The following is a 56814-nucleotide window of genomic DNA, read 5'->3' on the forward strand; positions in this document are numbered from 1 at the left end:
CCGTTACACCGCGCTGATCGCCAAGCTGGGTCTGCGCAAGTAATTGCAATCGCATGCGAAAACGCCTGGGTTAGTCCGCTAGCTCAGGCGTTTTTTACTTCGGAGTCGCAAAACAGAGCGAAGCTGTGTCATTCCAATGAAGTTGCCGCCATGGGTTGGTGTGCAGGTTCCCTGGAATGGCATCGTGTTCTGAATTGCTCTCCAAGCCAATCTGGTAGCGCGCTACCAGCTATTAAAACAGGAGCTGAACATGAGCATTTTCAACAAAGTCACCAAGACCTTCCAATGGGGTGACAAGACCGTCATCATGGAAACGGGTGAGATCGCCCGCCAAGCGTCCGGCGCTGTGCTGGTGAACATTGATGACACCGTGGTGCTGGCCACCGTGGTGGCATCCAAGGGTGCCAAGCCAGGACAGGACTTCTTCCCCCTGACGGTGGACTACATCGAGAAGACCTACGCTGCAGGCAAGATCCCCGGCAGCTTCTTCAAGCGCGAAGCCAAGCCCAGTGAGCACGAAACCCTGACCAGCCGTCTGATCGACCGCCCGATCCGCCCGCTGTTCCCCGAAGGTTTCTTCAACGAAGTGCATGTGGTCATCCACACGGTGTCGCTGAACCCCGAAGTGGACGCTGACATCGCAGCCCTGATCGCTACCAGTGCAGCCCTGGCCATCTCCGGCATCCCGTTCAACGGCCCCATCGGCGCCGCACGCGTGGGCTACATCAACGGCGAATACGTGCTCAACCCTGGTCAGACTGCGCGCAAGAACTCGCAGATGGATCTGGTGGTGGCGGGTACCGAGGCCGCCGTGCTGATGGTGGAGTCTGAAGCCCAGCAGTTGTCCGAAGAAATCATGCTCGGCGCCGTGGTGTTTGGCCACGAGCAAGGCAATGTGGCCATCAACGCCATCCACGAACTGGTGCGCGATGCTGGCAAGCCCGTATGGCAGTGGGAAGCCCCTGCCAAGGACGAAACACTGATCGCCAAGGTGGTGGCCCTGGCCGACGACAAGCTGCGCGCTGCCTACCAGATCCGCAACAAGCAAGCCCGCACGCAGGCTTGCCGCGAAGCTTATGCGGCCGTGATGGCAGCCTTGAAGGCTGAGGGTGTCGAGTTTGACGCTGTCAAGGTTGAAGGCATGCTGTTCGATATCGAAGCCGGCATCGTTCGCAGCCAGATCCTGGCTGGTGAGCCCCGCATTGATGGCCGCGACACGCGCACCGTGCGCCCTATCGAAATCCGTGGCAGCGTACTGCCTCGCGCCCATGGCTCGTCGCTCTTCACGCGTGGCGAAACCCAGGCGCTGGTGGTGACCACGCTGGGCACCGAGCGCGACGCTCAGCGCATTGATGCGCTGGCTGGCGAGTATGAAGACCGCTTCATGATGCACTACAACATGCCTCCCTTCGCCACCGGTGAAGTGGGTCGCATGGGTTCGACCAAGCGCCGCGAAATCGGCCATGGTCGTCTGGCCAAGCGCGCTCTGATTGCCGTGTTACCGACGAAGGAAGAATTCCCCTACACCATGCGCGTGGTGTCCGAAATCACCGAATCCAACGGCTCGTCGTCGATGGCATCGGTCTGCGGTGGCTGCCTGTCGCTGATGGACGCGGGCGTTCCGATGAAGGCGCATGTGGCGGGTATCGCCATGGGCCTGATCAAGGATGCCAACCGTTTTGCCGTGTTGACCGACATTCTGGGTGATGAAGATCATCTGGGTGACATGGACTTCAAGGTGGCGGGCACCACGGCCGGTATTACCGCGCTGCAGATGGACATCAAGATCCAGGGCATCACCAAGGAAATCATGCAGGTCGCCCTGGCCCAGGCCAAGGAAGCGCGCATGCACATCCTGGGCAAGATGCAAGAGGCCATGGGTGAAGCCAAGACCGAGGTGTCGAACTTTGCGCCCAAGCTTTACACGATGAAGATCAACCCCGAGAAGATCCGTGACGTGATCGGCAAGGGCGGCGCGGTGATCCGTGCGCTGACCGAAGAAACCGGCTGCCAGATCAACATCGAGGAAGACGGCACCATCACCATCGCCGCCACTGACGCAGCCAAGGCCGACGAGGCCAAGAAGCGCATCGAGCAGATCACGGCCGAAGTTGAAATTGGCAAGATCTACGAAGGCCCTGTGACCAAGATCCTGGACTTCGGCGCACTGATCAATCTGCTGCCCGGCAAGGATGGTCTGCTGCACATCAGCCAGATTGCCCACGAGCGCGTTGAGCGCGTGGGTGACTACCTGACCGAAGGCCAGATCGTGAAGGTCAAGGTCATGGAAACCGACGAGAAGGGCCGCGTCAAGCTGTCGATGAAGGTGCTGGCCGATCGTCCTGCCGGCGGCAGCGACCGTCCTGCTCCAGCAGAGCGCGGCGACCGCGAACCACGCCGCGACCACGGTCGTGACGGGGGGCGTCAGCCAGCGGATCAGCAGCAACAGCAACAGTCCTTGCCTTCGGACAGCGGTTCAGGGCAGATCGTCGGCTGATCGGATTTTTGCTATTGATTTTGTAGCTGCTTGCGCTTTTAAATAAAGCGCTGGTAGCCAAAATCACTCAAAAATTAACCGTCCCATGAATCGCAATATGCGTGCTGTCGAGATCACTTCCTTTGGCGGGCCCGAGGTCTTGCGCCTGGGTGAACGCCCCGTGCCGCAGCCGGGTGTCGGTGAGCTGCTGATCCGTGTCGCTGCCAGCGGTATCAATCGCCCCGATGTGCTTCAGCGGATGGGGCACTATGCCCCTCCGTCCGGCACGTCTGACCTGCCGGGGCTGGAAGTCGCGGGAGTGGTGGAGTCGGGGGATGCTGCAGCCATGGCCGACGCGGGTATCCGGGTGGGTGACCGCGTCTGTGCGCTGGTGGCGGGTGGTGGTTATGCCCAATGGTGCGTGGCGCCTGTGGTGCAGTGCCTGCCGGTGCCTGATGGCTTTAGCGATGTCGAGGCTGCATCACTGCCCGAGACGTTCTTCACCGTGTGGAGCAATGTGTTCGACCGGGGGCATCTGCAGGCGGGTGAAAGCCTGCTGGTGCAAGGCGGTACCAGTGGTATTGGTGTGACGGCTGTTCAATTGGCGCGGGCCTTTGGGGCAACGGTCATTGCAACTGCAGGTAGCGACGAAAAGTGTGCGGCATGCCTGCAGCTGGGGGCCCACGAGGCCATCAACTACAAGACGCAGGATTTTGTGGCAGAAGCCAATCGCATTACGCAGGGCAAAGGCGTGGATGTGGTGCTGGACATGGTGGCAGGTGACTACGTGGCGCGCGAGGTGCAGTGCCTGGCTGAGGACGGCCGCATTGTCATCATTGCGGTGCAGGGTGGCATCAAGAGCGACTTCAATGCGGGTTTGGTGCTGCGCCGCCGGCTGACCATTACTGGCTCCACCTTGCGTCCGCGTTCTGTGGCATTCAAGGGGGCGATTGCGCGTGCATTGCGCGAGCATGTGTGGCCTCTGCTGGTGGCGGGGCGTGTGCGGCCCGTCATTCACAGCACATTTGCGGCGACAGAGGCTGCTAAGGCCCACGCGCTGATGGAGTCAAATCAGCACATTGGCAAGATTGTTTTGACGTGGTAATCATGAAAAACAAGAGAAAACTCATCGCAGGCAACTGGAAGATGAACGGCAGTCTGGCTGCCAACGATGCTTTGCTGAAAGGCATCTTGGCGGGGCTGGCTGACGCGGTTTGTGACGTGGCCGTTGCGGTGCCGGCGCCCTATCTGGCGCAGGTGCAGGCTGCTGCGTTGGGGTCTTTGGTGGCGGTGGCTGCCCAGGATGTATCGCAGCACGAAGCAGGTGCCTACACCGGAGAGGTGTCGGCCGCCATGTTGAAAGACTTTGGTGTGCGGTACGCGCTCGTGGGGCATTCAGAGCGCCGCCAATACCATGGTGAAACCGACGTGGTGGTCGCCGAGAAAGCGCAGCGCGCACTGGCGGCAGGTATCACGCCTATCGTCTGCGTGGGCGAGACTCTTCAGGAGCGCGAAGCTGGGCAGACCGAGGTTGTGGTCAAGCGTCAATTGGCGGCTGTGATCCACCTCAATGGTCACTGCATCAGCGAAGTGGTGGTGGCTTACGAACCGGTCTGGGCCATTGGCACGGGCCGCACGGCGTCGCCTGAGCAGGCGCAGGCAGTGCATGCAGTGCTGCGGGCACAGCTGTCTGCGGCCAGCGAGCATGCGGATCGAATCCGCCTGCTGTACGGCGGCAGCATGAATGCGGCCAATGCCGCCCAGTTGCTGTCCCAGCCGGATATCGATGGCGGCCTTGTTGGCGGTGCCTCGCTGAAAGCGCCCGATTTCCTTCAAATCATTGCGGCCGCCCGGTGAGGCTGCCCTTCAAACTATTCAATCAGGAGTGAACAGAGAATGAACGTGATCGTGAATGTGGTGTTGGCTGTGCAGATGCTGACGGCCTTGGGGATGATTGGCCTGATCCTGATCCAGCATGGCAAGGGTGCCGATATGGGCGCAGCGTTTGGCAGTGGCAGTTCCGGAAGCCTGTTTGGTGCCAGCGGTAGCGCCAACTTCTTGTCGCGCACTACGGCGGTGCTGGCTGCGGTGTTTTTTGTGGCAACGCTGGCACTGGCCTATTTCGGCAATGCGCGTCCTGCCAGTTCGGGTAGCGTGCTGGAAAATCCCGCTGCTGCAGTGCCTGCAGGTGCGCCTTCCTTGTCGGCTTCGGATGCTGCTGTGGCTCCTGCCGTGCCCGCCTCGGGTGCAGCGCAGATCCCCACCAAATAATCTGCACTAAATTGGGCTCCGTAAGCCGAAGCAGGGTTTTTCCGGAGTAGAATTCTGGATTGTCTGGAAAGCCAAAACCGCAAGGTTCCTCATGCCATCCAGATGCAAAAATCAGCCGTCGTGGTGAAATTGGTAGACACGCTATCTTGAGGGGGTAGTGGCGAAAGCTGTGCGAGTTCGAGTCTCGCCGACGGCACCAAAACAAAGGCCTGCCTGCATGACCCGGCTCGGGTCCTGACGGGCAAGGCCACAGCGGTGAGCACATCCTCAAGATGAACCTCGATCAGTACCTCCCCGTCCTTTTGTTCATCTTGGTCGGCATCGCCGTAGGCGTTGTCCCCCTTGTACTCGGCTACATACTGGGCCCCAACCGCCCGGATGCCGCGAAGAACTCTCCCTACGAATGTGGCTTTGAAGCCTTCGAGGATGCGCGCATGAAGTTTGATGTGCGCTACTACCTTGTGGCCATTCTCTTCATTCTGTTCGATCTCGAAATTGCATTCCTCTTCCCGTGGGCGGTGACGCTGCATGAGGTGGGGATCGCTGGTTTCGTGGCGGTCGTTATTTTCCTGGCCATTCTGGTTGTGGGTTTTGCCTACGAGTGGAAAAAGGGTGCCCTGGATTGGGAATGAGCGAGCCTCAACAAGGATGATGCAATGATTGAAGGCGTGATGAAGGAAGGCTTCATCACCACGAGTTACGACTCGGTGGTGAATTGGGCCAAGACCGGCTCTCTGTGGCCGATGACATTTGGCTTGGCTTGCTGTGCCGTCGAAATGATGCATGCTGCGGCGGCGCGTTACGACATTGGTCGTTTTGGGGCGGAAGTGTTCCGCGCGAGCCCGCGCCAGTCTGACCTCATGATTGTGGCCGGCACGCTGTGCAACAAGATGGCGCCTGCGTTGCGCAAGGTGTACGACCAGATGTCCGAGCCGCGTTGGGTGTTGTCGATGGGCTCGTGTGCCAACGGCGGCGGTTACTACCACTACAGCTACTCCGTGGTGCGTGGTTGCGATCGCATTGTTCCGGTGGATGTCTACGTGCCAGGTTGCCCGCCCACGGCGGAGGCGTTGATCTACGGGATCATCCAGCTGCAGCAGAAGATTCGCCGTACCAACACCATTGCTCGTGTCTGAAGGGTTGATGATGACCGCTGTTGCCATTCGGCCTGAAAAACTCAAAGACAATATTGCCGCCGCCCTGGGGGCGATGGTGCGTCAGATCACGGTGGCGTTGGATGAGGTCACCTTGGTCGTTGATGCGGCTGATTACCTCGAATCCATGCGCGTGTTGCGTGACACTGAAAGTTGCCGCTTTGAGCAACTGATCGATTTGTGTGGCGTGGACTATTCGGCATATGCCGATGCCGTGCGTGAAGGCCCCCGCTATTGCGTGGTCTCGCACCTGTTGTCCGTCAGTCTGAATCAGCGTGTGCGGGTCAAGGTGTTCTGCGCCGATGATGATTTTCCGGTGGTGGCCTCGGTCTCCGACCTGTGGAACTCCGCCAACTGGTACGAGCGCGAAGCGTTTGATCTGTTCGGCATTGTGTTCGACGGCCACAACGACCTGCGCCGTATCCTGACCGACTACGGCTTCATTGGCCATCCCTTCCGCAAAGACTTTCCGCTGTCTGGTCATGTTGAGATGCGCTACGACGCAGAGCTGCGCCGGGTGGTTTATGAACCCGTGTCGATCGAGCCGCGGGAGATCACGCCGCGCATCATCCGCGAAGACAAGTACGGAGGCCTGCACTAAGGCGCCCGCGCCCCATGTGAACCACCATGGCTGAAATCAAGAACTATTCCCTGAACTTTGGTCCGCAGCATCCGGCGGCGCACGGTGTGCTGCGCTTGGTGCTGGAGCTCGATGGCGAAGTCGTACAGCGCGCCGACCCGCACATCGGCCTCCTGCACCGTGCCACCGAAAAGCTGGCCGAACACAAGACCTACATCCAGTCGCTGCCCTACATGGACCGATTGGACTACGTTTCGATGATGTGCAATGAGCACGCCTACTGCCTGGCCATCGAAAAGCTGCTGGGCCTGGAAGTGCCCCTGCGTGCGCAGTACATCCGCGTGATGTTTTCGGAAATCACGCGCCTGCTGAACCACCTGATGTGGCTGGGTTCGCATGGCAACGACTGCGGCAGCTCCACCATCCTGATCTATACCTTCCGCGAGCGCGAAGACCTGTTCGACATGTACGAAGCCGTCTCTGGCGCGCGTATGCATGCAGCGTATTTCCGTCCAGGCGGTGTGTACCGTGACCTGCCGGACTCCATGCCGCAATACAAGGTCAGCAAGATCAAGAACGCCAAGGCCCTGGAGGCCATGAACCAGAACCGCCAAGGTTCTTTGCTTGATTTCATCGACGACTTCACCAAGCGCTTCCCCGGTTGCGTAGATGAGTACGAGACCCTGCTGACCGACAACCGTATCTGGAAGCAGCGCACCGTGGGTATTGGTGTGGTGCCGCCAGAGCGTGCGCTGAACCTGGGCATGACCGGTCCCATGATCCGTGGCTCCGGTATTGCCTGGGACCTGCGCAAGACCCAGCCGTACGATGTTTACGACCGTGTGGACTTCGATGTGCCCGTGGGCAAGACAGGTGACTGCTACGACCGCTATCTGGTGCGCGTGCAGGAAATGCGCGAATCCAATCGCATCATCAAGCAGTGTGTGGATTGGCTCAAAGCCAATCCGGGTCCTGTCATTACTGACAATCACAAGGTGGCTGCGCCCGCTCGTGAATCCATGAAGTCCAACATGGAGGAGTTGATCCACCACTTTAAGCTTTTCACTGAAGGGTTTCACGTGCCCGAGGGTGAGGCTTATGCTGCGGTGGAGCATCCCAAGGGCGAGTTTGGCATCTACCTGGTGAGCGACGGCGCCAACAAACCGTACCGCCTCAAGATCCGTGCGCCTGGTTTCGCGCACTTGGCCACGCTGGACGAAATGGCTCGCGGCCACATGATTGCGGACGCCGTGGCCATCATTGGCACCATGGATATCGTGTTCGGAGAGATTGACCGATGATTACCGAATCGACCCGCGCGCGTTTTGCGCGTGAAGTGGCCAAGTACCCCGCCGAGCAGAAGCAGTCTGCAGTGATGGCCTGCCTGTCTATCGTGCAACAGGAGCAGGGGTTTGTCAGTGCTGAAAGTGAAGCGGTGATTGCCGAGTATCTGGGCATGGCCCAGATCGCCGTGCATGAAGTCACGACCTTCTACAACATGTACAACCAGCAGCCGGTGGGCAAGTACAAGCTCAACGTGTGCACCAACTTGCCTTGTCAGCTGCGCGACGGACAGAAGGCGCTGCACCACCTTGAAAAGAAGCTTGGTGTGACCATGGGCGAGACCACGGCCGATGGCCTGTTCACCCTGCAGCAGTGTGAGTGCCTGGGCGCCTGCGCCGATGCGCCCGTGATGCTGGTCAACGACCGCACGATGTGCAGCTTCATGGACAACGACAAGCTCGACCAGTTGGTCGACGGCCTGCGTGCGGCGGAGGGACAAGCATGACCACCGCTGCACAGATCCTCTCGCAGTTCCAGGCCACGGGCGTCCAGACCTGCTTCCACGACCGCCACATCAACCCGCAGATCTACGCGGGCCTGGATGGTGCGAACTGGAACATCAAGGACTACGAAGCGCGCGGCGGCTATGCTGCGCTGCGCAAGATCCTGGGCACCGATGGCGGTGAACCGCTCACGCAGGACCAGGTCATCGCCACTGTCAAGGAATCCGGCCTGCGCGGCCGTGGCGGTGCGGGTTTCCCCACCGGCCTCAAGTGGAGCTTCATGCCCCGCTCGTTCCCAGGCCAGAAGTACCTCGTGTGCAACTCCGATGAAGGCGAGCCTGGCACGTGCAAGGATCGCGACATTCTTCAGTTCAACCCACACATCGTTATCGAAGGCATGATCATCGCGGCCTACGCGATGGGCATCTCTGTGGGCTACAACTACATCCACGGTGAAATCTTCCAGACCTACGACCGCTTTGAAGAAGCGTTGGAAGAAGCGCGCGCAGCCGGTTACCTGGGTGACAAGATCCTTGGCAGCAACTTCAGCTTCCAGCTGCATGCGGCGCATGGCTTCGGTGCCTATATCTGTGGCGAAGAAACTGCGCTGCTCGAATCGCTCGAAGGCAAGAAGGGCCAGCCGCGCTTCAAGCCGCCGTTCCCTGCCAGCTTCGGTCTGTACGGCAAGCCCACCACCATCAACAACACGGAGACCTTCGCGGCCGTGCCGTGGATCATCCGCAATGGCGGCCAAGCCTACTTGGAGTGTGGCAAGCCCAACAACGGTGGCACCAAGATCTTCTCGGTTTCGGGCGATGTGGAAAAGCCCGGCAACTACGAAGTGCCCATGGGCACGCCTTTTGCCAAGTTGCTCGAACTGGCCGGTGGCGTGCGCAAGGGGCGCCAGCTCAAGGCAGTGATTCCCGGTGGGTCCTCGTCCCCGGTGCTGCCTGCCTCCATCATCATGGAATGCACGATGGATTACGACTCCATTGCAAAGGCTGGCTCCATGCTGGGTTCGGGCGCTGTGATCGTGATGGACGATTCCCGCAGCATGGTCGAGAGTCTGCTGCGCCTGTCGTACTTCTATTCCCACGAATCCTGTGGCCAGTGCACGCCATGCCGTGAAGGCACGGGCTGGATGTGGCGCGTGATCGACCGTATTCAGCACGGTCAGGGGCGCGAAGGCGATCTGGACCTGCTCAATTCTGTGGCAGACAACATCCAGGGGCGCACGATCTGTGCGCTGGGCGATGCCGCTGCCATGCCTGTGCGCGCCATGATCAAACATTTCCGTCCCGAGTTTGAGGCACTGATCCGGAACAAGGCCCCGCAGGCCGCGACCTCCGTCTGATCGCGAGAAAACATATGGTTGAAATTGAACTGGACGGTCAGAAAGTGGAAGTCGCCGAAGGCTGCATGGTGATGCATGCGGCCGAGAAGGCGGGCACCTACATTCCGCATTTCTGCTACCACAAGAAGCTTTCGATCGCCGCCAACTGCCGTATGTGCCTGGTGGATGTGGAAAAGGCTCCCAAGCCCATGCCAGCGTGCGCTACGCCGGTGACGCAGGGCATGATCGTGCGCACCAAGAGCGACAAGGCTATCAAAGCCCAGCAGTCGGTCATGGAGTTCCTGCTGATCAACCACCCGCTGGATTGCCCCATCTGCGACCAGGGCGGTGAATGCCAGTTGCAGGACCTGGCCGTGGGCTACGGCGGCTCTTCTTCTCGCTACGAAGAAGAAAAGCGCGTGGTACCTGTCAAGGATGTTGGCCCGTTGATTTCCATGCAGGAAATGAGCCGTTGCATCCACTGCACCCGTTGCGTGCGCTTTGGCCAGGAAGTGGCTGGCGTGATGGAGCTGGGCATGATCCATCGCGGCGAGCACTCGGAGATCACAACGGTCACCGGTGATACGGTGGACTCCGAGCTGTCGGGCAACATGATCGACATCTGCCCCGTCGGTGCGCTCACGAGCAAGCCTTTCCGATACAGCGCCCGTACTTGGGAGTTGTCGCGCCGCCGTTCGGTGAGCCCCCACGATTCGACCGGTTCCAACCTGATTGTTCAGGTCAAGAACCACAAGGTCATGCGCGTGGTGCCGTTCGAGAATGAGGCTGTCAACGAATGCTGGATTGCCGACCGTGACCGTTTCTCGTACGAATCGCTCAACAGCGACGAACGCCTGACCCAGCCGATGCTCAAGCAGGGCGGGGTGTGGAGGCAGGTCGATTGGCAGACCGCACTGGAATACGTCGCCAACGGTTTGAAGAACATCAAGAATGACCACGGCGCCAACAGCATTGGCGCTCTGGTCAGTCCGCACAGCACGGTCGAAGAGTTGTACTTGGCTTCTGCATTGGTGCGTGGCCTGGGCAGTGACAACATTGACTACCGCCTGCGCAATGCTGAATTTGCAGCGCCCGAAGGTATCCGCTGGCTTGGCACGTCCATTGCCTCGTTGTCCACGTTGCAGAGTGTGCTTGTGGTGGGCTCCAACCTGCGCAAGGACCATCCGTTGTTCGCCCAGCGCATTCGCCAGGCAGCACGCCACGGCTGTCAGGTCAGTGTGGTCGATTCGGCCCTGGCTGACTGGGCAATGCCGGTGAAACACTCCCTGCTGCAGCCTGCTGCCCAATGGGTGGCGGCGCTTGGCGGCATCGCTGCTGCGGTGGCGCAGGAAAAGGGTGCTTCTGCGCCTGCGGGGGCAGGTGCCGTGACCGAGGGTGCCTTGGCGATCGCCCGTACCCTGCTGGGTGGCGAACGCAAGGCGCTGCTGTTGGGCAACGCAGCTGCGCACCATGCACAGGCTACGCAATTGCTGGCGCTGGCCAACTGGATTGGTGAGAACACGGGGGCATCCGTCGGCTACCTGACGGAAGCCGCCAATACGGTGGGTGCTCAGTTCGTGGGGGCTCATCCTGTCAATGGTGGCTTGAATGCGGGCCAGATGCTTTCCGGTGGTCTGAAGGCAGCCTTGTTGCTCAATACTGAGCCGGTGTACGACTCCGCTGCGGGCGCCAGCGCTGCTGCCACGCTGTCTGGTGCAGACATGGTGATCACGTTGAGCCCCTTCAAGGCCAACATGGAGTTCAGTGACGTTTTGTTGCCAATTGCCCCGTTCACCGAAACGTCTGGCAGCTTCGTCAATGCGGAAGGCCGTCTGCAGAGCTTCCACGCCGTGGTGCGCCCTCTGGGTGACGCCCGTCCTGCATGGAAGGTTCTGCGCGTTCTGGCCAATCTGCTGGGTGTGCCGGGCTTCGACTTTGAAACCTCGCAGGACGTGCTGGCCCGTGCCACGAATGCCCCAGCGGGCACGGTCACGCAATTGGCGGCTGCTCAGATGTCGAACGCTGTGAGGACGGTGCCAGTCGCTGCGACAGCCGCAGCAGGTGAACCCGTGGTCGCATCCATCTATCAACTGGACGGCCTGGTGCGCCGTTCCACGTCGCTGCAGCTCACTGCCGACGCGCGCATGGCACGTGAAGGAGTGGCCGCATGATCGACGCGATCTACAACGCGGGCCTGAACCTGCTTTCTTTTGGGTGGTGGACTGGCATCGTCTGGCCGGTGCTCTGGATCCTGATCAAGATCGTTTGTATCCTGGCGCCTTTGATGGGTGCGGTGGCCTACCTCACGCTGTGGGAGCGTAAGCTCCTGGGCTTCATGCAGGTGCGCCATGGACCCAACCGCGTGGGTCCCATGGGGTTGCTGCAGCCTATCGCTGACGCGCTGAAGCTGTTGACCAAGGAAATCATCCAGCCCACGGCGGCCAGCAAGGGCTTGTTTGTCCTGGGACCTGTCATGGCCATCATGCCGGCACTGGCTGCCTGGGTGGCTATTCCCTTTGGCCCCGATGTGGCCTTGGCCAATGTGAATGCAGGTCTGCTGCTGGTCATGGCCATCACCTCGATCGAGGTCTATGGTGTGATCATCGCTGGCTGGGCCTCGAACTCCAAGTATGCTTTTCTCGGTGCGCTGCGTGCTTCCGCACAGATGGTGAGCTACGAAATTGCCATGGGCTTCTGCTTCCTGGTCGTGATCATGGTCTCCGGTAGCATGAACCTGACCGAAATCGTGATGGGGCAGGGGCGTGGCATGGCTGCGGATAAGGGCCTGACCTTCCTGTCCTGGAACTGGCTCCCGCTGCTGCCCATTTTTCTGGTCTACCTGATCTCTGGGGTTGCTGAAACGAACCGCCACCCGTTTGACGTGGTGGAAGGCGAGGCGGAAATCGTGGCCGGCCACATGGTGGAGTATTCCGGCATGGGCTTTGCGATCTTCTTCCTGGCTGAGTACGCCAGCATGTGGCTCGTTTCCATCCTGGCTGCACTGATGTTCCTTGGCGGCTGGCTGCCCCCCATCGACAGTGCGTTGTTCAACTGGATTCCCGGCTGGATCTGGCTGGGTATCAAGACCTTCCTTGTGGTGTCCATGTTCATCTGGATCCGGGCGACCTTCCCCCGTTTCCGTTATGACCAGATCATGCGTCTGGGCTGGAAGATCTTTATTCCAGTCACGCTGGTGTATTTGTTGTTTGTCGGCGGGTGGTTGCTCTCGCCTTGGAATATCTGGAAATAAGCGGGGACACAAATGACTGCTGTTGCTGCTGCTGCACCTTTTTCGTTCAAGGATTTCTTCAAGAGCTTCATGCTCGTGGAGTTGCTCAAGGGCATGGCCCTCACGGGCCGCTATGCCTTTCGCCGCAAGGTGACTGTGCAGTTCCCGGAAGAGAAAACGCCTCTTTCACCCCGTTTTCGCGGTCTGCATGCGCTGCGCCGCTATGACAACGGGGAAGAGCGTTGTATCGCCTGCAAGTTGTGCGAGGCCGTTTGCCCCGCCATGGCGATCACGATTGAGTCGGACGTCCGTGCCGATGGCTCCCGCCGCACCACTCGCTATGACATCGATCTGACCAAGTGCATCTTCTGCGGTTTCTGCGAAGAAAGCTGCCCGGTGGATTCCATCGTGGAGACGCACATCTTTGAATACCACGGCGAAAAGCGTGGCGATCTGTATTTCACGAAGGACATGCTCCTGGCCGTGGGCGACCGGTACGAAGGCGAAATTGCGGCAGCCAAGGCTGCGGACGCCAAGTACCGCTGAGCGGTGCAGGCTTCAGCCTCTTTGCCAGACTTTCTATAAAGACCCGATTCATGGACGCCAAGACTGGTTTCTTCTACCTCTTCTCGGTTGTGCTGCTGTTTGCCGCCTTCCGGGTGATCACTGCGCGCAATCCTGTGCATGCCGTGCTCTATCTCATCCTCGCGTTTTCGCAGGCGGCGGCGGTGTGGTTGTTGCTCAAAGCCGAATTCCTCGCCATTGCCTTGGTGCTCGTGTACCTGGGCGCGGTGATGGTGCTGTTCCTGTTCGTCGTGATGATGCTTGATATTCACATCGACACGGTGCGCAAAGGCTTCTGGAAGCACTTTCCCCTAGCCGCCACGGTAGGCGCTTTGATTGCGCTGGAAATGGCCGCTGTGCTGATGGGCGGGTTTCGTGGCATGGACGAGCCCAAGGCCGTCGCCACCATGGTGGATGCTGCGGGGCAGGTGGTCCCGTATTCGAACACCAAGGCGTTGGGCAAGCTGCTTTACACCGAATACCTTTATCCCGTTGAAATCGCAGCTGTGATTCTGCTTGTGGCCATGATTGCCGCCATTGCGCTCACCCTGCGCCAGCGCAAGGACAGCAAGGCCATCAATCCTTCGGTGCAGATCCGCGTCCGTGCTGCGGACCGCCTGGAAGTGGTGAAGGTCGCAGCGACCCAGAAGCCGGTGGACGAGGCACAGGCAGAGCCGGCCGTCGAGGAGAAAAAAGCATGACGCTGACATTGGGACACTTTCTCTCGCTGGGTGCGATGTTGTTCGCGCTCGCGGTGATCGGGATTTTCCTGAACCGCAAGAACCTGATCGTGCTGCTGATGGCCATCGAATTGATGCTGCTGGCGGTGAACATGAACTTCGTGGCTTTCTCCCACTACCTGGGCGACATGCACGGCCAGGTGTTTGTGTTCTTCATCCTGACCGTGGCGGCAGCCGAATCGGCCATCGGCCTGGCCATCCTGGTGCTGCTGTTCCGCAACAAGTCCAGCATCAACGCGGAAGACCTCAACACCCTCAAGGGTTGATGGGCTACCCGTATTCCCAAGGTTCTCAAGAATGAGTCAAACCCTCTCTGCTTCAACGCTCCTGGCCGTGCCACTGGCTCCGCTGGCGGGTGCTTTGCTGGCCGGCATCTTTGGTACGACCTTTGGTGGTAACTGGATAGGCCGACGCCTGAGCCATACCCTGACGATCCTGGGCGTGCTCGTGGCGTTCGTGTTGTCTGCGATGACGCTCAAGAGCGTTGCGATCGATGGCGCGCGTTTTAACGAGACGCTGTACACCTGGATGGTTGTTGGTGGTCTGAAGATGGAAGTGGGCTTCCTGGTGGACAGCCTCACCGCCATGATGATGGTCGTGGTGACCTTTGTGTCGCTGATGGTGCACATCTACACCATTGGCTACATGGAAGAGGACGACGGCTATAACCGTTTCTTCGCCTACATCTCGTTGTTCACGTTCTCCATGCTGATGCTGGTGATGAGCAACAACCTGCTGCAGCTGTTCTTCGGTTGGGAAGCCGTGGGCTTGGTGTCTTACCTGCTGATCGGCTTCTGGTTCAACAAGCCTTCGGCGATCTTTGCCAACATGAAGGCCTTTCTGGTCAACCGGGTGGGCGACTTCGGTTTCATCCTGGGCATTGGCTTGATCGCAGCTTACGCTGGCACGTTGAACTACGGCGAAGTGTTCGCGAAGACGGGTGAACTGGGTGGTCTGCCATTCCCCGGCACCGACTGGATGCTGATCACCGTGATCTGCATCTGCCTGTTCATTGGCGCGATGGGCAAGTCGGCCCAGTTCCCGCTGCACGTGTGGTTGCCCGACTCGATGGAAGGTCCAACCCCTATCTCGGCGCTGATCCATGCGGCAACCATGGTGACCGCGGGCATTTTCATGGTGGCGCGCATGTCGCCCCTGTTTGAACTGTCTGATACGGCCCTGAATTTCATCCTCGTGATTGGTGCCATCACGGCGTTGTTCATGGGATTCCTGGGCATCATCCAGAACGACATCAAGCGCGTGGTGGCTTATTCCACGCTGTCGCAGCTGGGTTATATGACCGTAGCGCTGGGCGCATCGGCTTACTCGGTGGCCGTGTTCCACCTGATGACCCACGCGTTCTTCAAGGCGCTGCTGTTCCTCGGGGCCGGCTCGGTCATCATGGGCATGCACCACAACCAGGATATCCGCTGGATGGGCGGCGTGCGCAAGTACATGCCCATCACCTGGATCACCTCACTGCTGGGTTCGCTGGCGTTGATCGGTACACCGCTGTTCTCGGGCTTCTACTCCAAGGACAGCATCATTGAGGCCGTGCACTTCAGCCAACTGCCCGCAGCCGGTTTTGCGCACTTTGCCGTGCTCGCTGGTGTGTTCATCACGGCGTTCTATTCGTTCCGCATGTATTTCCTAGTCTTCCATGGCAAGGAGCGCTACGACCAGAACCCGGATGGGCACCATGACGACCACCATGGTCATGATGATCACCACGGGCACGATGCCAAGCCACACGAATCCCCCTGGGTGGTGACGGTGCCGCTGGTGCTGCTGGCCATTCCTTCGGTGGTGGTGGGCTTCATGTTCATCCAGCCCATGCTGTTTGGTGACTTCTTCAAGGACGTGATCTTTGTCGATGCGGCCAAGCACCCGGCCATGGCGAAGCTGGCAGAAATCTTCCACGGTCCGGTGGGGATGGCACTGCATGGTCTGCAGACAGCTCCTTTCTGGCTTGCTTTGGCGGGGGTAGCTGCTTCGTACTACATGTACATGGTCAATCCTGCGCTGCCTGCGGGTATCAAGGCACGTGTCCAGCCGCTCTACACCTTGCTGGAGAACAAGTATTACCTCGATTGGATCAACGAGAACATCCTCGCCCGTGGTGCTCGTGCGCTGGGTGTCGGGCTGTGGAAGGTAGGCGATCAGGCCATCATCGACGGCGCTCTCGTGAACGGTTCTTGGAAGTTGGTGCGTGGAGTTTCCGGCATCGTGCGCTGGATGCAGTCGGGCTTTATCTTCCACTACGCGCTGGTGATGATCCTGGGTGTCTTCGCGCTGATGACCTGGTTTGTCTGGGGCGATGCTCTGTTGCAGCTCATCAAATAAGGAAAACAACAAATGGGTCTGTTGAGTCTTGCAATCTGGGCACCGATTGCCTTCGGTGTACTGCTGCTGGCCATTGGGCGGGATGAGCATGCCCGCGCGGTGCGGTGGCTGGCGCTTGTGGGGGCCGTGGTTGGCTTCCTGGTGACGTTACCCCTGTACGATGGGTTCCAGCTGGGCACGGCGGCGATGCAGTTTGTCGAGAAGGCAGCCTGGATCGAACGCTTCAACATCCACTATCACCTGGGTGTGGATGGCATCTCGTTCTGGTTCGTGCCGCTGACGGCATTCATCACGGTCATCGTCGTGGTGGCTTCCTGGGAGTCCATCACCGAGCGCGTCAACCAGTACATGGGGGCTTTCCTGATCCTGTCGGGCCTCATGATTGGCGTATTCACGGCGTTGGACGGCATGCTGTTCTACGTGTTCTTCGAAGCCACGCTGATTCCGATGTACCTGATCATCGGTATCTGGGGTGGCCCCAACAAGATCTACGCGGCGTTCAAGTTCTTCCTGTATACACTGCTCGGTTCGCTGCTGATGCTGATCGCGCTGATCTTCCTGTACAACCAGTCGGGCGGCAGCTTCGACATTGCCACGTGGCACCAGTTGCCGCTGAGCCGTACGGCGCAGACGCTGCTGTTCTTTGCCTTCTTTGCGGCGTTTGCCGTGAAGGTGCCGATGTGGCCGGTTCACACCTGGCTGCCCGACGTGCACGTGGAGGCGCCCACCGGAGGCTCTGCCGTGCTGGCCGCCATCATGCTGAAGCTGGGCGCATACGGCTTCCTGCGTTTCTCCATGCCCATCGCCCCCGATGCCTCGCGCGAGTGGGCTTGGCTGATGATTGCCCTGTCGCTGATTGCCGTGATCTATGTGGGTCTGGTGGCCATGGTCCAGAAGGACATGAAGAAACTGGTGGCGTATTCGTCTGTGGCGCACATGGGCTTTGTGACGCTGGGCTTCTTTATCTTCAACGATCTGGGCGTGTCTGGCGGTCTGGTGCAGATGATTGCCCACGGCTTTGTCTCGGGCGCGATGTTCCTGTCCATTGGCGTGCTGTATGACCGCGTGCATTCGCGTGAAATCGCCGCTTACGGCGGTGTGGTCAACACCATGCCCAACTTCACGGCCTTTGCGCTGCTGTTTGCGATGGCCAACTGCGGCCTTCCAGGCACTGCCGGCTTTGTGGGCGAGTGGATGGTGATCCTTGGCGCTGTCAAGGCCAACTTCTGGATCGGTCTGGCCGCCGCCACTGCGCTGATCTTTGGTGCCGCCTACACGCTGTGGATGTTCAAGCGCGTATACCTGGGGCCAGTGGGCAATGACAACGTCAAGGGCCTGACCGACATCGACAGCCGCGAATTCCTGGTGCTTGCCTTGCTAGGCATTGCCGTACTGGCCATGGGCCTGTATCCCCGTCCGTTCACGGACGTGATGGACACCTCGGTGGCGGAACTGCTCAAGCATGTTGCGCTGTCCAAGCTGAACTAAGAGATTCAAGAAGATGATTGACAACATCAGCTGGCTCGCGATTTACCCCGAAATCGTGCTGTTGACCATGGCCTGCGTGATCGCGCTGGTCGACCTGGGCGTGCACAGCGCCCGCCGCACCGCCACCTACGTGCTCACCCTGCTCACGCTCGCCGTGGTGGCTGGATTGCAGGCCATGTACGCCAGCAGCGGCAACACCTTCTATGGGTTTGGCAACATGGTGGTGAGCGATGCCATGGGCAACTGGCTCAAGTGCTTCGCCACGGTGGCCATGATGATCACGCTGGTCTATGCCCGACCCTACGCGGCAGATCGCGGCATGATGCGTGGCGGCGAGATGTTCACCTTGTCGATGTTTGCGCTGCTGGGCATGTTCATCATGATCTCGGGCAACAACTTCCTCGTGATCTACCTGGGCCTGGAGCTGCTGACCCTGTCGAGCTACGCGCTTGTGGCCCTGCGCCGTGACAACGCCACGGCCACAGAAGCGGCCATGAAGTATTTCGTGCTTGGCGCCATGGCCAGCGGCTTCCTGCTGTACGGCCTGTCCATGATCTACGGTGCCACGGGTTCGCTCGATATCGGTCAGGTGTTCAAGGCCGTCAATTCGGGCCAGATTCGCCACCAGGTGCTGGTTTTCGGCCTCGTGTTCGTGGTGGCCGGCCTGGCCTTCAAACTGGGTGTCGTGCCTTTCCACATGTGGATTCCCGACGTCTACCAGGGTGCTCCCACGGCGGTCACGCTCATGATCGGTGGCGCGCCCAAGCTGGCAGCGTTTGCCATCACCATCCGCCTGCTGGTGGACGGGTTGTTGCCCTTGGCCATCGACTGGCAGCAAATGCTGGCAGTGCTGGCGATTGGCTCACTGCTCGTGGGTAACCTGGCCGCCATCGCGCAGACCAACCTCAAGCGCATGCTGGCGTACTCCACCATCTCGCAAATGGGCTTTGTGCTGCTGGGTCTGATGTCGGGTGTGGTGAACGGCAATGTGGATGCTACGGCCGTTGAGAACGCCTACAGCGCCTCGATGTTCTACGTGGTGACCTATGTGCTCACCACGCTGGCAGCCTTTGGCGTGATCTTGCTGCTGGCCCGCGAAGGCTTCGAAAGCGAGGAAATTTCGGACTTTGCCGGCCTCAACCAGCGCAGCCCCCTGTACGCCGGTGTGATGGCCGTCTGCCTGTTCTCGATGGCCGGTATTCCGCCACTCGTGGGTTTCTACGCCAAGCTGGCCGTGCTGCAGGCGTTGGTGGCCTCAGGCCAGACCCTGTACATCGCGATGGCGGTGTTCGCGGTGATCATGTCGCTGATCGGCGCCTTCTACTACCTGCGGGTGGTGAAGGTCATGTACTTCGACGCACCGTTGACGGCCTCGAACGTGTCCGCCCCGGCGGATGTGCGTGTGGTGCTGACCCTTAACGGCGCGCTCCTGCTGGTGCTGGGCCTTCTGCCCGGCGGCTTGATGGCCCTTTGCGCTGACGCTGTCGTGCGCGCGCTGGCCACCTAAGCCTTCCCCACTGCCTGCTGTTCCTGTGTCGCTAACCGGGTCCGTCTGGCTGGTCATCGTGGCAGCGTTCATTGCTGCCAACCTGCCTTTTGTCAACCACCGCTGGCTGGCGGTGGGGCCGCAGTCCAATCCGAGAAAGCCGCTGGTGGGTCGCCTGGGCGAGCTGATCCTGCTGTACTTTCTTGTGGGTGGCTTGGCGCTGTTGCTGGAACGCAGGGCCGGGCAGATTGCTTCGCAAGGCTGGGAGTTCTATGCGATCACCGGGACGCTGTTCCTCACACTCGCCTTTCCAGGTTTTGTTTACCGTTACCTGCTGCGCCGCCACGGCTGATGGCCGGCGTGCCCAAGGTTTGCCATGAAGGTGCTTGATCTCCAATGCCGGCAGGGCCATGTCTTTGAAGGCTGGTTCGCGTCGGAAGACGATTTCCAGGGCCAGAAGCAACGTGGATTGGTGCAATGCCCGCTGTGCGCGGACGATCACATTGAAAAACGCTTGAGTGCTCCCCGGCTGAACCTGGGGGCGCGCGAGCCAGCTGCACCGTCAGCCATGCCTACACCTTCTGCCGCACCCGAGGGCGGCAGTCTCCAGGTCGGAAACCCTCCCGCACTTCCCCCCGCATTACAGGCTGCTTGGCTGGACCTTGCCCGCAAGATCGTCGCGAATACCGAGGATGTGGGTGCGCGCTTTGCGCAGGAGGCCCGGCGCATACACCACGGTGAGGTGCAGGAGCGCGCGATTCGCGGGCAGGCCACTCCGGATGAGGCGATGGAGTTGCTGGAGGAGGGGATCGCCGTCATGCCCTTGCCTCTGCCCGCCGCCGCCAAGGAAACGCTCCAGTAGGCCATCGATGCTTGGGGCCAAAATATTCAATGTTTTAGGCTGCTGGCGCTTGATGTATAAGACAGTATTGCTATCAATTTGATATCAATATGACGGGCGGCCTGGGATTAGCCGGAAACCCTCCGTAAACCACCACTGCTGGCCGCGATCTGACAGTGCGGGCGTTACGCCGTGAACTGCAACGCCGCCAGGCGGGCATAGACGCCGCCTTGCGCCAGCAGGGCCGTGTGGGTGCCTTGCTCAACGATGCGCCCATGTTCCAGCACCACAATGCGGTCCGCGTTCTGTACCGTGGCCAGCCTGTGGGCAATGACCAGCGTGGTGCGCCGACCTGTGTGGCGCTGCATGGCGGTATCCAACGCCGCCTGCACCATGCGTTCGCTCTCTGCGTCCAGCGCGCTGGTGGCTTCGTCTAGCAGCAGCAGGGGCGGGTTTTTGAGCATGGCCCGGGCAATGGCAATGCGCTGTCGCTGGCCGCCGGACATCCGCACGCCCCGTTCACCCAGGAAAGTGCCATAGCCCTCGGGCAACGCCATGATGAAGTCGTGTGCAAAGGCGGCACGTGTGGCCGCCATGACTTCTTCGTCTGTCGCCTGGGGGCGCCCGTAGCGGATGTTGTCCATGGCCGATGCCGAGAAAATCACGGCGTCCTGCGGTACGGTGCCCGTGTGCAAGCGCAGGGTTTCCAGGCGCAGTTGGCGGATTTCCACACCGTTGAGGCGGATGGCGCCCTGGGGTTGGCCCTGTGCCTCGGTGTCCACGTCGTAAAAGCGCTGCAGCAGCTGGAACACCGTGGTTTTGCCCGCGCCGCTGGCGCCCACCAGCGCCACCGTTTCGCCCGGCGCCAGGTGCAGCGTAAAGTCGTGCAGCGCGGGCTGGTCGGGGCGCGAGGGGTAGTGGAACCACACGTTCTCAAACTCCACCTCCAGCCCCCGTTCCGACACAGGCAGGTCCTGCGGCGCGATCGGGTCTGCCACGGGCGATCGGGTCGCGAGCAATTCCATCAGCCGCTCCGTGGCGCCCGCAGCGCGCAGCAGATCGCCATAGACCTCGCCCAGCACGGCCACGGCACCGGCCAGCAAGATCACATACACCACGGTCTGCCCCAGATGCCCGGCTGTCATCTTGCCCGCCAGCACCGCCTCCGTGCCCCGGTACAGCCCCCAGAGCAGCAGTGCGGCGTTTGCAATGATGATGAAGGCCACGAGCAGGGCGCGGGCCCCGGTGCGCTTGATGGCGACCTGGAATGCGTTCTCGGTGGCCTGCATGAAGCGGGTGGTCTCGCGGGGTTCTGCCGTGTAGCTTTGCACCACCGGCACGGCATTGAGCACCTCGGCCGCGATGGCGCTGGAATCGGCCACCCGGTCCTGGCTGTCGCGCGACAGGCGCCGCACGCGCCTGCCGATCCACATGGTGGGCAGCACCACCAGCACCACGGCCAGCATCACCACCGACATGACGTAGGGGTTGGTCCACACCAGCATGGCCAGCGCCCCGACCCCCATCACGGCGTTGCGCAGTCCCATCGACAGGGAGGAGCCGACGACGGTCTGTACCAGCGTGGTATCGGTGGTCAGGCGCGACAGCACTTCGCCGGTCTGGGTGGTTTCAAAGAACTGCGGGCTTTGTTGCAGCACATGGCCGTATACCGCGTTGCGCAGGTCGGCGGTCACCCGCTCGCCCAGCCAGCTCACCATGTAAAACCGCGCTGCGGAGAACACCCCCAGTGCCACCGCCACGGCAAACAGCGCTTCGAAGTGATTGCGCAGTGCCATCGTTTGGGCCCCCTTGTCGGGGTTCACCAGGCCACCATCGACCAGATTGCGCAAGGCCAGGGGGAAGGCCAGGGTGGCAAGCGCTGCCAGTACCAGGAACACCACCGACAGCGCGATGCGTGCGCGGTACGGTCGCAGAAAGGGAAGGAGGCCCGTCAGGGACCGTGGGGCGCCGCTGGAGGGTTGAGTGGGGGTGGAAGCCATGGGGGTCAGTGTAGAGGGACCGTCCATGCGCCGCTGGGCGCGCCATCATGTCACCGGCAAGACAAGATGTAAGAAAAAAGTCAGTGTTCTGCCTGGTGGGCTGACCCGTGAGCGGCGGCAAGCCACAGGCTGCTTTGTGCGGGGTATCGCCTCCAAAACCAGCAAGGGCGGGCGATGCCGCGCCTGTGCACCGTTGCCATGGGCGCCGCCGCAGGTCGCGATGTCCGAAAGCGTAGGCGTTTATACATAGGCATTAGTCCCAGTATCTACTGCGGGGTAGGGGGGCATACGATGCACTGCGATCACAACGCATGCATGAGAACCTTGCTGGCCAAGGCTTCTTTCCCCAGCACCCAACGGAGCGACCCAGGCGCAATGAGCGACGTCATTCTTGAAACCCACAGCCTGACCAAAGAGTTCAAGGGCTTCACCGCCGTCAGCGATGTGAATCTGGCCGTCCGCCGGGGCTCCATCCATGCGCTGATCGGCCCCAACGGCGCAGGCAAGACCACGTGTTTCAACCTGCTGACCAAGTTTCTCACGCCCACCTCGGGCACCATCCGGTTCAACGGGCACGACATCACGCGAGAGCAGCCCGCACAGATCGCGCGCCGCGGTGTCATCCGCTCGTTCCAGATCTCGGCGGTGTTCCCCCACCTCACGCTGATGGAGAACGTGCGCCTGGGCCTGCAGCGCAAGCTGGGCACCTCGTTCCACTTCTGGCGCAGCGAGCGCACCCTGTCGCAACTGGACGACCGCGCCATGCAGTTGCTGACCGAAGTGGGCCTGGAAGACCTGGCCGACGAGGTGACGGTCAACCTGCCGTACGGCCGCAAGCGCGCGCTGGAGATTGCCACCACACTGGCCATGGAACCCGAGCTGATGCTGCTGGACGAGCCCACACAGGGCATGGGCCACGAAGACGTGGACCGCGTCACCCAGCTGATCAAAAAGGTCTCTGCCGGTCGCACCATCTTGATGGTCGAGCACAACATGAAGGTCGTCTCCACCATTGCGGACCGCATCACCGTGCTGCAGCGCGGCGCAGTGCTGGCTGAAGGGCCCTACGAAGAAGTTTCGAACAACCCACAGGTCATGGAAGCCTACATGGGCACCACCGACGGTCAACTCCAAGGAGCGCATTGATGGCTGTCGCTCCCGCCCTCGAAATCAAGAACCTCGAAGCCTGGTACGGCGAGTCGCACGTGCTCCATGGTGTGGACATCGTTGTGCAGCCCGGTGAAGTGGTCACGCTGCTGGGCCGCAACGGCGCGGGCCGCACCACCACCATGCGCGCCATCATGGGCCTGACCGGTGCGCGCAAGGGCTCGGTCAAGATCCATGGTGTGGAGACCATCCACATGGCCACGCACCGCATTGCGCACCTGGGCGTGGGCTACTGCCCGGAAGAGCGCGGCATTTTCTCCAGCCTGTCGTGCGAAGAAAACCTGCTTCTGCCCCCGGCACTGAAGACCGGCACGCCCGGCATGTCGGTGCAGGAGATCTATGCCATGTTCCCCAACCTGGCCGAGCGCAAGAACAGCCAGGGCACACGCCTGTCGGGCGGCGAACAGCAGATGCTGGCCGTGGCCCGCATTCTGCGTACTGGCGCCAAGTTGCTGCTGCTCGACGAGATTTCCGAGGGCCTGGCGCCGGTCATCGTGCAGGCCTTGGCCCGCATGATCATGATGCTGCGCGAGAAAGGCTACACCGTGGTCATGGTCGAGCAGAACTTCCGCTTTGCCGCACCGCTCGCCGACCGCTTTTACGTCATGGAGCACGGCCGCATCGTCGAAAAATTTGGCGCGTCGGAGCTGGAAGAAAAGATGCCCGTGCTCACCGAACTGCTGGGCGTTTGAACGCGCCCCGAAGTCTTGCTTCCCGTTTTCTTCAACCACACCCACAGGAGACAATCCATGAAGAACAAACTCAAAACGCTGGCACTGGTGCTGGGCGCCGCTGGCCTGGCCACCTCGGCCGCGCATGCGCAAGACAAGGTCAAGATCGGCTTCATCACCGACATGTCCAGCCTGTACGCCGACGTGGAGGGCAAGAACGGTGCGGTGGCCATCCAGATGGCGATTGATGATTTTGGCGGCAAGGTGCTGGGCATGCCCATCGAGCTGCTCACCGCAGACCACCAGAACAAGGCCGACATCGCGGCTTCCAAGGCCCGCGAGTGGATCGACACCCAGGGCCTGACCATGCTGTTTGGTGGCACCAACTCTGGCACGGCCCTGGCATCGGCCAAGGTGGCGGCCGAAAAGAAACGTGTGTACATCAACAACGGCGCCGCCAGTTCGGCGCTGACCAACGACCAGTGCACGCCCTACACCGTGCACTATGCCTATGACACCGTGGCGTTGGCCAAGGGCACGGGTTCGGCCATCGTGGATACCGGCGGCAAGTCCTGGTACTTCCTCACGGCAGACTATGCGTTCGGCCATGCACTCGAAGCCGATACCAGCACGGTGGTCAAGGCCAAGGGCGGCACCGTGGTGGGCACCGTGCGCCACCCGCTCAACGCGTCCGACTTCTCGTCCTTCCTGTTGCAGGCGCAGAACTCCAAGGCACAGATTCTGGGTCTCGCCAATGCTGGCGGCGACACCATCAACGCCATCAAGGCTGCCAAGGAGTTCGGGATTGGCAAGAGCATGAAGCTGGCGGGTCTGCTGATCTTCATCAGCGACGTGCACAGCCTGGGCCTGCGCAACACCGAAGGCCTGCAATTCACCACCAGCTGGTACTGGGATCTGAACGACGACACGCGCAAGTTTGCCGCGCGTTTCTTCGAGAAGACCAAGCGCATGCCCACCGAAATCCAGGCGGCCGATTACTCCGCCACGATGAACTACCTCAAGGCCGTGGAAGCAGCCAAGACGGTGGATGCCGACAAGGTCATGGCCACGTGGCGCGGCATGAAGATGAACGACTTCTTTGCGTCGGGCCAGCTGCGCCCCGATGGCCGTTACGTGCATGACATGTACCTGATGGAAGTGAAGAAGCCTTCGGAGTCCACCAAGCCGTGGGATTACTACAAGCTCGTCAAGAAGCTGCCCGGCGACACGGTGTTCACCACCAAGGCTGAGAGCAAGTGCGCGCTCTGGAAGTAAAGCCCTGAGCCGGACTCAACGCGCTCAGCCGCCCAGATGGGGTGGCCTGGCGCGTTGTGCCCCCTGACCTGAACCCCCTCCACCTGCCGCTGCCTCCCATGGAAATTTTTGGTGTCTCATTGCCGGGCCTGTTGAGCCAGCTCCTTCTGGGGCTGGTCAATGGGTCGTTCTACGCCATCCTCAGTCTCGGCCTGGCCGTGATCTTTGGCCTGCTCAACGTCATCAACTTCGCCCACGGGGCGCTGTTCATGACGGGCGCCCTGATGACCTGGATGGCGATGAACTACTTCGGCATCAACTATTGGTGGATGCTGGTGCTGGCGCCGCTGGTGGTGGGCTTGTTCGGGGTGTTGATCGAGCGCTTGCTGCTGCGCTGGATCTACAAGCTGGACCATCTTTATGGCCTGCTGCTCACGCTCGGACTCACCTTGCTGATCGAAGGCGTGTTCCGCTCCATCTATGGCGTGTCGGGCCTGGGCTATGACACCCCTGAGCTCCTGGAAGGCGCGACCAACCTGGGCTTCATGATCCTGCCCAACTACCGGGCCTGGGTGGTGGTGGCGTCGGTGGTGGTGTGCCTGGCCACCTGGTATGTGATCGAGAAGACCAAGCTCGGCGCCTATCTGCGCGCTGGCACTGAAAACCCACGCCTGGTGGAAGCTTTCGGCATCAACGTGCCCGTGATGGTGACCCTGACCTACGCCTTTGGCGCCGCGCTGGCTGCCTTCGCTGGCGTGCTGGCAGCCCCGGTCTACCAGGTCACGCCGCTCATGGGCCAGAACCTCATCATCGTGGTGTTTGCCGTGGTGGTGATTGGCGGCATGGGCTCCATCATGGGCTCCATCCTGACCGGGCTGGGCCTGGGCGTCATCGAAGGCTTCACCAAGGTCTTCTATCCCGAAGCATCGTCCACCGTGGTGTTTGTCATCATGGTCATCGTTCTCCTCATCCGCCCCGCCGGCCTGTTCGGCAAAGAAAAATAAGGGGCAGCCAGCATGAATCTCAAGAACACTGTCACCATCGGCTACGGCCTGCTACTGCTGGGCCTTATTGCCGCACCCTTCCTTGGTGCTTATCCCATCTTTGTGATGAAGCTCATGTGCTTTGCACTGTTTGCTTCGGCGTTCAACCTGCTGCTGGGCTACACCGGCCTGCTGTCATTCGGGCATGCAGCATTTTTGGGCGGGGCGGCCTACGTGGCGGGGCATGCCATCAAGGTGTGGGGCCTCACGCCCGAGGTGGGCCTGCTGCTGGGCACGGCCGGCGGGGCTTTGCTGGGCCTGCTGTTTGGCTGGCTGGCCATCCGCCGCCAGGGCATTTATTTTTCAATGATCACGCTGGCGTTGGCCCAGATGCTGTTCTTTGTGTGCTTGCAAGCGCCCTTCACCGGGGGTGAAGACGGCTTGCAGGGCGTGCCGCGCGGCAAGCTCTTTGGCCTGATCGATCTGAAGGACGATCTGGTCATGTACTACGTGGCGCTGGTCATCGTGGTGGCTGCGTTCCTCGTTATCGTGCGCACCATCCACTCGCCGTTCGGCCAGGTGCTCAAGGGAATCAAAGAGAACGAGCCCCGCGCAATCTCTCTGGGGTACGACACACACCGCTTCAAGCTGCTGGCCTTTGTGCTGTCGGCTGCGCTGGCGGGGCTGGCTGGTTCGCTCAAGACCCTGGTGCTGGGCTTTGCCACGCTGTCGGATGTGCACTGGACGGCCTCGGGCCAGGTCATCCTGATGACGCTGGTGGGCGGCCTGGGCACACTGTCGGGCCCGCTCATCGGCTCGGCCGTGGTGGTTCTGCTCGAAAACAAGATCGGTGAATTCGGCAACCTGCTGGCGGCGCTGACCAGCGTGGAGTGGTTCAAGACCCTGGGCGAATCCGTCACCATGGTCACGGGGCTGATCTTCGTGATCTGCGTGCTGGCCTTCCGCCGGGGCATCATGGGCGAGATCATTGCCTGGCTGGCACAGCGCCGGGCGGGCAACACGGCCAAGCACTGACCCCCCCATTGCCCGCAACGGCGGGCTGCTACCTGGATGCTGCTCACAAAGCCGCTGCCGCCCTCACAGGCGCAGCGGCTTTGCATATCCGGTCATCTCCAGATAGCCCCGGCCCACAGGCTGCCCGCTGCCGTCCAGCAGGTCGGACAGCCCTTCCCAATAAATCGCGCCGCTGGACCCACTGCTGTCCAGCTCCTGGTTGTCCAGCAGGGCATGCACCTCAAACGGCCCCACCGGCGTCAGCACCCGCCACTGCACGGGGTAGCGCGCGCCGCTGTGCGGGCTGGTCCAGGTGCGCAGCGGGGTAAAGATCACGGCCTGCGCACCAAACACCTGCACGGCCTGCCCGGGTGCCCGCCACGACCCTCCGGCCCAAAGCGCCGACCCATCCGCGCGCCGCAGGCGGAAGGCCGTGAGCGCGCTGCCGTCGGCCAGGTTCATGCCGATCCAGTCCCAGCCCTGGGCCTCGGGGTGCATCAGCGCCTCGCTCCACTCGTGGTCCATCCACGCGCGGCCGGTGCCCGGCTCCACCGCCATGCGGCGGCCCGCCACCGTCAGGTGCCCGCTCACGGCCAGCTGCGGCTGGCTGTAGTAGTAGCTCGCCTGCGTCGCTTCCGGCCCCTTGCGCGACAGGCCTTGCTGGCCCTGCAGCAGCACGGGCTGCGTGCTGTCGAACTGCAGCTCCAGCCCCAGCTCGCTGCCGGTGATGCGCGTGGTGTAGCGGCTGCGCGGCGCCTCACCGGGCGTGCTGCCCGGCACATCACTGCGCTCCAGCGTCCAGTCCTGCAGCCGGATGCGCGTGTCCGCCTCGCTGGCCTGCGCCACGCCAAAACCCGCACGCGCAATGCGCTGGTCGTGCCGCAGGCGCTGGCCTTTCACGTCGGTGATGGCCGCATGCGCAAACAGCAGCTGCTTGGCCGCAAACGCCGATTGCAGGCCCTGTGTGGCATCCACCCGCGACCGGAAGAACGTGAGCTGAAACCCCCACGGCTGGCCCTGCGCTTGCACATGGCCGGTGATGTACCACCACTCGGTGCGCAGCTCCGGGTGGCTGCCGTGGTCGCGCGGAAAGGCCAGAGCACGCGCGGGCAGTGCTTGCGCCGCACCCGGCCAGAGCAGCGCACCCAGCCCGGCTGCCTGCAGGCTGGCCCCCATCAGCCACTGGCGGCGTGTGGAGCTGTGCATGGTGTGGGGATCGAGGTTCGGGATGAAATTGCGGGACGGGGCAGGGCGCTCAGCCCATCAACGCATCCACCTTCTGCTGCGCGGCCGAGCAATCGCCAAACGTACGGTCCACCCAGTCGGTGTCGAAGTACGTGGGCAGGTAGCGCTCGCCCGCATCGCACAGCAGAGACAGGATGGAGCCGCGCTCGCCCCGCTCGCGCATCTCGCTGGCCAGCGTGAGCATGGCTACAAAGTTGGTGCCCGTGGACGGCCCCACACGCCGTCCCAGCAACTGCGACAGCGCGCGCATGGCAGCGATGGATTCGCAGTCCGCCACATCCACCATGCGGTCCACCAGCGTGCGGATAAAGCTCGGCTCCACACGCGGCCGGCCGATGCCCTCGATGCGTGAGCCCGGCGCTGTCAGCGCGGCATCGCCTGTGCGGTGGTAGGCGCTGAACACCGAACCCGCCGGGTCGGCCACACACACCTGCGTGGCATGGCGTTGGTAGCGCACATAGCGGCCAATGGTGGCGCTGGTGCCGCCCGTGCCCGCACCCACCACAATCCAGCGCGGCACCGGGTGCGGCTCGCGCGCCATCTGCGTGAACATGCTCTCGGCAATGTTGTTGTTGCCGCGCCAGTCGGTGGCCCGCTCGGCATAGGTGAACTGGTCCATGTAGTGGCCGCCGGTTTCGGCGGCAATGGTGCGGGCCGCGTCGTACACCGCGCCCGCGCTGTCCACGGAGTGGCAACGCCCGCCATGGAACTCGATTTGCGCAATTTTTTCGGGCGACGTGGTGCGCGGCATCACCGCCACAAACGGCAGCCCCAGCAGCCGCGCAAAGTAGGCTTCGCTCACTGCGGTGGAGCCGCTGGACGATTCGACGATGGTCGAGCCCTCATGCACCCAGCCATTGCACAGTGCATACAGAAACAGCGACCGTGCAAGCCTGTGCTTGAGGCTGCCTGTGGGGTGGGTGGATTCGTCCTTGAGGTACAGGTCAATGCCATGCACGGCAAAGGCAGGCAGGCGCAGTGGGATCAGGTGCGTGTCGGCGCTGCGCTGGTAGTCGGCTTCGATGCGGGCGATGGCTTCGTGGAGCCAGGGGGAAGCGGAGGGCTGTTTCTGCATGGACTGCATTGTCGCAGCCCCCGTCGGGTCACCAGGGTGGTCAAAGCCCGTAGAACGCCTGGTTGGCCTCTATGCGCTGGGCTTGTGCCTCGGGGTAGCGGCGTTCGGCCAGCAGCCGCTGCAGCGCGGCACGGCCCAGGTCGCGGTGGGGGGTGTAGAAGGCGCTTACTGCCAGCTCATCCAGTGCACGCCAGGCGTACACCTGCGTGTCCACAAAAAGAATGTCTGCGGGTTGCGCAATCTGCGACGCCTGTAGCGCAAACACCGTGGCGAGCGCATGTTCGCCACGTTCGCGGTGGTAGCGGGCCAGTTCGCACAGCGGTTCAGCCCGCTGGGGGCGGGCTGCGTAGGCGGCCAGATAGGCCTCGCGCACAGTGGCGGCGGGGGCCTGGTTGCGCTCGTGCAGCACGGCGATCTGGAACAGGGCGTACCAGCGCTCTTCTTCCCAGCCCCCCATGTCCACCCGGCGCTGGTACCACAACAAGCTGGGCTCGATCTTCCCGGCATCACGGCAGCTCTGGGCCAGGTAGAACACGTTACGCGTGTTGGTGGGGTCGTCCCGCACGGCCTGCTCCAGCAAGGCCATGTCGCGCAGGTAAGTCTCCGGGTCGCGTGCACGGGCGCCATCATGGGAGACATGAATGACCGGCCCCTGCAGCGTCTGCCAGGGGCCGTGCTGCTTGGCGGTCAGGTACTCGTGCAGCACGCCCTCCCAGTGCCAGCCAATGCGTGTGGCAATCAGGCTGTTGCGCTGGTATTCCCAGCCGTCCATGTGGCAGGTCAGGGTGTAGCCGTCGGCCGAGAGCGCGGGCCAGGCAAAGTCGGGCGGCACACGCAGTTGCTCGTCGGCATCAATGAAGAGCAGGTAGCCGCCATAGGGGCGTGCCAACTCCAGTGCTTCGTTGCGGTTGTGCGCAAAGTTCTTCCAGGGGCGCTCGAACAGGGTACCGGGAACGTCGTGCATGAACTCGCGGACGATGTCCTGCGTGCCATCGGTGGAGCCCGTGTCCACGATGACCCAGTGGTCTATCCAGGGCTTTACCGAAGCGAGGCACCGGGTGATCACCGGAGCCTCGTTCTTGATGATCATGTTGAGCACGACGGGGGGCATGTGTCGCATAGGTCTTCAGCGTGGGCTTTAGAGGCGGGGAATCCGGACCCCGGCAGATTGCGCGCAGGCCGGTGTTGGCAGTCTGCGCGGTCCCCGCCAGTTGTCCTCTGGCGGGGGCGGTGTCTCCATCCTATCTGCAAGCAAGCAACCAGAAAGCTACGGATCGCATTGACTGGGGCCGGTTATGCCGGGGCCGGCCTCTTGAATCACTCGCAATGCACGGCGCTGATGGCGGTTCCTTCGATCGCGCTTCCCCCAGAGGTAAAGCCGCCAACGTTGGTGGTGCTCATCTGCAGCGCAATGTTGTCAGTGGGCAGGAGGGCCACCGCCGTGGTGCTGGTGCAGGTGGCAGCAGGTGTAGCGCCCACCGTGCAACTCAGACCCGTTGAGGCACCGTTCTTATAGAGCGTCACCGTCAGGGGAATCGTTGGCACGGCCGTGTAGTTTCTCACGTGCAGCTTTGTGGTGGTGCAGGTCGCAAAGGCTGGGGACGAGGCATTGGCGAACACCGTTGGGTCGATGGTGCAGGCCGACCCTGCAGTGAACGCGCATCGCGAATAGTCAAAGTTGCCGCTAGACATGCCTCCGATGCCAAAAGGCACAAAAGCGGCCGAGTCGGTCGTCGCTGGCATGATCGCCGCGGTGCCGAACAGGATGCCACCGCCTCCGCCGCCCGCAGCTCCAGTGGCGCCGGTTGCCCCCGTTGGCCCTGTGGGGCCTGCAATCCCTTGAATCCCTTGGATTCCCTGTGGCCCGGGCACGGTGCTGTCGGCACCAGTCGGCCCGACAGGTCCTTGAACTCCCGGCACACCCTGGATTCCTTGGGGGCCGGGCACCGTGCTGTCTGCGCCAGTGGCGCCTGTTGCTCCGGTGGTCCCGATAGATCCAGTCGCCCCCGTGGCTCCGGTCGCACCTGTTGCGCCAGTGGCACCTGTGCCAGAGGCGCCAGTCGCTCCAGTGGCACCTGCGGGGCCTGTTGCGCCCATCGCGCCCGTCGCTCCTGCCGCGCCGGTGGCCCCCGTGGGTCCGGCAATGCCTGTGGGTCCGGTAGCCCCGGTAGGGCCTGTTGCACCGGTGGCGCCAGAACCGACGCCCCCTGCACAAGGCCCCAGACGGCCTGTGGGGCCATCAAAGCACGTGAGGTTGGTGTTGGCGGTGGCGCCGCTCAGGCCGTGGGCGCGCACCTCACCGCTGTCTTGCACACGAAACCGTTCCTGGCCGCCGGGGCTCTTGACCACAAACCCGCCACCACTGGGGACCGTGAAGGATAAATCCGCCGCCAGGGCCAGCGGCGTGTACGCGTAGGCCACACCCAGGGCGGTCACCAAGGAGAGAGTTGTGTATTTGGTCTTCATGGTTGGTAAGACTGAGAAGAAGGGGATGGGTCGAGAAGCCCCAGAGGGGTGTGACCACTCAGGTCTTGCACTCACGGGCCGAACGAAAGCGGCGCTGCAACGCTGGCTGGCAGTCCTACGGCTGCTGGCGTCACCAGGGTTAGTGGGAACATGTGTTGGGTAGAGACCGAGGAGGTGCAAGCTCCGGTGGTGCTGTCTTCAATGGAGGCTACCGTGATACCTAGCGTGGCTTGTGGAACGGGAGTGGCCAAACCATTGGCGTCGGGGTTCGCAAGGGTGTAAAGCTGGCCTGTTGTCCGATAGATCACGGTCTTGGCAAAACGTGGATTGCCCGAAGTTCCCCCGCTGCCGCCATAAGGCGTACCTGTGCAGTCCGCAGAAGTAAAGTAAATAGAAGATTCGTTCTGAACCGTGCCGTTGAAGCGCAATTTGACGTAGTGCTTTGTCGAAGTCAGGAAGGCTACAAACGACTGGCTGCTGACGGACATGTCGACGACAGTACCAAGGTTGACGCCGTTGTTGTCTTGAACGGTTACCCCGCCACCTGATGTGCCCGCCGCCCCTGTGGCGCCAGTCGCGCCCGTCGGTCCGGTAGGCCCTGCAATCCCTTGAATGCCCTGGAGGCCCTGTGGTCCGGGCACTACGCTGTCTGCGCCGGTTGGCCCCGTGGGACCTTGAATGCCTTGAAGCCCTTGAGGCCCTGCCACCATGCTATCTGCTCCGGTCGCGCCTGTGGGGCCTGTGGCTCCGGTCGCTCCGGTGGAGCCGGTAGGCCCTATGGCGCCAGTCGTTCCCGTGGCGCCTGTCCCGGTGGCACCCGTTGCGCCGGTCGGACCGGTAGGGCCGGTGGCACCCGTGGCGCCAGATCCGATACCTGCCGCACAGGGCCCCAGGCGCCCGGCGTTATCAAAGCAGGTGAGGTTGTTGGCGGTGGGGCCGCCGTTCAGGCTGGGCACCGTGACCTCGCCAGTGCCCTGCACACGAAACCGTTCCTGGGCACCGCCGGGGCTCTTGATCACAAAACCGCCGCCGCTGGGCGGGGTGAAGCTGAGATCGGCCGCCAGGGCCAGGGGGGCGTGCAGTGCATAGGCGGCTCCCAGCACGGCGAACAGGTGGTGCGGTTGGTAGGTGGGTTTCATGGTGCGCCGGGCTGGTTGAGGGTGTTGCTAGAGGGTGAAACTCTGGGGGACTTGGCGAGACAATGCCGGGCCAGGCAGCACCCAGTGGTACGAGCCCGTGCTTTCTGGCCATCGCAAAAGCAGGCGGAGCAGTGTGATGGAGCCTGGTGCGCCCTATCGAGGGCACTGCACATCACAAAGACATTCCATCCCGTGCGTTGGACGGGGCATGTGCGTTGTTGCATCCATGCCCCGTGTGCGGTGCGTGCTGCGAGTAAGTACTCAACTACTGGCAGATGGCGTAGGCTGTGGCTGCAAGCGTATCGAAAATAGTGAACTCACAGGTCCATTGGTCGGTCGCTGACGGGAAACCACCTCCAAAATAGCTGGCGGCTGCTCCAGTCGTAATGCGACACCCCCCGCTGACTATCGTTTTTCCTGCTGTGCAGGTTGCGGTCACCGAGACCGGATCACCGTAAGCGGGGTCTGGTGGAGTGCCTATGACCCAATTTGCACTGTTGGTGACCGTTGTCAATGTCACTGTTGCTGCCCCTGAAGGTCCGGTAGGTCCGGTAGGCCCGGCGGGCCCCGTGGCACCCTGGATGCCCTGTGGCCCGGGCACGGTGCTGTCTGCACCGGTAGGGCCGACAGGCCCTTGAATGCCCTGGATACCTTGAGGCCCCGTAGGCCCCTGCACGGTGCTGTCGGCACCGGTGGCACCCGTTGGCCCGGTGGCCCCAGTAGCACCCGTTGCGCCGGTAGCGCCAGTGGCTCCGGTCGCTCCTGTTGCGCCAGTGGCACCGGTGCCAGAAGCGCCAGCAGCCCCTGTGGCACCGGTTGGGCCTGTGACGCCGGTTGCGCCTGTAGCTCCTGCGGCGCCAGTGACCCCGGTGGGGCCGGATGCACCCGTTGCGCCGGTTGGCCCGGTAGGGCCTGTGGCACCCGTGGCGCCAGATCCGATACCTGCCGCACAAGGCCCGAGGCGCCCGGCGCCATCAAAGCAGGTGAGGTTGTTGGCGGTGGGGGCACCGTTCAGGCCGGGGACGGTGACCTCGCCAGTGCCCTGCACACGAAACCGTTCCTGGGCACCGCCCGGGCTCTTGATCACAAAACCGCCGCCGCTGGGCGGGGTGAAGCTGATATCGGCAGCCAGGGCCAGGGGCGTGTGCAGCGCATAGACAGCACTCAGGGCGCAGATCAGACGCAGAGGATGAAACGATGACTTCATGGATGAAAACTCCTGGTTCCGGCAGTTTCAGATGCGTCGATTGCCCGTTGCGCCTGGGGCACGGCGTTGGTGCCACAAGGCTGCCAAGCCCATCAACAATGCCATCAGCATGAGGCCGTATTCGCTCAAAGTTGGAATGTTGGTGGCTGCTGCCGCGCCGCCGATTTGCACGCCGCCATTGACAGTGGCGTTGTTGCGGGTGACCGTTGCGCCGGGGCCCAGGTTGATGACGGCAGTGCCGCCGCCCGAGGAGACCAGCTGGATGTTTTGACCGGGCGCTCCTTGCAGGGTCAGGGTGCCCAGCACGGTGATGTTGGCGCCTGCGGGGATGACAAAGGTGCGGCCCGTGGTGCTGGACAAGGTCAGGTTCTGGAACACGAAATTGCCACTGATCTGGCTGGTGTTGCCGATGCAGCCGTCGCGCAGCACCACTGTGTTGTTGCCGGTGTCGATGGGGCCTGTGGCGGAGAGATTGCCACCCACCGAGATGATCCCGTTGCTGCCGGAGACGATGGCACTGGAGCCGAAGGTAACGTCGCTGTCTACACTCAGCGTGCCACCGATGTTGAGCGTGCCTTGCATATCCACGGTGCTACAGCTCAAATCAACGATGGAGCCGCTTGGAGCGTCCAGCGAGGCGCCGGGTGGAATGATAATTTGCGCTGCCGCAGGGGCGCACAAGCACAAGGCCATGGCACAACCGGCCAAAAGGCGTGAAATCTTTCGTTGCATTGGATTTTCCCTCGTTGATCAGGCAAACGCTGCACCACAGTGAGGCGCGTTTCGGGCGGATGCCTGCGGCCTGTGTGCTGGTTACAGCGCGATGATTTTTGTAGCGTGTTTACTATCTTCGTGAAAGAGTTTGCAATTTGCAAACAAAATTTGGTCGGTGTGACGTGTCTGCACCAATTTGTTGCATGGGCCTGGTGGACCGTTGCGGGGCTGTGTTCCGCTGGCTACCAGTCTTCCTTCACAGCCATCACCGCATCCCGCCCCGCCGCAGCCCGCCCTGCAAGCCACGCCGTGACGGTGCCCGATGCGACCACGGCCACGCACAAGCCCAGCAGCCGCCCGGCAGGCAGGCTGAGGTCCATGGTCCAGTGAAAGCTCTGCGGGTTGACCACGTGCACCAGTACCACCGATACGCCAAGGCCCAGCAGCAAGCCTGCGGCCGCGCCCACGCCCGTCCAGGCGGCGCCTTCGCCGGCCACCACAGCCAGGATCTGGCGCCGCGTGAGGCCCAGGTGGGCGAGCAGGCCGAACTCCTTGCGGCGCGCGAGGATTTGGGCGCTGAAGCTGGCGGCCACACCAAACAGGCCGATGCCGATGGCCACGGCCTGTAGCCAGTAGGTGACGGCAAAGCTGCGGTCGAAGATGCGCAGCGACCGTTCACGGATAGCGCCTGCGGAGACGAACTCCACCAGGGCCCCGTCCGCCGCACTGGCGCTCTCCCGGGCCGTGGGCACACGGCCCGCCTGCGCGGCTGCCACTGCGCGGATGGAATCCTGCAACGCTGCGATGTCTGCTCCCTCGGCGGGCCACAGCGCCAGGTCGCTGGTGCGGGCATCGCCGGTCAGGCGCAGCCATACGTTGCGGTCCATGGCCACTGCGCCCGACTGCCGGGCGTAGTCGCGCCATACGCCTGCTATATAAAAGATAGCTTGTTGCGCTTGTCTATCAAGCGCCAGGGGGCTAAAAGCATCAGAAAGTGCAGGCCACTCCATACCAGGGCGTAGCCCATACAGGTCCGCCACCGCCTCGCTGATGTAGACGCCAGTGCGCCCCGCGGGCACGCGCAGGGCCTCGCCCACGAGTGGCAGACTTTGCGCCGGATCGTTACCCAGTGGGCGGCTGATGACCGTGAGCGCGGGGCGCGTGGCATCCAGCTGTAGCGGGCTCGCGCGCAGGGCTTGCACACGCGCCAGTCCAGGTAATTGCGCGACGGATTCGGCGAAGCCCGCAGGCAGCAGTGCAGCCTCGCTGCCCGGCACACCCAGGGCCGAGCGCACATACAGGGGCGATGGCAGCACGGCGTCCAGCCACTGCGTGACCGAGCCGCGAAAGCTTGACACCATCACCGTCAGCGCGACGGCCAGGCTCAGGCTGGCCACCACGCCGCCCACTGCGATAGCGGCCGTGCCACGCATGCGCCGCGCGCGCTCCAGTGCCAGCAGCGCCAGGGCGTGGCGTGCGGCCAGCGGCTGCAGGTGGTGCAACAGCCAGGCCATGGCCCAGGGCAGCACGGCAATGCCGCCCACCAGCAGCAGGCCGATGGCCAGATAGGCGGCCAGTGGTATGCCAAAAATGGGCGGAGCGCTTGTCAGTAAAGCGCCAATAGCTATCAAAATGATACCTATCCAGCCTTTGCCCGCCTGGCTGGACACGGTGCCCAGGCCTTTCAAGGTTTGCGCGGGCGGCAGCGTCTGCGCGGCGCGCGCGGGCCACCAGCCACCCACCAGTGCAGCCAGCACACCCAGTGCGCCGTAGACCAGGGCCGCCGGTGCGCTCCACTGCAGCACGGGCTGTACGCCCGCAAAGTAGCCACCGCCCAGGTCGCCCCCCAGCAGGCGCAGCGCGGCGGCGGCCAGGGCCGTGCCCAGGGCGATGCCGGCGGCGCTGCCCACCAGGCCGAGCACGGCGGATTCGGCCAGCACCAGTGCCAGGCGTTGGCGCGGTGTAGCGCCCAGCACGGCCAGCAGCGCAAACTGCGGCGCACGCTGCGCCACGCTGAGCGCCAGCACCGAAAACACCAAAAATGCGCCCGTGAACAAGGCCACCAGCGCCAGCACCGTGAGGTTCACGCGGTAGGCGCGCGACAGATTGCTGATGCGCTGCGCCGCGTCGCCCGGCTGCGCAAACACCACCTGCGACGGCCAGCCGGGCAGCGCGCGCACGGCCTGCTCCCACGCGCTGCGGTCGGTGCCCGGCTGCAGCTGCAGGTCAATGCGGCTGAGCTGGCCCACGCGGCCAAACAGATCCTGCGCAGCGCCGATATCCATCACCGCCAGGGGTGCGCCCCCGGCGGCCACCGTGCCCGCCACCTGCACCGGCCATTGCTGCAGCCCGGCCTGCAGAAGGAGTTGCGGTGCCGGTTCAGTCGATGAGGTGGGCGTGGTGGGCAGACCCAGTGCCTGCAACGCCGCAGCATTGAGGAACACGGTGGCCGGTGCGAAGAGGGCCAGCCGGTCAGCGCCCGCCCAAGGCCGTGGCATAAGCGCGGGCGCCATGGTGGGCAGCAGCAGGGCGTCCACGCCCAGCACGCGCAGCGGGGCGCTGGTGGGGGAGGGCACGCTTGCAGCACCTGGCTGTGGCCGCAGGGCTCGCGCCACGGCCGACAGCTCCAGCAGCGGGCTGGCGCGCGCCACCTGGGGGTGCGTGGCAAGCTGCCCATACAACGCCTCGGGCAGATCGCCCTGCATGGCGCGCAATTCCAGGTCGGGCTGACCGTTGACGGCGCGCACCGCCTGCGAAAACTCGTCCAGCGCCGACGCATTGATCACATGCACCGCAAACGCCAGCGCCACGCCCAGCATCACCGCCGCCACCGCCGCAGCGCTGCGCCAGGGGTGGTGGCGCAGGTCCTGCCAGGAGAAGGTGCGGAGCAATGCAAGCATGGCCTGCATTGTGGCCGCAGGGGCTGGTCCCAGCAGCGTTTGATGCAGGTCAACCTTGCGTTTTGCATCCTCTTGAAGTGCCGAAAGGCTGCGCCTATCTTGGAGCCAGAAGGTGTGAATGAGCCCCGCGTGCCCTACCAGGCTGCCAAAACGTTTCCGATCTAGGCGCAAAGCGCAGCCATAGCTCGGGCTATGGCGAGCATTTGCAACAACGAGCGGGAGCGTTTTGGCGGGATGTGCGCGCATGTGGGGTTCGTTCACACCTTCTCAGGGGCCCGCCCTCCTGCGCAGGCCCAGTTGTTTGTCTCAACCCCTTTTCAGGAGCAAAACCATGAACTCTCTTGTGACACGCGGCAGTCTGTTTGACGACTTCTTCAAGGACATTGCACCGGGCTTTTACGTGCGCCCGCTGCACGGCGACAACCTGCCCAGCCCCGGCCAGATCAAGGTGGACGTGAAGGAAACCGAGGACGGCTACACCGTGTTGGCCGAAGTGCCCGGCGTGGCCAAGGAAGACATCCATGTCTCGCTTGAAGGCAATGTGGTCAGCCTGCGCGCCGAGGTGCGCCAGCACGATGAAAAGCGCGAAGGCGAGAAGGTGCTGCGCTCGGAGCGCTACTACGGCGCGGTGGCCCGCAGCTTCCAGTTGCCCGCCGATGTGGACGCTGCACAAGCCAAGGCCAAATACGACAACGGTGTGCTGACGCTGAACCTGCCCAAGAAGGTGAACAAGGCGGCGCAGCGGTTGAACATCGAGTAACTCCATCGGACTTGCGCGAAAAAATGCAATCCACCGCCCCTCCCAGGGCGAGTGGGGTGGTTGATTCCGTGGGCGCAAGACGAACCTCAAACGGCGGTTGGGTCGCCCGCCAACGGCCTGTCGCATGCAGATCCATGGGGCTGCGTGGCCGGGATCTCTGTGGCCCGTGGAGCGTCGGATGGCCGTCCGGAGCGCCGCCGGATGGCGCTCCCCAATAGATGTTGAACCACTTCTTAAGCCTGCCCACAGCCAGTGCATGCGACCATGCCGGCCATGGCACCCGTACCGTGGTGCCTTTCAGGGAGGCGATTAAATGGTTTGCAGTGATGGAGTCCTTGCCCCGGTACGCCGCCTTGCGTGGCAAGCCCTTGCTGCCGGGGCGCTGTGGATAGCGTTTGCCGGGCACGCTGCAACCACACCCGCTGTGCCTGCCCCTCCACCCCGTTTCGACTGGTCGGGGCCTGCTGACGCCATGGCGGCTGCAGCGCTGGGCCCGTTGCGCGGCGCTGCCGAGGTGGGTGTGTGGCACGACGGCCAGACACGTTTCGGTGCCGCCCGCAACCGCGTGGCTGAGTCGCCCATCCAGGCGCTGTTCGAAGTGGGCTCCATCAGCAAGGTGTTCACCGCCTTGCTGCTGGCGCAGGCGGTGGAGCGTGGCGACATGGCGCTGGACGACACGCTGGGCGGGTTGCTCAACGGCTCGCCCGCACTGGCGCCCGCCTTGCCCGCCCCGGTAGCTGCCATCACCCTGCGCCAGTTGGTCACGCACACCTCGTGTCTGCCACGCTTGCCGGCGGACTTCCGCCACAATTCCGATCCCGCCAACCCTTATCTGCGCTACGACCGCCCCCGCCTGTGGCAAGCCCTGGCCGATGCACGGCTGCCCCAGTCGCCGCCGTGCGCTGGCGCATACAGCAACCTCGGTTTTGCGGTGCTGGGCGAACTGCTGGCCCAGCGCAACGGCAAACCCTGGGCGGTGCTGGTGCACGAGCGCATCACCGGCCCGCTGGGCATGCAGGACACGGTGCAGTCGCTGGGCGACAAGGCACCCCGCCTTGCTGCACCGCACGAGGGCGAGACGCCGGTGTCGGTGTGGGAGTTTGATGCCTTTGCCGGTGCGGGCGCCTTGCGCTCGACCACGGCCGACATGCTGGTGCTCAGCCGCGCGCTGCTGGCGGGCGCGCGAGGGCCCTTGGGCCCAGCGGCCGAGCGCCTGTTCACACCGCTTGCGGACCACGACGGTGGCCAGATCGGCTACGCCATCATGCTGCGCGAGCGCGATGGGCTGCGCACCTGGCTGCATGGCGGCGGCACCGGAGGCTTTCGCAGCGTGTGGTTGCTGGCGCCCGACAGGGGTGAGGCGGTGATCGCCTTGGTGGGCAACGCGCGTGCCGCGCAGCAGGATGTGATGACGCCACTGTTGAAGCAGCGTTACCCCGTGCCGCCCGGTCAGCCCGCCACCGATGCGACCGTGCTTGCCCCGTACGAAGGGGTGTACCGCGTATCTCCTGCCGTCGCCCTGAGCCTTGCCATGGTGGATGGGCAACTGCAAGCCCGCCCCACGGGTGGGGTGTTTGAGCCGCTGCAGGTGCTGGGGCCGGATGCGTTCACGCAGCCAGCCACCGGCCGCCAGTTCCGCTTGGAGCGTAATACGGAAGGCCGACCCACAGTGCTTCACTACACGCGCTTTGGGGCACGCCTGACGGCAACCCGGTCCGAAGAGCCGGTGCTTGGCCTGGTACCACCCCAGGCCCAGGGCGTGCTGGCCCCTTACCTGGGCCGCTACCGGCTGCGCGGCGGCAATGTGCTGGATGTGCAGGCTGAAGACGGTCGCCTGCAGGTGCGTCTGGGCTCGCAGCCGCGCTTCACGGTCTATCCGCTGCCGGGGCAGCCAGACCGGTTTGCGTATGACGCGATACGGGCCGAGCTGGAGTTTGAGCGCTATCCCAGCGGCAAGGTGCGTGCCGTGGTGCTGCACCAGAACGGGCGTTTCCGGGCGCCCCGCCTGGAGCCCTGAACAGGCAGGCCTCTCAGTCAGCCGCCCGCGCTGATGCCGTCGCTGCGCAGCCGCAGCACCCGGTCGGCCCGGGCTGCCGCCGCGTCGGAGTGCGTGACCAGCACCAGCGACGCCCCATGCCCGCGTGTCTGCGCCAGCAGCAGGTCCATCACGCGGGCGGCGGTGGTGGGGTCGAGGTTGCCGGTGGGTTCGTCGGCCAGCAGCAGGGCGGGGCGGTGCACGAGGGCACGGGCAATGGCCACGCGCTGCAGCTGCCCCCCGCTGAGCTGCTGCGGCAGCCGCGCGCCCAGGTCGGCCATGTCTACGGCGTCCAGCATTTGCTGTACGCGCGTCGGGTCTTTCTGGCCCAGCAGCATCAGCGGCAGGGCCACGTTCTGCGCTACGTCCAGGTGCGGCAGCACATGAAAGGCCTGGAAGACAAAACCCACATGGGCGCGGCGCCACAGGGCGCGCTCTGTGTCGCTTAGTTGGCCCAGGTCGGTGGCGCCGTGCGTGATGCGGCCGGTGTCCCAGGTGTCGAGCCCCGCCAGGCAGTTGAGCAGGGTGGACTTGCCCACGCCCGAATCGCCCACGATGGCCACGAACTCGCCCGGCTCGACAGTGAAGTTCACGTGCGAGAACACCGGCGTTTCACCGTAGTGTTTGCCCAGCTGTTCGGCGCGCAGCAGTGTCATGGGGTGGCGGGTTCTTGTCCGCCCGGCTGCTGCTGCAGCCGCTGCAGCACGGCCTGCACGAGCTGGGCGACGGCGTGGGGTTGGTCGCAGGCGATGGTGTGGCGCTCGTGCATGCTGCGCAGCCAGGTGATCTGGCGCTTGGCCAGCTGGCGTGTGGCCGCAATGCCGCGCTCGCGCAAAAAGGCGAGGTTCAGCGGCGCGTCGGGGCCCTTGGCCGCCTGGAAGTCCAGCTCTTCCCACGCCTGGCGGTAGCCCACGCAGCGCATGGAGGGCAGGTCAGGGTGCAGGTCGCCGCGCGCGCGTAGGGCCCGCACTTCGTCGATGAAGCCGCTGGCCAGCATGGCGTCAAAACGCTGGGCAATGCGGCCGTGCAGCCAGGCGCGGTCGTCAGGTTCTAAGGAAAACAAGGCTCTAGCGCTTATCCCATAAGCGCTACCAGCTATCTTTTTAGTAGTATGAAAGCTCGACAGGGGTTGGCCGGATACGTGCCACACCTCCAGCGCGCGCTGAATGCGCTGGCTGTCGGCCGGGGCCAGGCGTGCGGCCGTCACGGGGTCTACGCGGGCCAGCTCGGCATGCAGTGCGGGCCAGCCCTGCTCGGCGGCCTGGGCTTCGATCTGTGCGCGCACGGCAGGGTCTGCGGCGGGCATGTCGTCAATGCCGTCAAACAGCGCCTTGAAGTACAGCATGGTGCCGCCCACCAGCAGCGGCAGGGCGCCGCGCGCACGGATCTCGGCGATGAGCCGCGTGGCGTCCTGCACGAACTCGGCCGCGCTGTAGGCCTGCAGCGGGTCGCGGATGTCGATAAGGTGGTGCGGAACAGCGGCAAGCTCGTCGGGCGTGGGCTTGGCGGTGCCGATGTCCATGCCCCGGTACACGAGGGCCGAGTCCACGCTGATGATCTCCACCGGCGTGCCCTGCTTGCCGAGCACGGCCGCCAGCGCGAGGGCGCCCGCCGTCTTGCCCGAGGCTGTGGGGCCTGCCAGAGCGATGGCAGGCAGAGCGGTGTGCAACAGGGGCTCAGGCATGCTCACGCGGCGCTCCAAATTTTTGCACCAGCGTCCACGAGATCAGGGCCAGCACCACCGACCAGAACCAGATGCCGTTGACCAGCGGCCACACCGTGCCGTCCAGTCGCATGCCCAGCCAGCCGCCGATTCCGAACGCGGCGAGCATCATCATGAAACCATTGAGTGCGGACGCCACGCCAGCCGCTTTGGGGAAGGGCCCCACCGCACCGCTTTGCCCGCAGGGCTGGTGGATGCCGTGGCCCAGCATGAACAGGTAAAAGGGCAACAGTAGCGCCCACGGCTGGTGCCAGCCCATGAAGGCCACGGCCGCCATCAGCGTGCCGCCGCTCACGCTCAGCGCGCCAGCAATGGCCACGGTGCGCAGCAGGCCCTGGCGTACCAGCAGGCGCCGGCACAAGAAAGTGCCCGCGAGGTATGCCACGCAGGCCGACGCCATCGTCCACCCGAACTGCGTGCGGGTGAGGCCCAGGACGTCGATGAAGACAAAAGAGGACGCGGCCAGAAAGGTGAACAGCCCGCCATAGGTGGCTGTGGTCTGCAGCGAGAACGCCCAGAATGTGGGGCTGCGCAAAACCTGCATCCAGGTGCCGACCAGTGCACGGGGCTGCAGGGCTTTCGGGTTGCGGTGCGCCAGGGTCTCGGGCAAGCGCAGCGCCACCAGTGCCAGCGTGGCCACGGCATACACCGTGAGCGCCATCAGCGCCGCCCGCCAACCCAGCCACTCGCTCAGCACCCCACCCAGTGGTGCGCAGATGCAGGCCACAATCCCGAGCCCGGTGAGTGCCTTGGACATGGCGCGCGCGCCATCGAGCGGGGTGTACAGGTCGCGCACGATGGCCCGGGCACACATCACCACCGCGCCCATGGCGGCACCCTGGGCAATGCGCCACACGATGAGCAGTGTCATGGTGGGCGCAAAGGCGCTGCCCAGCGAGGCCACGGTGTAGATGCCCAGCCCTGCCAGAAGGATGGGGCGGCGGCCAAAGCGGTCTGACAACGGCCCCCACACCATTTGCGAGCAGCCAAACGCGAGCAGCAGCCCGCTGAGCGTGAGCTGTGCCGCGGCCATCTGAGCGCCCAGGCTGCGCGTGAGGGCGGGCAATGCGGGCAGGTACAGGTCAGTGGTGACGGGCTGAATGGAGAGCAGCATGGCCAGCACCAGGATGGCCATGCCTGGGTTGATGGAGGCAGGGGGAGCAGCGCCAGCAGCTGCGGTAGAGGGAGCGGACATAACCGCTGGAGCGTACCAGACAGGGCCTTCGATACCGGCGCGGCCCAGGCCAGGGCAGCCGAGCAAGGGCCGCCCCGCAGCGAGGGCTGCGTCCCCCTGCCCACAGCGCGCAGCGCTGCGAGAGCGGGGGGAAGGCGCGCAGCGCCTCAGGGGGGTGTCTCTACCTCAGCTTGAACAGCGATGCCATGGCTTGCCGATACGCTGGTTGCCCTACCGAGTTGGTGTTGTGGTGCGACCCGCCTTCCACCAGCACAAACTGCTTGGGCTCCTGCGCCGCCTCGAAGAGCTTGCGGCCCAGGGCGGGCTGGATCAGGCTGTCCTGGCTGCCATGCACCACCAGCAGGGGCGAGCCGATCTCGGCCACCTTGCGGACGGACTCAAATCGCTGCGTGATGAGGCCCGACACCGGCAACCAGCCCCACTTGAAGGTGCTGACCACATCGGGGATGCTGGTGAACGTGCCTTCCACCATGGTGCCCTGTTCGTCGGGCACCTGGCGGGCCAGGTCGATGGCAATGGCGCCGCCCAGCGAGTGGCCGAAGATGTAGCTGGGCTTGCCCGGTTGCTGCTGGGCCAGCCAGTCCCACGCGGCGCGGGCATCTTCGCTGGCAGTCGCCTCAGACGGCAGCCCGGCGCTGCTTTGGCCGAAGCCCCGGTAGTCGATGGCCAGCACCGAAAAGCCCAGCTCCTGCATGCGCCGGATGCGGCCCGACGAGCCCGCCACGTTCCAGCGTGCACCGTGCAAATAGAGCAGCACGGGCGCATCGGCGCGCTCATGGGCCAGCCACAGGCCATGCAGGCGCTCGGCCTTGCCGCTGGCGTCGGACTGGAAGTCGATCCAGACATCCTGCATGTCCGCCGTGGACTGCGCGCCGCCCCAGCTGCGGTCGCTGGGCTGGAAGATCCATTCGCGCTGCTTGGCGTCGAGGGTGGCGCAGCCCGCCGTCACGGCGATGGCCAAGGTCAGGGTAACCAGGAGGGGGGTGCGCTTCATGGTGGAGACAGACTCGGCTTCGCGTCAGAAAGTTCTGACCGGCGAAGCAGGGTTTGTGCCCGTTTCCTGCAAATGGAGCGAAATGGCGGGCAACGCGCCTTCTTGTCCCATCTTCGGTTGCCTTGCCTTCGGAACCGGGGTTACACCACGCCCTGCGCCAGCATGGCGTCGGCCACCTTCACAAAACCGGCGATGTTGGCGCCGTCCACATAGCTCACGGTGCCATCGCTGCGTTTGCCATAGTGCAGGCAGGCAGCGTGGATGCCCTGCATGATCTGCAGCAGGCGCGCATCCACCTCTTCGCGCGGCCAGGACAGGCGCGCGGCGTTCTGGCTCATCTCCAGACCCGATGTGGCCACGCCGCCTGCGTTGCTGGCCTTGCCCGGGGCGTAGAGCACGCCTGCAGCCTCAAACGCCTTGGCTGCGTCGATGGTCGACGGCATGTTGGCGCCCTCGGCCACGCAGACCACGCCGTTCTTGATCAGCACCGCCGCGTCGTTCGCGTCCAGCTCATTCTGGGTGGCGCAGGGCAGGGCCACATCCACTGGTACATGCCAAGGGCGTACCCCGGCTTCAAAGGTGGCGCCGGTGCGGGCTGCGTAGTCGCTCACGCGGCCATACAGATGATTCTTCACTTCCATGAGTTCGGCCAGCTTGGCAGGGGTGAAGCCGTCTTCGTCCACGATGGTGCCGCTCGAATCCGAGACCGTGACCACCTTGGCACCCAGTTCCATGGCCTTCTCGACGGCGTATTGCGCGACGTTGCCCGAACCGGAGACCGACACACGCAAACCGTCGAGCGAGCGGCCTTTGGACTTGAGCATTTCCTGCGCAAAGTACACCGTGCCGTAGCCCGTGGCTTCGGGGCGCACCAGCGACCCGCCAAACGACAGCCCCTTGCCGGTAAACACGCAGTCGGCCCGGTTGCTGAGCTTTTTCATCATGCCGGCCATGAAGCCCACCTCGCGGCCGCCCACGCCGATGTCGCCCGCTGGCACGTCCGTGTCGGCACCCACGTGGCGGAACAGCTCGGACACAAAGGCCTGGCAAAAGCGCATGACTTCTCCCGGGCTCTTGCCCTTGGGGTCAAAGTCGCTGCCGCCCTTGCCGCCGCCCATGGGCAGGGTGGTCAGAGCGTTCTTGAAGGTCTGCTCAAACGCCAGAAACTTCAGCACCGAGAGGTTGACCGACGGATGGAACCGGATGCCACCCTTGTACGGGCCAATGGCCATGCTTTGCTGAATGCGGTAGCCCCGGTTCACCTGCACGCTGCCGTGGTCGTCCACCCACGACACGCGGAACATGACGATGCGCTCGGGCTCCACCAGGCGCTCCAGCAGGCCGTGCTCGGCGTAGCGGGGGTGTTCTTCAATGAAGGGCCACAGGCTTTCCATCACCTCGGTGACAGCTTGCAGAAACTCGGGCTGCCCTGGGTTGCGAAGGGCGACGTGTGAGAGGAAGCTGCCTGCGGACGCGTGTTTCATATTTCAAAAAACTTTCTGAAGATCAAGGGGCGGTGGCACGCCATGGCGCGCTGCAACATCGAATTATGTCTAAAAGTTATACGTTTATGCGCATGACTCTGCACAATGGTGGGGAATGTGGCAGGGTGATTGCCACTTTTTGGTGCGTTTGGATGGTGCAGTGAAGCTGTCATCCATTCGCAAAACGGGCGTCATCGCCTTGTCACAGGGGGCGCCCACAGTTCGGCGGTTCTAAACACAACGAGGAGAAGAGCATGCACATTTCCGGTGCTAAGTTGGGTGCGCTGGCCCTGGTGGCCACGCTGGCTGCTTGCGGTGGCAGCGATGACAACCCCTATCCCACTTTGAGTGGCGACAAGCCCCTGGTGATTGGCCACCGGGGTGCCGCCGGCTACCTGCCGGACCACACGCTCGAGGGCTACAAGCGGGCCATCGAGATGGGCGCCGATTTCATCGAGCCTGACCTGGTCGCCACCAAGGACGGTGCGCTGATTGCACGCCACGAGCCCAACATCACCGGCACCACCGATGTGTCCACCCGCGCCGAATTTGCCAGCCGCAAGACCAAGAAAGTGGTCGACGGGGTGGAAGAAGAAGGCTGGTTCGCCTCGGACTTCACCCTGGCCGAAATCAAGACCCTGCGCGCCATCCAGCCCCTGGCCGACCGCGACCAGTCGCACAACGGCAAGTACCAGATCCCCACGCTGGAAGAGGTGCTGGACCTGGCCAAGAGCGAAGGCGCCAAGGCGGGCCGCACCGTGGGTGTGTACCCCGAAACCAAGCACCCCACCTACCACGTCCGCCTGGGCCTGCCACTCGAAGACCGCCTCCTCACCATCCTGGCCAAGTACAGCTACACCGCCAAGAGCTCGCCGGTCATCGTGCAGTCGTTTGAGGTCTCCAACCTCAAGTACCTGCGCACCAAGACCCAGATCCGCCTGGTGCAACTGGTGGACGCGAACGACGTGAACCCCGACGGCAGCATGGACCTGACCGCCCCCTACGACAAACCGTACGACTTTGCCGTGGCGGGAGACACGCGCACCTTCGCCAGCCTGCTCACGCCTGCGGGCCTGAAGGAAGTGAAGACCTACGCCGACGGCATCGGCCCCTGGAAGCCCTACCTGATCCCCTCCAAGCAGGTGGACGCCAACAAGGACGGCAAGGCCGACGACCTCAATGGCGACGGCAAGATCGACGAACGCGACCGCGTGATGATGCCCGCCACCGACGTGGTGAAAAACGCCCACGCCGCGGGCCTGCTGGTGCACCCCTACACCTTCCGCAGCGAAGCCAAGCGCCTGGCGTCGGACTTCAAGGGCGACCCCAAGGCGGAATACAAGCTGTTCTATCAGCTGGGCGTGGATGGCGTGTTCAGCGACTTCCCGGACCATGCCAAGGCGGCGCGGGATAACTGAAGCCCACTGAGGCCCGGCGCGCCTTCCCCCCAAGGGGGGCGCGTACCCGGTGGGCCAGCAAGGCCGGTTCCTCGGGTGCACTGGCCTGGGGCTGTGCCGGTTGTGGCGGCTCCTGGGCTTGATGTGCAGGTGGACCATCGGCCCTCGGGCCGATCTTTTTGCGGGTACCTTACCGGCCCCGCAGGAACAGCGCGTCCAGCTCCTTCATGCTGAGCTGCCGCCACGTTGGCCGTCCGTGGTTGCACTGGTCGCTGCGGTCCGTGGTCTCCATCTGCCGCAGCAGCGCGTTCATCTCGTCGATGGTGAGCTTGCGGTTGGCGCGCACGGCGCCGTGGCAGGCCATGGTGCCCAGGATTTCGTTGCGCGCGCGTTGCACCACGGTGGTGGCGTCGTGGGCGGCCAGTTCGGCGAGCACGCTGCGGGCCAGTTCGACCGGGTCGCCCTGGGCGAGTGTGGTGGGCACGGCGCGCACGGCCAGGGTCTTGGGGGAGAACGGCACGACTTCCATGCCCAGCGTGGCCAATACCTCGGCCGATTCTTCGGCGGTGGCGACCTCTTGCGGGGTGGCGGCAAAGGTGGCGGGGATCAGCAGGGGCTGGCTGGCAATGCGGGCGCCGCTGTCCACCTGGGACTTGAGGCGTTCGTAGACGATGCGTTCGTGCGCGGCGTGCATGTCCACGATGACCATGCCCTGGGCGTTTTCGGCCAGGATGTAGACGCCGTGGAGTTGGGCCACGGCCTTGCCCAGCGGCCAGGCGGTGTCGTTGCCGCCCTGGCCCTGGGGCCAGGTGGTTTCTTTCGCGGTGCTGTTGTTGGCCCAGGCCGCAGCAGGGGGGGCGAATGACGTGGGCGTCACGGGCTGCGGCATGGCATCTGCCTCGCCGGTGTTGGCCGCAGCGCCCCAGTTCACCAGCGGTGCGGTGAGCTCTGCAGACGGTGTGGCTACGTCCTCTTTCCTTGGCCCCCACAGCGCCTGCAGGTCCGCCACATGGTGGCCACGTTCTTCAAATTTGATAGCTGCTTGCGCTTGTCTGTTAAGCGCTAGAGGCTGATTTGGCTTGAAATTCTCAATGGGGGCCTGTGCCGTGGAGCCCGTGTCTGCTGAAGAGGCAGCCCCTGCAGCCGCCGCCAGCGCTGCGGCGCGGGGCGCTGCCAGCGCGTTCTCTACGGCGTGGCGCACGGCCTGGTGCACCTCGCGGCTGTCTCTGAAGCGCACTTCGATCTTGGTGGGGTGCACGTTCACGTCCACGCGCGCCGGGTCGATCTCCACATACAGCGCGTAGATGGGCTGCTTGTGGCCGTGCAGCACGTCTTCGTACGCGCTGCGGGCGGCGTGGGTGAGCACCTTGTCGCGCACGAAGCGGCCATTGACGTAGCAATACTGGTGGTCGGGCCGTGAGCGCGCTGCGTCGGGCAGGCCTGCGCGGCCGGTCACGATGACGGGCCCCATGCGGTGCTGCACGGCGACGGACTGGGTGACGAAGTCTTCGCCCAGCACGTCCGACAGGCGGCGGGCCAGCGCATCTTGTGCATCCCCCTGGCCAGGCACGAAGGTGGCGCGCCACTGCTCCACCAGCTTGCCTTCGTGCCAGATGGCAAATCCCACATCGGGCCGGGCCAGCGCGTGCCGGCGCACCGATTCGATGCAATGGGCCAGCTCGGTGGCGTCGGTCTTCAGGAACTTGCGGCGCGCGGGGGTGGAGAAGAACAGCTCCTTCACCTCCACGGTGGTGCCGGTGCTGCGCGCGGCGGGGCGCAGCTCGCCGCTGCGGGCATCCAGCAAAAAGGCGCTGGACTGGGCGATGGGGCGGGAGAGCAGCGACATCTCCGACACCGAGGCAATGGCCGCCAACGCCTCGCCCCGAAAACCCATGGTGGCCACGGTTTCCAGGTCGTTCAGGTTGGTGATCTTGCTGGTGGCGTGGCGGCGCAGGGCCACGGGCAGCTCTCCGTGTGGAATGCCGCCGCCGTCGTCTTCCACGGTAATCAGGCGCACGCCGCCGGCCGACAGGCGCACGGTGATTTGCGTGGCGCCTGCATCCAGCGCGTTGTCCACCAGCTCGCGCACCACCGAGGCGGGGCGTTCCACCACCTCACCGGCGGCGATCTGGCTGATCAGCTCGTCCGGCAGGTCGCGGATGGGGCGCCGGTTGTGGAGGGGGGGCTGCGCCGCTGCAAGGGTGGGGGTGGTGTCGTTCACCCGGCCAATTTTAGGGCGGGGGCCGCGCAGGGGTATCGGCCGGTGCCTATTGGCCGATGGGGATAATGCCCGCAACTTTTTTGCGTCCGGTGCCCCCACCGGCTACCCCATGGAACTGGTGACCTTTCTGATCGACTTCATCCTGCATGTCGACAAGTACCTCGAAGCCTTTGTGCAAACCTATGGCGCCTGGGTGTATGCGCTGTTGTTCCTGATCGTGTTCGTCGAAACCGGTGTGGTGGTCATGCCGTTTTTGCCCGGCGACTCACTGCTGTTCATCGTGGGCGCCCTCTGCGGCGCGGGGATGATGAGTTTTCCGCTGGCCTGCGCGGTGCTCATCGCGGCGGCCATTCTGGGGGACCAGTGCAACTATTCGATTGGCCGCTTCTTTGGCCCCAAGGTGTTCCAGTGGGAGGACTCGCGCTGGTTCAACCGCCGGGCCTTCAACCAGGCGCACGATTTTTACGAGCGCTATGGGGGCATCACCATCATCCTGGCGCGTTTCATGCCCTTTATCCGCACGTTTGCGCCCTTTGTGGCGGGCGTGGCCGAGATGAGCCGGGCCAAGTTCACAGCGTTCAACGTGGCCGGGGCCCTCATTTGGGTGCTGGGCATTTGCTCTGCGGGCTACTTCTTTGGCAACTTTGCCTGGGTCAAGGAGAACCTGGACAAGATCATCTGGGCGATGATTTTTGTGCCCGGCCTGATCGCGATTTTTGGCGCGTGGCGGGCGGGACGGCAGGCCAAGGCGGCCTGAGGTATCGATTGCAAATGCTATAAAAAATATAGCTGCTGGCGCTTTTGGAATAAGCGCTAGCAGCTATTTTTATGCCTGTTCCCCATAGGGTCAGGCACAGCGAGTGGAATTAACGGCGGTAGGGCTTGCGTTGATCGCGGTCTTCGCCGATCTCATGGCCGATGAGGGCACCGGCCGCCGCACCGCCGATGGTGCCCACGGGCCCGCCAAAGACAGCGTTGCCGGCTACACCGCCGACCACGGCGCCTACACCGGTGCCCACCTGGGCGCCCGACGGATTGGAAGCGCAACCACCCAGAGCAAGGGCTGCAGTGCAGGTGGTGGCAAGAAGGATGTGACGGATTTTCATGGCAGGAGTCCTTTATGAATGGAGTCAGGCCTGGGGTCCCAGCAGCGGGTGCGTCGGGGCTCGACCTGTGGCTTCACTATCCATTCGGCGGCTGGGGCCCGGCGTAGGCAGCTGTGGCAAGCGTCTGTAGGACATGGGGCCTCGTGCGGGGCGGGCGCTGCGTTTGGCCGTAAGGCGTCCTTGGCCCATGGGCCAGAGGCCGGTGATCAGGGTTTACGTGGCCTGTGGGGTGGTTGCCAACGGGCGAGCGCAGGAAGATCATTTCTTCTCTCTGCAAACCCATCACATACATCTACAAAAGGGGACACCATGGACCAGCAACCACGGGGGATGGGTGCGCAGCTGACGGTTGCGCAACAGATTGGATTGATTGTGGGGGTGGCTGTTTTTGCGCTGGTGCTCATCCTGGTCCTGAGCTTGGTGCGGGTGCAGACCCTGGGCAATACGGTGGACCGCCTCGCCACCGAGCAGGTCGAGCGGCTGCAGCTCGCACTGCGCTGGCGCAGCAACATTGCCGTCAACTCCACGCGGGTGTTCTCCATCGTCCAGACGGAGGGCGATGACCTGCAGAACTACTTCAAGGAGGTCGTGGCGGCCACCACCGCTGACACCAGCAAGGTGCAAAAGCGCTACACCGAGTTGGAAAACAGCCCGCAGGGGCTGCTCATCCAGGAGGAATTGGCCACCATCCGCAAGTCTTACCTGGAGACGCGCGACAAGTCGCTCGCGCTGAAGAAGGCGGGCGACATGGCCCAGGCGCGCGCCTATGCGCTGGGCAGCTTTGCCCCGGTGCTGGACAAGTACAACGCCGTGGCCGACAAGATGGTGAACTACCAAGTGCAACGCTCGGCCGAGCAGGCGGCCGAGGCGGCGGGCTTGATCCAGTCCTACCGCATGACCGTGCTGGCGGCGGGTGTGGCGGGGCTGGCGCTGCTGGTGGTGTTGTCGTGGGTGGTGGTACAGCGCATCCGCCGCTCGCTGGGGGAAGTGAGCGCCGTCGCCCAGCGCATTGGCGAGGGTGATCTGTCGCAGCCCATCCATGCCAGCGGGCGGGGCGAGGTGGCCGAGATGATGCGGGCGATGGAGGCCATGCAGACCTCGCTGGTGCGCATCGTGGGCGATGTGCGCCACAGCAGCGACAGCATTGCCACCGGCTCCAGCGAAATCGCCTCGGGCAATGCCGACCTGAGCCAGCGCACCGAGGAGCAGGCCAGCAACCTGGAGCAAACCGCAGCCTCGATGGAGGAGATCACCAGCACCGTGAAGAACAACGCCGACACGGCCCAGCGCGCCGCCGTGCTGGCGGGCACCGCATCGGCTGCGGCCGTGAAGGGTGGCGAGGTGGTGGGCCAGGTGGTGGCCACGATGCAGGACATTTCGGCCGCATCGCGCAAGATCACCGACATCATTGCGGTGATAGATGGCATCGCGTTCCAGACCAACATCCTGGCGCTCAATGCCGCTGTGGAAGCCGCCCGCGCGGGCGAGCAGGGCCGGGGTTTTGCCGTAGTGGCCAGCGAGGTGCGAAATTTGGCCCAGCGCAGTGCCGAGGCTGCCAAGGAGATCAAGGCCTTGATTGGTGCCAGTGTGGAGAAGGTGGATGCTGGTACGCACCTGGTCGGCAACGCGGGGCAGAGCATCGAGGACATCGTCGCCCAGGTCAAACGCGTGAGTGACCTGATCGGCGAAATATCGAGTGCGACGGGCGAGCAGACCATCGGCATCAGTCAGGTGGGCGAGGCCGTCACACAGCTCGACCAGGTCACGCAGCAGAACGCGGCGCTCGTGGAGCAGAGCGCCGCAGCGGCCGACAGCCTCAAGCACCAGGCTGCCAAGCTGGCCGAAATTGTGAGCGTGTTCCGGCTGGGGCGCTGAGCGGACACTGATCCGCTGATGGGCCTATGCTGCTTGGGTAGGCTTGAGGCACATGGTGACCAGCAGCGATGCATCCTCCACGGCTTTGAGCGAGTGCAGTGCGCGGGGCGCAAGGTGCACAAAATCGCCCGCGCGCAGTTGCTGAACGCCGTGCTCGCTGACAAATTCCACCATGCCTTCAATGCACAACACGGTGCCCTCGCCGGGGGTCTGGTGTTCTTTCATGGATTTGCCCACCGGCAGCACCACGCGTATCACTTCAAGCTGACCTGCTTTGAGGATGGCGGTGGTGACGGTTTCGGGCAAACGGTCGCCCAGGGGGCGCATGCTGACGATCTGGCCGGATTGGGCGTGGGGTAGTGCCATGGCATTCCTCCTTTCCTGCCGGTGCGCGGTGCGCGCCGGGCTGGGACGATGAAGGCTACTGTGCCTGCACTTCGCGGCCCGCGCAAGGCGGGGGAGTCACCATTGGGGTGTCTTGAACAGGTTCTTACACCGAACGGCTGCGCGCCAGCGGCGGGTTCTTGGCAAAGTAACGTGTGATGCCGCGCATCAGCGCATCGGCCAGTTGTTCCTGGTAGGCACTGCTGCGCAGGCGCTTTTCTTCTTCGGGGTTGCTGATAAAGGCGGTTTCGACCAATACGCTCGGAATATCGGGCGCCTTCAGCACGGCAAAACCTGCCTGCTCCACGCGGGGCTTGTGCAGCTTGGCCATGCCGCCGATCTCGCCCAGCAGCACGGTGCCCAGCTTCAGGCTGTCGTTGATCTGTGCGGTGGTGCTCATGTCCAGCAGCGCGCGCTGCACGTGCTGGTCTTTGGACTGCACGTTGATCCCGCCCACCAGGTCGGCCTGGTTTTCCTTGTTGGCCAGCCAGCGGGCAGCCGTGCTGGAGGCGCCACCCTGGCTCAGCGCAAACACGCTGGCGCCCCTGGCGGCGGGGGTGGTGAACGCGTCGGCGTGGATGCTGACGAACAGGTCGGCCTGCACGCGCCGGGCCTTTTGCACGCGGGTGCCCAGGGGCACAAAGTAATCGCCGTCGCGCGTCAGGTAGGCGCGCATGGGGTTGCCGCCCACGGTGGTGGCGTTGATGCGGTCGCGCAGCAGGTGCGCCACGCGCAGTACTACGTCTTTTTCGCGCGTGCCTGCAGGGCCGATGGCGCCGGGGTCTTCGCCGCCGTGGCCAGGGTCCAGCGCCACGATGATGATGCGGTCCGTCTGGGTGGATGTGGCTCGGTTGCCGGGGCGCGCGGGTTCTGGCGGTGGCGGCGCGGTGGCCACCATGGGTGGGGGCTCGGGCGGGCCAGGGCGCTGGCTGCGCTGCGCAATCAGGTCGCCCAGCGGGTCGTGCTCGGGCGCTGTGGGGGCGCGCGCTGCGGCGGCGTTGGCCGCAGCAGCGGCCGTCAGCGGCGGATTGGGTGCGGGGGCGGGCTTGGCGGGGGCCTCGCGCAGGCGTTCGGCAATCAGCGCCTCCAGCGGGTCCACCGGTGCGGCGGGGTACAGGTCAAACACGAGCCGGTGCTGGTAGGCCGCCACGGGGGGCAGCGTGAACACCTGGGGCATGGCCGCCTGTTTCAGGTCGACCACCAGACGCACCACGCCGGGTGCGTTTTGGCCCACACGGATACCGGCGATGTTGGGGTCGTCTGGTTTGACCTTGGCCACCAGCTCGCGCAGCTCGGGGCTCAGGTCAATGCCCTCGATATCCACCGCCAGCCGGGGCGGGGTGGTCACGAAAAACTGCTTGGCCACCAGCGCACCGTCGGATTCGATGGTCACGCGCGAATACTCGGGGGCGGGCCACACGCGCACGGCCAGGATGGTGGCGCCGCGTGCAATCTGCTGCGTGCCCAGCAACAGCACCAGACTGCCCGCCTGCAGCACAGCGCGGCGCGAGGGCAGGGGGGCAGCGGGGGGATGAGCGGGCAGGGTGGGTTCGTTCACGGCGTCTCAGAGTGCTTGCAGCAAGGCACGTCCGATGGGGGTATGGGCGTGCACGGTGACTTTCCTTTCGGTGTCGTCGATTGCTTCAATGTGGATAGCAAGGTCCGCAAGCGGGGTAAGCGCTGCAGCCTTTTCCGGCCATTCTGCCACCTTGAGACCGGGGTTGGCAAAAATGTCCCTGAAACCCGCATCCTCCCACTCGCGCGGGTCGTCAAAGCGGTAGAAGTCAAAGTGCCAGATGGCGAGGCCCGGGGCCTCGTGTGGCTCCACCACGGCGTAGGTGGGGCTCTTGATGCGGCCCTGCACGCCCAGGGTGCGCAGCAGGTGGCGCACCAGCGTGGTTTTGCCCGCGCCCAGGTCGCCGTGCAGGGTTACAAAGGCATTGGCCAGCAGAGGCTGTGCGGCCAGGCGCTGCGCGAAGGCAGCGGTGTCGTCCTCGCTGTGCCAGGTGAAGTGGCGCGAAGCTTCGGCATGGTGGGCAGAAGCAGCATGGTTGCCACTTTCTACAATCTGGCCGGTATGTGGTGCAACAGTCAACTCGTTCCTCAAATGCAGGAGTGGGCCCGCGAGCTGGGATTTTCCCAAATCGGCGTGGCGGGGGTGGACTTGTCTGCGGCAGAGCCCGGGCTTGAGGCCTGGCTGGCGCAGGGCTTCCATGGTGACATGCATTACATGGCATCCCACGGCATGAAGCGCGCACGCCCGGCCGAACTGGTGCCCGGCACGGTGAGCGTGATCACGGCGCGCATGGATTATTTGCCGCGCGATACCGCGATGGATGCGCCCGAAGGCTGGCAGACGGCGGAGCTTTCGCGCCTGCAGCGCCCGCAGGAGGGCATCGTCTCGGTCTACGCCAGGGGCCGGGACTATCACAAGGTGCTGCGCGCGCGCCTGCAAAAACTCAGTGACCGCATCGCCGAGGCGATTGGACCGTTTGGCCACCGCGTGTTCACCGACTCGGCCCCCGTGCTGGAGGCGGAGCTGGCCGCGCGCAGCGGCCAGGGCTGGCGCGGCAAACACACACTGGTGCTCAACCGCGAGGCGGGGTCGATGTTCTTCCTCGGCGAGATCTATGTGGACATGGCCCTGCCCGAAAGCGCGCCCGTCACCGCGCATTGCGGCAGCTGCAGCGCGTGCATTGACGTGTGCCCCACGCAGGCCATCATTGCGCCGCACCGCGTTGATGCGCGGCGCTGCATCTCGTACCTCACCATCGAACACGCCGGGCCCATCCCCGTGGAACTGCGCCCGCTGATGGGCAACCGCATCTATGGCTGCGACGACTGCCAGCTGATTTGCCCCTGGAACAAGTTTGCCCAGGTGAGCCGCCTGCCGGACTTTGACGAGCGCAAGGGCCTGGCGGGCCAGCAGCTGGTGCACTTGTTTGCGTGGGACGAGCCGACCTTTTTGCGCATGACCGAAGGCGGCCCCATCCGCCGCATTGGCCACGAGCGCTGGCTGCGCAATGTGGCTGTGGCGCTGGGCAATGCGCTGCGGGCGACGGGCGACGAGGCGGTGCGTGCGGCATTGCAGTCCCGCGCCGACGACACCAGCGAGCTGGTGCGCGAACATGTGGTCTGGGCGCTGGATTTTGAGTGAAATTGGCACCTGGCGCTTGATGGATAAGTGCAAACAGCTATCAAAATAAGAGCATTGGTGCCAGCTTTGCTGGGGCGTGTTGCTTTTGCTCTTGCGGCTACCGCGCCAGCAAACCTGTGTCTTTGAGGGTCAACACCAGCCCCTGGGTAAATTCTTCATACCCCGCAGCATTGGCATGGATCTGGTCCGCCCGCAGCCGCTCCTGCCCCAGTACACCCGACCAGCCTTTGCTGTGCAGCGGCACTTTCAGTTCGCCGGCGATCTCTTCGTACATCGCGTGGTCGCTCAGGCGGCCTACCGCCGCCAGCATCGTCAGTTCGGGCACCGCCACCAGCAGCACCTGTGCGCCGCTGGCC

At 63.7% G+C, this 56814-nt stretch carries 51 protein-coding genes and 1 tRNA gene (2 of these 52 only partly in view); 33 read left to right on the plus strand and 19 right to left on the minus strand.

Going from position 1 to position 56814, the window contains the following annotated elements; genetic code table 11:
• The 22 genes from rpsO to LPA35_RS23645 all read left to right on the plus strand — a co-directional run.
• Positions 1–43: the end of a 30S ribosomal protein S15 gene (gene rpsO / locus LPA35_RS23540; RefSeq protein ID WP_005793232.1), read on the plus strand. The gene continues 224 nt to the left of window position 1, outside the view; only the last 43 of its 267 coding nucleotides appear in the window; its start codon lies off the left edge, out of view; the stop codon is at positions 41–43.
• Between the two features lie 207 nt (positions 44–250).
• The gene (pnp, locus tag LPA35_RS23545; RefSeq protein ID WP_228899345.1) at positions 251–2497 is read left to right on the plus strand and encodes a polyribonucleotide nucleotidyltransferase; all 2247 of its coding nucleotides are present in this window, start codon (positions 251–253) and stop codon (positions 2495–2497) included.
• A gap of 97 nt (positions 2498–2594) precedes the next feature.
• On the plus strand, positions 2595–3581 hold the full coding sequence (locus LPA35_RS23550; RefSeq protein WP_228899718.1) for an NAD(P)H-quinone oxidoreductase: 987 nt from the start codon (positions 2595–2597) through the stop codon (positions 3579–3581).
• A gap of 2 nt (positions 3582–3583) precedes the next feature.
• Positions 3584–4333 carry a triose-phosphate isomerase gene (gene tpiA / locus LPA35_RS23555; protein WP_055393221.1) on the plus strand — a complete coding sequence of 250 codons (750 nt, stop codon included), beginning with the start codon at positions 3584–3586 and terminating at the stop codon, positions 4331–4333.
• A gap of 39 nt (positions 4334–4372) precedes the next feature.
• Positions 4373–4747: a preprotein translocase subunit SecG gene (secG, locus tag LPA35_RS23560; protein WP_055393223.1), complete on the plus strand. Its 375-nt coding sequence runs from the start codon at positions 4373–4375 to the stop codon at positions 4745–4747.
• Between the two features lie 114 nt (positions 4748–4861).
• Positions 4862–4946 (plus strand) — tRNA-Leu (locus LPA35_RS23565).
• Between the two features lie 73 nt (positions 4947–5019).
• Positions 5020–5379, plus strand: coding sequence for an NADH-quinone oxidoreductase subunit A (locus LPA35_RS23570; RefSeq protein ID WP_055393226.1), 360 nt, complete (start codon positions 5020–5022; stop codon positions 5377–5379).
• A gap of 24 nt (positions 5380–5403) precedes the next feature.
• Positions 5404–5883, plus strand: a complete 480-nt coding sequence (locus tag LPA35_RS23575) for an NADH-quinone oxidoreductase subunit B family protein (protein ID WP_007849129.1) — start codon at positions 5404–5406, stop codon at positions 5881–5883.
• Positions 5884–5893: 10 nt separating this feature from the next.
• Entirely contained in the window at positions 5894–6502 is a 609-nt protein-coding gene (locus tag LPA35_RS23580) for an NADH-quinone oxidoreductase subunit C (RefSeq protein WP_228899348.1), read from the plus strand.
• A gap of 26 nt (positions 6503–6528) precedes the next feature.
• Positions 6529–7782 (plus strand): NADH-quinone oxidoreductase subunit D, encoded by a 1254-nt coding sequence (locus LPA35_RS23585; protein ID WP_182119480.1) that lies wholly within the window; start codon positions 6529–6531, stop codon positions 7780–7782.
• Positions 7779–8270, plus strand: a complete 492-nt coding sequence (gene nuoE / locus LPA35_RS23590; RefSeq protein WP_055393230.1) for an NADH-quinone oxidoreductase subunit NuoE — start codon at positions 7779–7781, stop codon at positions 8268–8270. Before LPA35_RS23585 ends, nuoE begins: the two co-directional genes overlap by 4 nt.
• Positions 8267–9622 (plus strand): NADH-quinone oxidoreductase subunit NuoF, encoded by a 1356-nt coding sequence (gene nuoF / locus LPA35_RS23595; RefSeq protein WP_121420710.1) that lies wholly within the window; start codon positions 8267–8269, stop codon positions 9620–9622. Before nuoE ends, nuoF begins: the two co-directional genes overlap by 4 nt.
• A gap of 14 nt (positions 9623–9636) precedes the next feature.
• Positions 9637–11772, plus strand: a complete 2136-nt coding sequence (gene nuoG, locus LPA35_RS23600) for an NADH-quinone oxidoreductase subunit NuoG (RefSeq protein WP_121420709.1) — start codon at positions 9637–9639, stop codon at positions 11770–11772.
• Positions 11769–12851, plus strand: coding sequence for an NADH-quinone oxidoreductase subunit NuoH (nuoH, locus tag LPA35_RS23605; protein WP_055393236.1), 1083 nt, complete (start codon positions 11769–11771; stop codon positions 12849–12851). The genes nuoG and nuoH overlap by 4 nt, the downstream gene beginning before the upstream one ends.
• 12 nt (positions 12852–12863) lie before the next feature.
• On the plus strand, positions 12864–13376 hold the full coding sequence (gene nuoI / locus LPA35_RS23610) for an NADH-quinone oxidoreductase subunit NuoI (RefSeq protein WP_010463942.1): 513 nt from the start codon (positions 12864–12866) through the stop codon (positions 13374–13376).
• Positions 13377–13426: 50 nt separating this feature from the next.
• Positions 13427–14095 carry an NADH-quinone oxidoreductase subunit J gene (locus LPA35_RS23615; RefSeq protein WP_055393238.1) on the plus strand — a complete coding sequence of 223 codons (669 nt, stop codon included), beginning with the start codon at positions 13427–13429 and terminating at the stop codon, positions 14093–14095.
• Positions 14092–14400, plus strand: a complete 309-nt coding sequence (gene nuoK, locus LPA35_RS23620) for an NADH-quinone oxidoreductase subunit NuoK (RefSeq protein WP_005793248.1) — start codon at positions 14092–14094, stop codon at positions 14398–14400. Before LPA35_RS23615 ends, nuoK begins: the two co-directional genes overlap by 4 nt.
• Positions 14401–14431: 31 nt before the next feature.
• Positions 14432–16477 carry an NADH-quinone oxidoreductase subunit L gene (gene nuoL, locus LPA35_RS23625; protein WP_228899351.1) on the plus strand — a complete coding sequence of 682 codons (2046 nt, stop codon included), beginning with the start codon at positions 14432–14434 and terminating at the stop codon, positions 16475–16477.
• Between the two features lie 12 nt (positions 16478–16489).
• Positions 16490–17965: an NADH-quinone oxidoreductase subunit M gene (locus tag LPA35_RS23630; RefSeq protein ID WP_055393242.1), complete on the plus strand. Its 1476-nt coding sequence runs from the start codon at positions 16490–16492 to the stop codon at positions 17963–17965.
• A gap of 13 nt (positions 17966–17978) precedes the next feature.
• Positions 17979–19472, plus strand: a complete 1494-nt coding sequence (gene nuoN, locus LPA35_RS23635) for an NADH-quinone oxidoreductase subunit NuoN (RefSeq protein WP_055393244.1) — start codon at positions 17979–17981, stop codon at positions 19470–19472.
• Between the two features lie 25 nt (positions 19473–19497).
• Positions 19498–19803, plus strand: a complete 306-nt coding sequence (locus LPA35_RS23640; protein ID WP_055393246.1) for a DUF2818 family protein — start codon at positions 19498–19500, stop codon at positions 19801–19803.
• 24 nt (positions 19804–19827) lie between these two features.
• The gene (locus tag LPA35_RS23645) at positions 19828–20313 is read left to right on the plus strand and encodes a DUF1178 family protein (protein ID WP_228899352.1); all 486 of its coding nucleotides are present in this window, start codon (positions 19828–19830) and stop codon (positions 20311–20313) included.
• A gap of 164 nt (positions 20314–20477) precedes the next feature.
• Here the strand turns inward: LPA35_RS23645 and LPA35_RS23650 are convergent, their stop codons facing one another.
• The gene (locus LPA35_RS23650) at positions 20478–22292 is read right to left on the minus strand and encodes an ABC transporter transmembrane domain-containing protein (RefSeq protein ID WP_228899355.1); all 1815 of its coding nucleotides are present in this window, start codon (positions 22290–22292) and stop codon (positions 20478–20480) included.
• Between the two features lie 375 nt (positions 22293–22667).
• Between LPA35_RS23650 and LPA35_RS23655 the strand changes: the two genes are divergently transcribed.
• The 5 genes from LPA35_RS23655 (at position 22668) to LPA35_RS23675 (ending at position 27402) form a co-directional block, all read left to right on the plus strand.
• The gene (locus LPA35_RS23655) at positions 22668–23438 is read left to right on the plus strand and encodes an ABC transporter ATP-binding protein (RefSeq protein WP_055393252.1); all 771 of its coding nucleotides are present in this window, start codon (positions 22668–22670) and stop codon (positions 23436–23438) included.
• Positions 23438–24151 carry an ABC transporter ATP-binding protein gene (locus LPA35_RS23660; RefSeq protein ID WP_228899357.1) on the plus strand — a complete coding sequence of 238 codons (714 nt, stop codon included), beginning with the start codon at positions 23438–23440 and terminating at the stop codon, positions 24149–24151. Before LPA35_RS23655 ends, LPA35_RS23660 begins: the two co-directional genes overlap by 1 nt.
• Before the next feature lie 57 nt (positions 24152–24208).
• Positions 24209–25405, plus strand: coding sequence for an ABC transporter substrate-binding protein (locus LPA35_RS23665; RefSeq protein WP_055393256.1), 1197 nt, complete (start codon positions 24209–24211; stop codon positions 25403–25405).
• 98 nt (positions 25406–25503) lie between these two features.
• Complete coding sequence (locus LPA35_RS23670; protein ID WP_010463953.1) at positions 25504–26388, plus strand: branched-chain amino acid ABC transporter permease; 885 nt, start codon at positions 25504–25506, stop codon at positions 26386–26388.
• Positions 26389–26400: 12 nt separating this feature from the next.
• The gene (locus LPA35_RS23675) at positions 26401–27402 is read left to right on the plus strand and encodes a branched-chain amino acid ABC transporter permease (protein ID WP_228899358.1); all 1002 of its coding nucleotides are present in this window, start codon (positions 26401–26403) and stop codon (positions 27400–27402) included.
• A 63-nt stretch (positions 27403–27465) separates the two neighbouring features.
• On the opposite strand, the gene LPA35_RS23680 is transcribed toward LPA35_RS23675, so the two are convergent.
• The 7 genes from LPA35_RS23680 to LPA35_RS23715 form a co-directional block, all read right to left on the minus strand.
• Complete coding sequence (locus LPA35_RS23680) at positions 27466–28587, minus strand: carotenoid 1,2-hydratase (protein ID WP_228899359.1); 1122 nt, start codon at positions 28585–28587, stop codon at positions 27466–27468.
• A 49-nt stretch (positions 28588–28636) separates the two neighbouring features.
• Complete coding sequence (locus tag LPA35_RS23685) at positions 28637–29710, minus strand: PLP-dependent cysteine synthase family protein (RefSeq protein ID WP_228899361.1); 1074 nt, start codon at positions 29708–29710, stop codon at positions 28637–28639.
• 31 nt (positions 29711–29741) lie between these two features.
• Positions 29742–30812, minus strand: coding sequence for a glycosyltransferase (locus LPA35_RS23690; RefSeq protein ID WP_228899720.1), 1071 nt, complete (start codon positions 30810–30812; stop codon positions 29742–29744).
• A gap of 206 nt (positions 30813–31018) precedes the next feature.
• Positions 31019–32167, minus strand: coding sequence for a collagen-like protein (locus tag LPA35_RS26125; RefSeq protein ID WP_304505260.1), 1149 nt, complete (start codon positions 32165–32167; stop codon positions 31019–31021).
• A 71-nt stretch (positions 32168–32238) separates the two neighbouring features.
• The gene (locus LPA35_RS26130; RefSeq protein WP_304505261.1) at positions 32239–33306 is read right to left on the minus strand and encodes a hypothetical protein; all 1068 of its coding nucleotides are present in this window, start codon (positions 33304–33306) and stop codon (positions 32239–32241) included.
• 1234 nt (positions 33307–34540) lie between these two features.
• Complete coding sequence (locus tag LPA35_RS23710) at positions 34541–35095, minus strand: IPTL-CTERM sorting domain-containing protein (protein ID WP_228899367.1); 555 nt, start codon at positions 35093–35095, stop codon at positions 34541–34543.
• A gap of 374 nt (positions 35096–35469) precedes the next feature.
• Positions 35470–38136, minus strand: a complete 2667-nt coding sequence (locus tag LPA35_RS23715) for an ABC transporter permease (RefSeq protein WP_228899370.1) — start codon at positions 38134–38136, stop codon at positions 35470–35472.
• Positions 38137–38458: 322 nt separating this feature from the next.
• Here LPA35_RS23715 and LPA35_RS23720 point away from each other — a divergent pair, with 322 nt between their 5' ends.
• Both LPA35_RS23720 and LPA35_RS23725 read left to right on the plus strand, forming a co-directional pair.
• Entirely contained in the window at positions 38459–38887 is a 429-nt protein-coding gene (locus LPA35_RS23720; protein ID WP_055393269.1) for an Hsp20/alpha crystallin family protein, read from the plus strand.
• A 313-nt stretch (positions 38888–39200) separates the two neighbouring features.
• The gene (locus LPA35_RS23725; protein ID WP_228899373.1) at positions 39201–40904 is read left to right on the plus strand and encodes a serine hydrolase; all 1704 of its coding nucleotides are present in this window, start codon (positions 39201–39203) and stop codon (positions 40902–40904) included.
• A gap of 17 nt (positions 40905–40921) precedes the next feature.
• On the opposite strand, the gene LPA35_RS23730 is transcribed toward LPA35_RS23725, so the two are convergent.
• The 5 genes from LPA35_RS23730 to gdhA form a co-directional block, all read right to left on the minus strand.
• Positions 40922–41578 carry an ABC transporter ATP-binding protein gene (locus LPA35_RS23730; protein ID WP_218300605.1) on the minus strand — a complete coding sequence of 219 codons (657 nt, stop codon included), beginning with the start codon at positions 41576–41578 and terminating at the stop codon, positions 40922–40924.
• Complete coding sequence (gene miaA, locus LPA35_RS23735) at positions 41575–42606, minus strand: tRNA (adenosine(37)-N6)-dimethylallyltransferase MiaA (RefSeq protein WP_228899382.1); 1032 nt, start codon at positions 42604–42606, stop codon at positions 41575–41577. The genes LPA35_RS23730 and miaA overlap by 4 nt, the downstream gene beginning before the upstream one ends.
• Positions 42599–43840 carry a multidrug effflux MFS transporter gene (locus LPA35_RS23740; protein WP_055393275.1) on the minus strand — a complete coding sequence of 414 codons (1242 nt, stop codon included), beginning with the start codon at positions 43838–43840 and terminating at the stop codon, positions 42599–42601. Before LPA35_RS23740 ends, miaA begins: the two co-directional genes overlap by 8 nt.
• Before the next feature lie 160 nt (positions 43841–44000).
• Complete coding sequence (locus LPA35_RS23745) at positions 44001–44834, minus strand: alpha/beta hydrolase (protein ID WP_228899385.1); 834 nt, start codon at positions 44832–44834, stop codon at positions 44001–44003.
• Positions 44835–44974: 140 nt separating this feature from the next.
• On the minus strand, positions 44975–46318 hold the full coding sequence (gdhA, locus tag LPA35_RS23750) for an NADP-specific glutamate dehydrogenase (RefSeq protein WP_228899388.1): 1344 nt from the start codon (positions 46316–46318) through the stop codon (positions 44975–44977).
• A gap of 254 nt (positions 46319–46572) precedes the next feature.
• On the opposite strand from gdhA, the gene LPA35_RS23755 reads away from it, so the two are divergent.
• Positions 46573–47736: a glycerophosphodiester phosphodiesterase gene (locus LPA35_RS23755; RefSeq protein ID WP_121505819.1), complete on the plus strand. Its 1164-nt coding sequence runs from the start codon at positions 46573–46575 to the stop codon at positions 47734–47736.
• 169 nt (positions 47737–47905) lie between these two features.
• On the opposite strand, the gene mutL is transcribed toward LPA35_RS23755, so the two are convergent.
• Positions 47906–49936, minus strand: coding sequence for a DNA mismatch repair endonuclease MutL (mutL, locus tag LPA35_RS23760; protein WP_228899391.1), 2031 nt, complete (start codon positions 49934–49936; stop codon positions 47906–47908).
• Between the two features lie 109 nt (positions 49937–50045).
• Here mutL and LPA35_RS23765 point away from each other — a divergent pair, with 109 nt between their 5' ends.
• The gene (locus LPA35_RS23765; protein ID WP_121420696.1) at positions 50046–50693 is read left to right on the plus strand and encodes a DedA family protein; all 648 of its coding nucleotides are present in this window, start codon (positions 50046–50048) and stop codon (positions 50691–50693) included.
• 109 nt (positions 50694–50802) lie between these two features.
• Here the strand turns inward: LPA35_RS23765 and LPA35_RS23770 are convergent, their stop codons facing one another.
• On the minus strand, positions 50803–51042 hold the full coding sequence (locus LPA35_RS23770; protein ID WP_082437237.1) for a glycine zipper 2TM domain-containing protein: 240 nt from the start codon (positions 51040–51042) through the stop codon (positions 50803–50805).
• Between the two features lie 309 nt (positions 51043–51351).
• Here LPA35_RS23770 and LPA35_RS23775 point away from each other — a divergent pair, with 309 nt between their 5' ends.
• On the plus strand, positions 51352–52917 hold the full coding sequence (locus tag LPA35_RS23775) for a methyl-accepting chemotaxis protein (RefSeq protein ID WP_228899394.1): 1566 nt from the start codon (positions 51352–51354) through the stop codon (positions 52915–52917).
• A gap of 24 nt (positions 52918–52941) precedes the next feature.
• Here LPA35_RS23775 and LPA35_RS23780 read toward each other — a convergent pair whose 3' ends face one another.
• The 3 genes from LPA35_RS23780 to tsaE all read right to left on the minus strand — a co-directional run bounded on the left by LPA35_RS23780 (position 52942) and on the right by tsaE (position 55396).
• Complete coding sequence (locus LPA35_RS23780; protein ID WP_055393289.1) at positions 52942–53283, minus strand: cupin domain-containing protein; 342 nt, start codon at positions 53281–53283, stop codon at positions 52942–52944.
• 124 nt (positions 53284–53407) lie between these two features.
• Positions 53408–54859 (minus strand): N-acetylmuramoyl-L-alanine amidase, encoded by a 1452-nt coding sequence (locus tag LPA35_RS23785; RefSeq protein ID WP_228899395.1) that lies wholly within the window; start codon positions 54857–54859, stop codon positions 53408–53410.
• A 6-nt stretch (positions 54860–54865) separates the two neighbouring features.
• Positions 54866–55396, minus strand: coding sequence for a tRNA (adenosine(37)-N6)-threonylcarbamoyltransferase complex ATPase subunit type 1 TsaE (gene tsaE / locus LPA35_RS23790; RefSeq protein ID WP_228899396.1), 531 nt, complete (start codon positions 55394–55396; stop codon positions 54866–54868).
• A 12-nt stretch (positions 55397–55408) separates the two neighbouring features.
• Here tsaE and queG point away from each other — a divergent pair, with 12 nt between their 5' ends.
• Positions 55409–56458, plus strand: a complete 1050-nt coding sequence (gene queG / locus LPA35_RS23795; RefSeq protein ID WP_228899397.1) for a tRNA epoxyqueuosine(34) reductase QueG — start codon at positions 55409–55411, stop codon at positions 56456–56458.
• A gap of 97 nt (positions 56459–56555) precedes the next feature.
• Here the strand turns inward: queG and LPA35_RS23800 are convergent, their stop codons facing one another.
• Positions 56556–56814, minus strand: partial view of a GDSL-type esterase/lipase family protein gene (locus tag LPA35_RS23800; protein ID WP_370641508.1) — the 3' portion only. It continues 419 nt past the right edge of the window; 259 of the gene's 678 nt are visible here — the last part of the coding sequence; its start codon lies beyond the right edge, outside the window; its stop codon occupies positions 56556–56558.

Source organism: Acidovorax sp. Leaf73 (assembly GCF_916855635.1).
Classification (GTDB): Bacteria; Pseudomonadota; Gammaproteobacteria; order Burkholderiales; family Burkholderiaceae_C; genus Acidovorax; species Acidovorax facilis.

Bases quoted from the DNA above. Each gene is read 5' to 3' on its own strand.
- pnp (WP_228899345.1), top strand. From the start codon at position 251: ATGAGCATTTTCAACAAAGTCACCAAGACCTTCCAATGGGGTGACAAG.
- LPA35_RS23550 (WP_228899718.1), top strand. From the start codon at position 2,595: ATGCGTGCTGTCGAGATCACTTCCTTTGGCGGGCCCGAGGTCTTGCGC.
- tpiA (WP_055393221.1), top strand. From the start codon at position 3,584: ATGAAAAACAAGAGAAAACTCATCGCAGGCAACTGGAAGATGAACGGC.
- secG (WP_055393223.1), top strand. From the start codon at position 4,373: ATGAACGTGATCGTGAATGTGGTGTTGGCTGTGCAGATGCTGACGGCC.
- LPA35_RS23570 (WP_055393226.1), top strand. From the start codon at position 5,020: ATGAACCTCGATCAGTACCTCCCCGTCCTTTTGTTCATCTTGGTCGGC.
- LPA35_RS23575 (WP_007849129.1), top strand. From the start codon at position 5,404: ATGATTGAAGGCGTGATGAAGGAAGGCTTCATCACCACGAGTTACGAC.
- LPA35_RS23580 (WP_228899348.1), top strand. From the start codon at position 5,894: ATGACCGCTGTTGCCATTCGGCCTGAAAAACTCAAAGACAATATTGCC.
- LPA35_RS23585 (WP_182119480.1), top strand. From the start codon at position 6,529: ATGGCTGAAATCAAGAACTATTCCCTGAACTTTGGTCCGCAGCATCCG.
- nuoE (WP_055393230.1), top strand. From the start codon at position 7,779: ATGATTACCGAATCGACCCGCGCGCGTTTTGCGCGTGAAGTGGCCAAG.
- nuoF (WP_121420710.1), top strand. From the start codon at position 8,267: ATGACCACCGCTGCACAGATCCTCTCGCAGTTCCAGGCCACGGGCGTC.
- nuoG (WP_121420709.1), top strand. From the start codon at position 9,637: ATGGTTGAAATTGAACTGGACGGTCAGAAAGTGGAAGTCGCCGAAGGC.
- nuoH (WP_055393236.1), top strand. From the start codon at position 11,769: ATGATCGACGCGATCTACAACGCGGGCCTGAACCTGCTTTCTTTTGGG.
- nuoI (WP_010463942.1), top strand. From the start codon at position 12,864: ATGACTGCTGTTGCTGCTGCTGCACCTTTTTCGTTCAAGGATTTCTTC.
- LPA35_RS23615 (WP_055393238.1), top strand. From the start codon at position 13,427: ATGGACGCCAAGACTGGTTTCTTCTACCTCTTCTCGGTTGTGCTGCTG.
- nuoK (WP_005793248.1), top strand. From the start codon at position 14,092: ATGACGCTGACATTGGGACACTTTCTCTCGCTGGGTGCGATGTTGTTC.
- nuoL (WP_228899351.1), top strand. From the start codon at position 14,432: ATGAGTCAAACCCTCTCTGCTTCAACGCTCCTGGCCGTGCCACTGGCT.
- LPA35_RS23630 (WP_055393242.1), top strand. From the start codon at position 16,490: ATGGGTCTGTTGAGTCTTGCAATCTGGGCACCGATTGCCTTCGGTGTA.
- nuoN (WP_055393244.1), top strand. From the start codon at position 17,979: ATGATTGACAACATCAGCTGGCTCGCGATTTACCCCGAAATCGTGCTG.
- LPA35_RS23645 (WP_228899352.1), top strand. From the start codon at position 19,828: ATGAAGGTGCTTGATCTCCAATGCCGGCAGGGCCATGTCTTTGAAGGC.
- LPA35_RS23650 (WP_228899355.1), bottom strand. From the start codon at position 22,292: ATGGCTTCCACCCCCACTCAACCCTCCAGCGGCGCCCCACGGTCCCTG.
- LPA35_RS23655 (WP_055393252.1), top strand. From the start codon at position 22,668: ATGAGCGACGTCATTCTTGAAACCCACAGCCTGACCAAAGAGTTCAAG.
- LPA35_RS23660 (WP_228899357.1), top strand. From the start codon at position 23,438: ATGGCTGTCGCTCCCGCCCTCGAAATCAAGAACCTCGAAGCCTGGTAC.
- LPA35_RS23665 (WP_055393256.1), top strand. From the start codon at position 24,209: ATGAAGAACAAACTCAAAACGCTGGCACTGGTGCTGGGCGCCGCTGGC.
- LPA35_RS23670 (WP_010463953.1), top strand. From the start codon at position 25,504: ATGGAAATTTTTGGTGTCTCATTGCCGGGCCTGTTGAGCCAGCTCCTT.
- LPA35_RS23675 (WP_228899358.1), top strand. From the start codon at position 26,401: ATGAATCTCAAGAACACTGTCACCATCGGCTACGGCCTGCTACTGCTG.
- LPA35_RS23680 (WP_228899359.1), bottom strand. From the start codon at position 28,587: ATGCACAGCTCCACACGCCGCCAGTGGCTGATGGGGGCCAGCCTGCAG.
- LPA35_RS23685 (WP_228899361.1), bottom strand. From the start codon at position 29,710: ATGCAGTCCATGCAGAAACAGCCCTCCGCTTCCCCCTGGCTCCACGAA.
- LPA35_RS23690 (WP_228899720.1), bottom strand. From the start codon at position 30,812: ATGCCCCCCGTCGTGCTCAACATGATCATCAAGAACGAGGCTCCGGTG.
- LPA35_RS26125 (WP_304505260.1), bottom strand. From the start codon at position 32,167: ATGAAGACCAAATACACAACTCTCTCCTTGGTGACCGCCCTGGGTGTG.
- LPA35_RS26130 (WP_304505261.1), bottom strand. From the start codon at position 33,306: ATGAAACCCACCTACCAACCGCACCACCTGTTCGCCGTGCTGGGAGCC.
- LPA35_RS23710 (WP_228899367.1), bottom strand. From the start codon at position 35,095: ATGCAAGGCACGCTCAACATCGGTGGCACGCTGAGTGTAGACAGCGAC.
- LPA35_RS23715 (WP_228899370.1), bottom strand. From the start codon at position 38,136: ATGCAGGCCATGCTTGCATTGCTCCGCACCTTCTCCTGGCAGGACCTG.
- LPA35_RS23720 (WP_055393269.1), top strand. From the start codon at position 38,459: ATGAACTCTCTTGTGACACGCGGCAGTCTGTTTGACGACTTCTTCAAG.
- LPA35_RS23725 (WP_228899373.1), top strand. From the start codon at position 39,201: ATGGTTTGCAGTGATGGAGTCCTTGCCCCGGTACGCCGCCTTGCGTGG.
- LPA35_RS23730 (WP_218300605.1), bottom strand. From the start codon at position 41,578: ATGACACTGCTGCGCGCCGAACAGCTGGGCAAACACTACGGTGAAACG.
- miaA (WP_228899382.1), bottom strand. From the start codon at position 42,606: ATGCCTGAGCCCCTGTTGCACACCGCTCTGCCTGCCATCGCTCTGGCA.
- LPA35_RS23740 (WP_055393275.1), bottom strand. From the start codon at position 43,840: ATGTCCGCTCCCTCTACCGCAGCTGCTGGCGCTGCTCCCCCTGCCTCC.
- LPA35_RS23745 (WP_228899385.1), bottom strand. From the start codon at position 44,834: ATGAAGCGCACCCCCCTCCTGGTTACCCTGACCTTGGCCATCGCCGTG.
- gdhA (WP_228899388.1), bottom strand. From the start codon at position 46,318: ATGAAACACGCGTCCGCAGGCAGCTTCCTCTCACACGTCGCCCTTCGC.
- LPA35_RS23755 (WP_121505819.1), top strand. From the start codon at position 46,573: ATGCACATTTCCGGTGCTAAGTTGGGTGCGCTGGCCCTGGTGGCCACG.
- LPA35_RS23765 (WP_121420696.1), top strand. From the start codon at position 50,046: ATGGAACTGGTGACCTTTCTGATCGACTTCATCCTGCATGTCGACAAG.
- LPA35_RS23770 (WP_082437237.1), bottom strand. From the start codon at position 51,042: ATGAAAATCCGTCACATCCTTCTTGCCACCACCTGCACTGCAGCCCTT.
- LPA35_RS23775 (WP_228899394.1), top strand. From the start codon at position 51,352: ATGGACCAGCAACCACGGGGGATGGGTGCGCAGCTGACGGTTGCGCAA.
- LPA35_RS23780 (WP_055393289.1), bottom strand. From the start codon at position 53,283: ATGGCACTACCCCACGCCCAATCCGGCCAGATCGTCAGCATGCGCCCC.
- queG (WP_228899397.1), top strand. From the start codon at position 55,409: ATGCAGGAGTGGGCCCGCGAGCTGGGATTTTCCCAAATCGGCGTGGCG.